This window comes from Microbacterium marinilacus (genome assembly GCF_019753765.1).
Taxonomy (GTDB): Bacteria; Actinomycetota; Actinomycetes; order Actinomycetales; family Microbacteriaceae; genus Microbacterium; species Microbacterium marinilacus.
Genome location: NZ_JAIJZW010000010.1, coordinates 55795 through 111869, shown reverse-complemented (window position 1 = coordinate 111869; position 56075 = coordinate 55795). Strand labels below are relative to the sequence as shown.

Genomic DNA, 56075 nt, shown 5'->3' with positions numbered 1-56075 from the left:
CTCTCGGCGCTGGTGAGCACGCGCAGCCGCGGGAGGACCGCCGAGCGATCTCGGCCGGTCGCGGCGATCGCGCCCTCCCGGGCGAGGAACAGCGCCTGCAGGTTGGACTGCGTGCCGCCGGACGTGAACACCCCGTCGCCGGCCGCGAACCCGAGGCGTTCGCAGGTCCAGGCGATCAGGCGTCGCTCCATGAGGGTGGCGACGGTCGACTGGTCGTAGGTGTCGACCGAGGTGTTGATCGCCGCCATCATGCTCTCGGCCGCGACCGCCGAGATGGCGACCGGGCAGTTCAGATGGGCCGCGTAGAACGGGTGGTGGAACCAGACCGCGTGCTGGGCGTAGAGGTCGTCGGCCTCGCTCAGCGCGGCGGCCTCCCCGATCCCCGAGGCGTCGAGGTCGACGGCGTCGACGAGCGCCTGGAGGTCGCGATGGGAGGCGCCGGACGACGGGGCCGAGGTGCGCCTCAGCCGGGCGGCGATGCGGTCCACCACGTCGGTGACGATCTCCTCGTAGCGTTCCGCGGTGTCGGCGCGGAGCAGGGCCGCGTCTTCGAGTCGCTCGGCCTCCTGTGCGGGTGCGGTGGTGTCGTCCGGCTGGGGTCGTCCCATATGAGATCTCTCCTTCAGGTCGTGAGCACGTCCGATCGAGAGTAGGCAAGGCTTACCTAAGCTTCAAGGCCGGGTGGCGTGTCGCCCGTGGGAGAGGGAGCGCCTAGCCTGGCCTCATGCAGCTCGGCCAGCACGCTCCCGCCCGCCGGACGATCGTCCACCTCAGTGACACGCACCTCCTGGCCGGAAACGCGCCGCTCGGCGGCCTCTACGACGCGGAGGCGAACCTCGTGCGCACGCTCGGCCGCCTCGAGCGGATGGCGGAGGACGGGGCCGTCCGCATCGACGCGCTCGTCTTCACGGGAGACCTCACCGACCTCGGCGAGCCGGGGGCGTACCTGCGGCTGCGCGAGCTCGTGGAGCCGGTCGCGGCGCGGCTCGACGCACCCGTCGTCTGGGTGGCCGGCAACCACGACGAGCGTCCCGAGCTGCGGCGCGACCTGCTGGGCCTGTCGGCGGACGAGCAGCCGGTCACGGGCGTGTGGGACCTGGGCGGGCTGCGTCTGGTCGCGCTCGACAGCTCCGTGCCGGGCTGGCATCACGGCGAGATCGACGAGGAGCAGCGGCAGTGGCTGCGCGACCTGCTGGCGACGCCCGCCCCTCTGGGCACGATCCTCGCGTTGCACCACCCACCGCTGCCGAGCCACGTCCCGCTCTTCGACATCCTCGAGCTGCGCGATCAGCCGGCCCTCGCCGACGCGATCGCGGGGTCGGACGTGCGGGCCATCCTCGCCGGCCACCTGCACTACTCGATGAACGGCGTCTTCGCGGGGGTGCCTGTGAGCGTGGCGGCGGCGTCCTGCTACACGATGGACGTCGCCCGGCCGCCCCTGCGGGTCAACGGCATGGACGCCGGCCAGACCTTCCAGCTGGTGCACGTGTACGACGACACCGTCACGCACACCGTCGTCCCGGTCGACGCCGACGATCCCGCAGCCTTTTTCACCCCCGATTGGTACGAGCGCATGGCGCGTCTCACGCCGCAGCAGCGCCTCGAGGAGTTCTCCCGCAAGCCGCCGCGGCCCTGAGCGAAGCCGGGCATAGGCTCGTGGGGGTGCCCCTCGACGGCGACGGGCACGGCCGGACGCCCAAAAGGAGAACGATGGCTGACGATGCGACGACCCGCACCGAGACCGACTCGCTCGGTTCCCTCGAGATCCCGGGGGAGGTGTACTGGGGAATCCACACGGCCCGCGCGCGTGAGAACTTCGACATCACGAAGCGCCCGGTCTCGATCTATCCGGAGCTCGTGGTCGCGCTCGCCATGGTGAAGCAGGCCGCTGCCCGCGCGAACCGCGACATCGGCGTGCTGGATCCCGCGAAGGCGGAGCTGATCGACCGCGCCGCGCAGCGGGTGATCGACGGCGAGTTCCACGAGCAGTTCGCCGTCGGGGTGATCCAGGGCGGCGCCGGCACGTCGACCAACATGAACGCCAACGAGGTGATCACGAACATCGCGCTCGAGCTGGCCGGGCGCGAGAAGGGCGACTACGCCTTCCTGTCGCCCATCGACCACACCAATCGCAGTCAGTCGACCAACGACGTCTACCCGACGGCGATCAAGATCGGCATCTCGCTCGCGCACGTGTCGCTGCTGGACGAGCTCGATCTGCTGCGGCGGGCGTTCCTGGCGAAGGCGCGCGAGTTCCACGACGTGCTCAAGGTCGGCCGCACGCAGCTGCAGGACGCCGTGCCGATGACGCTCGGTCAGGAGTTCCACGGCTTCGCGACGACGCTGGGGGAGGACCACCACCGCCTCGCCGAGAACTCGTCGCTGCTGACGGAGATCAACCTCGGCGCCACCGCGATCGGCACGGGGGTGACCGCGCCCCACGGCTACGCCGAGGCGGCTCGCCGGCACCTCGCCGACATCTCCGGCCTGCCGCTGTCGACGGCCACCGACCTGATCGAGGCGACCAGCGACACCGGCGCCTTCATGTCGTTCTCCGGGTCGCTGAAGCGCAACGCCATCAAGCTCTCGAAGATCTGCAACGACCTGCGGCTGCTGTCGTCGGGGCCGCAGGCGGGCTTCGGCGAGATCAACCTGCCCGCCCGGCAGGCCGGGTCGAGCATCATGCCCGGCAAGGTGAACCCGGTCATCCCGGAGGCCGTGAACCAGATCGCGTTCGCCGTCGCCGGCGCGGACATGACCGTCACCATGGCCGTCGAGGCCGGTCAGCTGCAGCTGAACGCGTTCGAGCCGGTGATCGCGCACTCGATCCTGCAGTCCATCACGTGGATGCGGCAGGGGATGCGCACGCTGCGCGTCAACTGCGTCGACGGGATCACCGCGAACCGCGAGCGGCTGGGCGCCATGGTCGGATCGTCCGTCGGCGTCGTGACCGCGCTCACCCCGTTCATCGGCTATGCCGCCGCCGCGGCGCTGGCGAAGGCCGCGCTGCTGACGAACCGCAGCGTCGCCGACCTGGTCGTCGAGGCCGGGCTGATGGAACGCGCCGAGGTCGAGAAGCAGCTGCGCCCCGCGCGGCTGTCCGGCATCGAGGCCGTCACGGCGGCCATCCCGATCATCTCGCCGGAGGACCTGCCGACGCCCTGAGGCCGGGCGGAGGCGGTCAGCCGACCACGCGGCAGTGGGTCGTCAGCTCCCCGATGCCGTCGATGCCGACGGTGACGGTGGAGCGGTCGCGCATGAGCACCTGCGGCGTGCGGGAGTACCCGGATCCGCCGGGGCTGCCGGTCGAGATCAGCGTGCCGGGGAGCAGCGTGATGCCGTGCGACAGGTGGGCGATCAGCTTCGCGACCGAGCGGACCATCGTGGCCGTGGTGGAGTCCTGCATGGTGTGGCCGTCGAGCACCGTCCAGATGTGCAGGTCCTGCGGGTCGGGCACCTCGTCGGCCGTCACGACATAGGGGCCGGCGGGGGTGAAGCCGTCGAACGACTTCGCCCGGCACCACTGGGCCTCGGAGTACTGCACGTTGCGGGCGGTGATGTCGTTGACCACGGTGTACCCGAACACGTAGTCGAGCGCGTCCTCCTCGGACACGTCGCGCGCGGCACGGCCGATGATGACGCCCAGCTCGGCCTCGTAGTCCACGGCTTCGCTGAGGGTCCGAGACCACGTGGTCGTCCCCTCGTGGCCGGCCAGCGAGTTCGGCCAGAGGGTGAACACCGTGGGGGTGTCGTCGGTCTTGAGGTTGAGCTCGCCGGCGTGCGCCGAGTAGTTCAGGCCGATCGCCATGATGCTCGGGGGCGTCAGCACCGCCGGCGCGAACGAGACGTCGGCGATCCGGACGCGCGCGTCCGCGCCCGCGCCGCCCGCGGCGGCGGCGCTCACCGCGTTCCGCAGTGTGTCCCCGCCTGCGATCAGCTGCTCGAGCGTACGCGGGCCGTCGGGCACGAGGGCGACGACGGGGGTCGCCTCGTCGCCGTCTACGAGAACGAGGGTGGGGGAGTCGCCCCCGGGGAGCACGACGTGGGCGAAACGCATGCCTTCCAGGCTAGGGCACGCCGCGAACCTGGTGCGTGCTGCGCGGGGCGCTGCGCACCGTCTCGCCGCGTTCTCGTCGGTCGACGATGCGTCGGCATCGCCTTCCTCCTCGGCCTTGCGACACGCACGCATCGCTCCTGCTCGCGACGGCCCCCGGTTGCCCAACGCACCCCAGGGCACGCCGCAGGTGCGATCGGGCCCGGCCATAGGATGACCGTGACCCGCGCCGCCCGCGACCACGTGCGCACCGGCGCGGGTCCCGCCCGGGATCGGCGCATCCGACCTGGCCCGGCACATCCCACCCGGAACGACAGGGGGCACTCCTTGAGCCACGGCACCGGCCTGAACCCGCCGCATCAGCAGTTCCCGACCGCGTTCGCGCAGCCCCCGCACGGGGTGGGAGCCCCGATCGCCCCGGCCCCGCCCGCCGTCGCTCCGCTGCCGTCGCTGACGACGAAGGGGCGCGGGACGCCGGTGTGGCTGTGGATCGTGCTGATCCTCCTGATGCTGCTCGTCGGCGCGTACCTCCTGACCTTCCTCGGACCGGCGGCCTCCATCGTCAGCTTCGTGCTGGCGCTGATCCCGTGCGCGGTCGTGGTGTGGACCGTCGTGCTGATCGACAGGTGGGAGCCCGAGCCGAAGACGCTCGCGGTGTTCGCGGTGGCCTGGGGAGGCATCGCATCGATCGCCTTCACGCTGCTGTTCGCCCTCGCGCTGACGATCGTCGTGCCGGAGCTGTCGGGCAGCGACTTCTTCGGGGCCGTGATCCAGGCGCCCCTCGTCGAGGAGGCGTTCAAGGGGCTCGGCCTGCTGCTGATCCTGTGGATCGGCCGCCGCGCGTTCGACGGACCGGTCGACGGCGTCGTCTACGGCGCGCTGGTGGGCGCCGGCTTCGCCTTCACCGAGAACATCCAGTACTTCGCGGTCTCGATCATCGAGGGCGGAGGGCTCCAGCTGGGCATGACCTTCTTCGTGCGCGCGGTGATGTCGCCGTTCGCGCACGCGATGTTCACGGCGTGCACCGGCTTCGCCCTGGGGCTCGCCGTGCGGCGGGGCCGGGCGGCCGGGCCGACGCTCGCGCTGGGGGCGGTGGGGTACGTGGCCGCGGTGCTGCTCCATGCGCTGTGGAACGGCGCGACCTTCGTCGTGGCCGACGTCGTCCAGTTCCTCGCCTACTACGTCGTGCTGCAGATGCCGATCTTCGGCCTGTTCGTGTGGGGCGTGGTGCTGCTGCGCCGGGAGGAGGCGCGTCTCACCCGCGAGCGCCTCGGCGAGTACGCCGCGGCGGGCTGGTTCACGGCTCAGGAGGTCGACATGCTCGCCACGCCGGCCGGCCGGCGCACGGGGCGGGCGTGGGCCGCGCGGCTTCCGGGGGACCGCAGCAGGCTGATGTCGACCTTCATCCGAGACTCCGCCGCGCTCGCCGCGGCACGGCAGCGAGCCGTGTCGGGGCGCGACCGCCAGGCGGCCCAGGACGAGCAGGTGCTGCTGGCCCGTCTGACCGCCACACGGCAGGCCCTGCTCGCGCACTGAGGGTCGAGGTCCCGGCCCCCGCGAGCGGGCCGGGGGTCTTGACACCCGCGCCGGGCGGGAGCATCCTGATCCCAGATCAGCTCAGCGCCCGGAGGACTCGCAGGCATCGCCGCAGCCCGGGCGCTGAGTCTTTGCCCGGGCGTGCTCCCGCGGCGGTGCCGCGTGACGCTCTCGGCGTAACCCCGTGCCGTCGTCGAGGCGTTCGTGGTTGCATGGGGACATGAGCGAAGATCGCAGCAAGCCCGAGTTCGACGCCCCCCAGGGCCCGGCCCCGTCGGAGCTCGTCATCCGCGACATCGTCACCGGTGACGGCGCCGAGGCGAAGCCCGGCGACACCGTCACCGTGCACTACGCGGGCGTCGAGTACGAGACCGGCGAGGAGTTCGACTCGTCGTGGAACCGCGGCGAGAGCATCCAGTTCCCGCTGCGCGGCCTGATCCAGGGCTGGCAGGACGGCATCCCCGGCATGAAGGCCGGCGGGCGCCGCGAGCTGGTCATCCCGCCGCACCTGGCCTACGGCCCGGCCGGGGCGGGACACTTCCTCAGCGGCAAGACCCTCATCTTCATCATCGACCTGATCGACGTCGCCTGACGCCAGTCGCGGAGCACCCATCGGGCGCCCGCCCCGGAGACGGGGAGGGCGCCCGTCGTCGTTCCCGCGAGATTCGTCCGGCGTGTCTGGAATACATGCAGACGCATGAGTATTGTCTTCCTTGACCGTCACGGAACAACTTCCAGGAGAGAACCAATGACCATCGACATCCCCGGCTACCGCCCCGGCACCTACGTCATCGACCCGTCCCACAGCGAGGTGGGCTTCAGCGTCCGCCACATGATGATCTCCAAGGTGAAGGGCACCTTCCACGTCATCGAGGGCGTCATCGAGGCGCCCGAGAACCCGCTGGACGCGAAGGTGTCGGCGAAGGCCGAGACGGCGTCGATCAACACGAAGGACGAGGGGCGCGACCAGCACCTCCGCTCGGCCGACTTCTTCGACGCCGAGCAGTTCCCCGAGATCACCTTCGTCTCGACCGGCGTGCGCCACGAGGGCGACGAGTTCCACGTCGACGGCGACCTCACCATCCACGGCGTGACGAAGAACGTCACGTTCGAGCTCGAGTTCGGCGGCTTCGGCACCGACCCGTGGGGCAACTACAAGGCGGCCGTGACCGGCTCGACCAAGATCGACCGCGAGGAGTTCGGCCTGACCTGGAACGCCGCCCTCGAGACCGGCGGCGTGCTGGTCGGCAAGGACGTCACCATCACGGTCGACCTGCAGGGCGCACTGCAGGCCTGAGCCCGTCTCCGGTCGCCCCGGCCGTCGCCTCGTCGCGACGCCCGGGGCGATCGTCGTCTACGGCACGGGGTTCTCGGCGTCGTAGGCGCGGAAGCGCGTCGCGAGGCGCAGGATGACCCCCACCAGCACGACGATGACGACGCCGCCGGCGAGCGGCGGGAACCACAGGGCGATCCCCGCCAGCGTGCCGGTGAACAGCGCGCCGATCCGCGGCCCGCCCGCGACCACGACCATGAAGATGCCCTGCAGGCGGCCCCGCACGGCGTCGGGCACGGCGGCCTGCAGCATCGTCTGCCGGAAGATCGCGCTGATGTTGTCCGCCGCGCCGGTGAGCGCCAGGCAGAGGCAGGCGAGGACGATCAGGGGGACGTCGGGATGTGCCGCGTCGACGTCGTCCGCCGACCAGCCCATCGAGGCGGCGAACAGCACGAGGCCGAACAGCCCCGTGGCGAGGCCGAAGGCCTGGATCGCTCGAGCGATGCCGACGCCCTGCCGCCGGACGGTGCCGATCCGGCCCGAGAACAGGCTCGACGCCAGCACGCCCACGGCGATCGCCGCCATCAGGATGCCCGAGGTCACCTCGCCGCCGCCGAGGAGCACGACGCCGAGCGCGGGGAAGAGCGCGATCGGCTGGCCGAACGTCATCGCGATGACGTCGAGGACGAACTGCATGCGGATGTTCGGCGCGACCTTCAGGAACGCGAGGCCGTCGACGATCGATCGCAGGCCCGGCCGGTTCGTCTCACCCTCCGGGGTCAGCCGGGGGAGCGTGGCGAGCCCCAGGAAGAGCGACAGGGTGAGCACCGCGTCGATCGTGTAGGTGATCGGGTACCCGAACGCCGCGACGAGCAGGCCGCCCAGGGCGGGGCCCGCCATCACCATGACGCCGGTCGTGATGCCGGTCAGCGCGGCGGCCGCGGGGATCAGGTGGGTGCCGACGAGCTTCGGCGTCATCGCCGCCTTCGTGGCCGATGCGACGGTGCTCGCCGCCGAGTTGACGATGGACAGGCCGTACAGCCACCACTCGTTCACGAGGCCCGTCCACGCCAGCGTCGCCAGCGCCACGGTCGCCGACCAGCCGATGGACGCGGCCACGAGGGCGACCGTGCGCCGGTCGAAGTGGTCGGCGAGCATGCCGCCGTAGAGGCCCGCGACGACCATCGGCACGAGCCCGGCCACAGCGATCATCGACACGGCGAACGTGTCGTGCGTGAGCGCGAACATGTGCAGCATCACGGCGGTCAGGGTCAGCTGCGCGCCGAGGCCGCCGAGCAGCGTGCCGACCCAGAGCCGGGCGAACGGCGGGCTCTGGGTCAGCGGGCGGATGTCGATGACGTGGCTGCGGCGCGAGCCGGCGCCGCTCACGGCGCCTCTTCCGGCAGGGGGTGGATCGTGTTCGGCACGGAACGAGGCTAGGGCACGCTGCGCGCGTGGGGCGCCGACGGGTCCCGACGGCCGGCGAACGCTGGTAGACTTTCGTGGTTGCCGTTCGATCGGCCGCGGATAAAGAGAGCTCGCGCATCAGGCGTCGGGCGCCGCGCAACGAAGAGGAAGGGGATCGGTTCTATGGCACTGGAAGCAGACGTCAAGAAGGCGATCATCGAAGAGTACGCGACGCACCCCGGTGACACCGGATCCCCCGAGGTGCAGGTCGCGATGCTGACGCAGCGCATCAAGGACCTCACCGAGCACCTCAAGGAGCACAAGCACGACCACCACTCGCGTCGTGGTCTGTTCCTGCTCGTCGGTCAGCGCCGCCGCCTGCTGGGTTACCTGCAGGACATCGACATCAGCCGTTACCGCTCGCTCATCGAGCGCCTCGGCCTGCGCCGCTGAGCGCAGCAGACGTCGACGAAGCAGCAGCGCGCCAGCGTTCAATCGTCTTCTCGAAGGCCCGTCCCAGGTGTGGGGCGGGCCTTCGCCGTTCCCCGTCGGGTTTGCGAGAACCGCAGGGCGGGAGTAGCGTCGCACCGTTAGGTTAGCCTTACCTGATTACGCGACCGGATGGCCGCGCACGGCATCCCTGAATGCGAGTCTGCGGCGTGTTCCCGACGTTCCTGATCGGCCTGCGCGAGGGCCTCGAGGCCGCCCTCGTCGTCGGCATCCTCGTGGCGTACCTCGTGCGCTCGGGGCGCCGCGACGTGGTGCCCCGCCTGCTGGCGGGGGTGCTGCTCGCGATCCTCCTCGCGGTCGCCGTCGGCGCCGTGATGACGTTCGGCGCCTACACGCTCAGCTTCGAGGCGCAGGAGCTCATCGGCGGCGGACTGTCGCTGCTGGCCGTCGGCATGGTCACGTGGATGGTCTTCTGGATGCAGCGGGCCGCCCGCTCCATGAAGGCCGATCTCGAGCGGAGCGCGGAGCGCGCCCTGCTCAGCGGGTCGCTGTGGTCCATCGTCGCGATCGGATTCGTCTCCGTGGCGCGCGAGGGGATCGAGACCACCCTGCTGCTGTGGTCGATGGTCCGGTCTTTCGGCAACGCTCCCGAGGCCCTGATCGGCGCCGTCCTGGGGATCGTCGCGGCCGCGCTGCTCGGCTGGCTGCTGCAGCGAGGCTTCGTGCGCCTGGATCTGCGCCGCTTCTTCGCCTGGACGGGCGCGGCCCTCGTCGTCGTGGCGGCGGGGGTGCTCGCCTACGGTGTGCACGACCTGCAGGAGGCCGGGGCGCTGCCGGGCCCCTTCGGCGCGCTCGCTCCCGTCGACCCCGTGACGGGCGCGGTGGCCGTCGGGGTCGGAGGCGTGCCCTTCGGCTACGCGTTCGACGTCAGCGCCGCGATCGCGCCGGGAGGCCCGCTGGCCGCGGTGCTTCAGGCGACCATCGGGTTCACCCCGCAGATGACCTGGCTGCAGGTGCTGGCGTGGGGCGCCTACCTCCTGATCGTCGGCGGCCTGTACGTCCGCCGCGTCCGACAGCGGCCGGCCCGCGTACCCGCGTCCGCCGTCCCCGACCCCTCAGAACAAGGAGCATCATGAACCCTCAGCGCGCCCTTCTCGCGCTCGGCGCGGCGGCGGGCTCGGCCCTCCTCCTGGCCGGCTGCGTGGCGAACACCCCCGACGGCGCCGCCGGCGACGCCCTTGCGGTCTCCGCCGACGACACGTCCTGCGCCGTGGACACCGCGACCGCCACGAGCGGCACGGTCGCCTTCGACGTCACGAACGGCGGTTCGCAGGTCACCGAGTTCTATCTGCTCGCCGAGGACGGCCTGCGGATCGTCGGCGAGGTCGAGAACATCGCCCCGGGAGCCTCGCGCAGCCTCACCGTCGTCGCGCAGCCGGGCGACTACTTCACTCTGTGCAAGCCCGGGATGGTCGGCGAGGGCGTCGGCCGTGCGGCCTTCTCGGTGACGGGAGACGCCGTCGCGATCAGCGGCGAGGACGCCGAGGTGAAGGAGCAGTCGGTCGCCCTGTACGCCGCGTTCGTCAAGGACCAGGTCGAGCAGCTGGTGCCCGCCGTCGACGAGTTCGTGGCCGCGTACACGGACGGCGACGACGACACGGCGCGCGAGCTGTTCCCGCTGACACGGGCGTTCTACGAGCGCATCGAGCCCGTGGCCGAGTCGCTCGGAGACCTCGACCCGCGCATCGACTACCGCGAGGTCGACGCCGTGGCGGAGGGGCTGGACTGGACGGGCTTCCACCGCATCGAGAAGGATCTCTGGGTGCCTGCGGAGGACGCCCTCAACGCCGACGGCGAGACGCCCGCGTGGCAGGACTGGGAGCCCTCCGACGACGCGCAGCGCGCGGCATACGGAGAGCAGCTGGTCGCCGACGTCGCCGAGCTCAACGACTACGTGCACTCGGACGACTTCACCGCGGCCCTCGCCGACGGCGGCATCGCGACGATCTCCAACGGCGCCATCGGCCTGCTCGACGAGGTGGCGACGGGCAAGATCTCGGGCGAGGAGGACTGGTGGTCCGGCACCGACCTGTACGACTTCCAGGCGAACGTCGAGGGATCGAAGAACGCCTTCGAGATCGTGCGCGACTTCGCGCAGACCAAGGACGACGACCTGGTCGCCGCGATCGACGACGGCTACGCCGACCTGGAGACGGCGCTCGCCCAGCACGGCTCGATCGACAGCGGGTTCGTGTCGTACGGAGAGCTGACCGATGACGAAAAGCGCGAGCTGAGCGACCTCATCAACGCGCTGGCCGAGCCGCTGTCGCAGCTGACCGTCGCCGTCCTGGAGTGACATGACGCAGCACCCGCGCGCCTCCGCCTCGGACGCCCCCGGCGGCCTCAGCCGCCGGGGGCTGCTGGGCCTCGTCGCCGGGGCGGGAGCCGCGGGCGCGGCGATCGGCGCGGGGGCCACTGCCGCCATCACCGCCGCTGCGCCCGCACGCGGCGACGGCACCGTGCACCCGTTCTTCGGCGCCCACCAGGCCGGCATCACGACGCCCGTGCAGGATCACCTCCAGTTCGCGGCCTTCGACATGGCCGCCGGAACGGGCCGCGACGACCTGGTGACGCTGCTGCAGGACTGGTCGTATGCCGCGTCCCGGATGACGCGGGGCCTCGACGTCAGCGCGACCGGAGCGGTCGGCGGCTCTCCGGAGGCGCCGCCGGACGACACCGGCGAGGCGCTCGGGCTGCCGGCATCGTCGCTCACCATCACGTTCGGCTTCGGCCCGACGCTGTTCGAGCGCGACGGAGAAGATCCCTTCGGGCTCGCCGCGCACCGTCCGCCCGCGCTCGAGCGCCTCCCGGCGTTCCTCGGCGACGACCTCGACCCCGCCTCCGGAGACGGCGACCTGTGCGTCCAGGCGTGCGCGGACGACCCACAGGTCGCCTTCCACGCGATCCGCAACCTCACGCGCATCGCCTTCGGCCGGGCACGGCTGCGCTGGTCGCAGCTCGGGTTCGGACGGACCTCGCGGACCGTGGCCGATCAGGCGACGCCGCGCAACCTGTTCGGGTTCAAGGACGGCACCGCGAACATCCTCGCGGACGACGAGAGCGCCCTCCGCGAGCATGTCTGGGTGCCGAGCGGCGATGGGCCGTCATGGCTCGCGGGCGGCTCCTACCTCGTCGTGCGCAGGATCGCGATGCTCATCGAGACCTGGGACCGGGTGCGGCTGGCGGAGCAGAACCGCATCGTCGGGCGCGACAAGGGGGAGGGGGCGCCGCTGTCCGGAGGGGACGAGTTCTCGGCGCCCGAGTTCGCGACCGGCGGGATCGACGCCGCGAGCCATGTGAGCCTCGCCCACCCGGATCACAACGGCGGCACGAGGATCCTGCGCCGCGGCTACAACTACGTCGACGGCAACAACGACCTCGGACGTCTGGACGCCGGTCTGTTCTTCCTCTCCTACCAGCGCTCTCCGGATCGGTTCGTCGCCCTCCAGCGCTCGCTGTCCACGGACCTGATGAACGAGTACCTGCGGCACACCGGGTCGGCCCTGTTCGCGATCCCGCCGGGCGCCTCGGAGGGGTCGTTCGTCGGCGCGGGCCTGTTCTGACGGGCTCCGCCGACACCGGCGCCGCCCACGCCCCGGGTCGTCAGGCCCGGTAGCCGAGCTCGCGGTGGGACACCGGCTCGATGCCGGTGAGCGTCGCCCACCCCTCGGCGAGAAGGGCGGCATCCGTGCCCGGGTCCGGAACGTTCGGAAGGTCCTCGACCGCGAGGCGGATGTGCTTCTCGCCGCGCTCGCTGAGGGTCGTCTGCACGATGCCGAACGGGGCGAGCGGCGCCTCGCGCACCCCGCGGTGGCGAGGGGCGTTCGGCACGTTGAGGTTGATCACCGAGCCCCGCTCGAGCGTGGTCAGGAACGACAGCGTGCCGATCGCCGTGTCGGCGGCCGCGTCCCATTCGAACGCATCCGGCCGCATGCCGACGTCGAGAGAGACGGCGAGGCCCCACGCGCCGTTGAGGCCCCCGGTGAGCGCCGCGCCCACGGTGCCGGAGTGGAGGATCGCGCGTCCCACGTTGGCGCCGTGGTTGACGCCGGAGAGGACGACGTCGAATCTCTCGCCGAAGGCGCCGTGCGCGGCGATGAGCGCGATGAGCCCGGGCCCGCCCCGCACCGCGAAGGCCGGCTGATCCTCCAGTCCGTCGAGCGTGCGCCGCTCGACGGCGATGCGCCCCTCCTCCTCGCCGGCCACGATCGACGCGCTCGCACCGCTCGACTGGCGTTCCGGAGCCGCGACGGTGACGTCGAGCCCGTGAACGACCGCCGCGCGCGCCAACGCGTGGAGCCCGGGGGCGTCGATGCCGTCGTCGTTCGTCACCAGCACCCGCGTCATGCCTGGCCCTCCTCGTCCCGCCCGGCATCCGCCGCGGTCTCGGCGAGCGCCGCGAGACCCTCCGGGCTCACCCTGCCTTGGCTGTCGTCGTGCTCCTGGGGCGCGCCGCGCACCGTGCGGATCCGGACCGCCTGTCGCAGCCTCTCGATGGTCTCCGTGTCGCCGGTGCCGAGCCCGTGCCGGGTGACGTTCAGCGCTCCGGCCGCCGCGCCCATCGCGACCGCCTCCCGCAGCGGGGCGCCCGCCGCCAGCGACGCGCTGACGCCCGCGGTGAGCGAGTCGCCCGCGCCGCGCGTGTCGGCCGTCTGCAGCTCGGGCGGCGTCACCTCCAGCACCGTGCGTCCGTCGAGGACGAGGAAGGGGCTGCTGGACCTCGTCACGATGACGTCCTTCGCCCCGCGGCGGCGCAGCTCGTCCATCGCCTCGATGACCGCGTCGTCGCCCGCGTCGACGTCGTCGAGCAGACCGTCGGCGTGCAGCTCCTCGTCGCTGACCTTCAGCAGGTCGATGCCGCCCTCGAGCGCCGCCAGCATCCGGTCGCCGGCGAGATCGACCACGACGCGCACGTCGTTCGTGCGGAGGTCGGCGGCGAGGCGCCGGTACGTGTCGGCGGGAAGGGTGCTCTCACCGTCCGGCCCGCTCAGGATCGCGAGCCCAGACGCGATGCCCTCCCGCAGCGTGACGCCGTACAGCTCGTCGAGCTCGTGCCGGCCGAGCGGCTCGCCCTCCGACTCGGCGACGGCGGTGCGCTCGCCCTCGCGCCGGTCGTGCACGTATGCGGCGCCCCGACCGGCACGCGCGATCGGCACGACGCGGAAGCCCTCTCCCTCCAGCAGGTGCTGCGCGACCTGACCGGTCTCGCCGGTGAGGGTGCAGCACAGCGTGACCTCGGCGCCCAGCCTGCGCAGCATGCGGGCCTGCCAGACCCCCTGCCCGCCCGCGTGCACATGGATGTCGGGTCCCGCCCCGTGCTCCTCGATGGTGACCGTGAGGGAGGGCGACGGAGCGAAGATCGTGACGTCCATCCGGCCACGTTACGAGGCGCGACAGGGCGGCGGCATCCCCTTGCGGCGGGGGTCGCCGCCCGCTAGGGCACACACCGACTGTTCACGTCCCGTTCCTTTTCAAGTACGACGTTCTCGTATTTCCCGGACACCCGTCGGGCGTTCCATGTGTGACGTCCCTCCTCCCGAAAGGAACACACCCCATGCGTCGTCACACTCTCACCGCCGCGGGCATCCTGGGTCTGTCGGCCCTCGTCACGCTGACCGGCTGCGCCGGCGGCTCGGCCGAGGCGGCCCCCGCCGCGTCGTCCGACCCCGATGCCCCCATCACCTTCGCCACCACGCCGCTGGGCGACGACCCCGCCGCCAACCCCGTGACGGCCTTCGCGGAACTGCTCCGCGAGGAGACCGGCCGCGAGGTCGAGGTCGTCGACGTGCCGGACTACACCGCCGTGCTCGAGGCCCTCCGCAACCACCACGTCGACATCGGTTTCATGAGCGGCTTCCCCTCGGCCCTCGCCGTGAACACCGGCGAGATCGACTCGATCGTCGCCTGGGAGGGCAACGGCGAGCCGGTCTCCACGTGCATCGTCCTGGACGAGTCCGAGCTGCAGTCGTTCGACGACATCACCCCCGACACGGTCGTCGCCTTCGCCGACCCGGCCTCGAGCTCGGGCTACTTCATGCCCGTCGCCGCGCTGCACGAGGCCGGTCTGGAGAAGGACGTCGACTACACGGCCCTCTTCGCCGGGGACCACTTCATGGGCTTCGAGGCGCTCAAGCAGGGGCAGGCCGACGTGTCTTGCACCTCGACGATCTTCCCGGGGATGGCCGGCACCGACATGTTCCCGTTCGAGGAGGGCGACACGCGCTCCATCGGCGTGAGCGCAGCCATGCCGCTGTCGGTCACGGTGCTGGCCGACCAGCAGATCGCCGCCGACAAGGCCGAGCTGCTGAAGGAGGTGCTGCCGAAGGTCTTCGTCGAGGAGAACGCCGAGCGGCTCGGCGCGATGTTCTCGGCCATCGAGGGCGGCGCCGCCATCGTCGACCCCTCCGAGGAGCTCTTCCAGCCCTTCGTGGACATCGCGGCGATCGCCGACGTGGACATCTCGGACCTCGGCTGATGAGCCCCGTGCCCGACGGTCTGACCGAGCCCGTGCCGACCACGGCCGAGCTGCGGCAGAGCCTGCCCCTCGTCACCGTGCGCGATCTGCGGGTCGCGTACGGCGACGGGCCCCTCGTCCTCGACGGCGTGGACCTGGACCTGCGCCCGGGCGAGGTCGTCGCGCTGCTCGGATCCAGCGGATCCGGCAAGTCGACGCTCATGAGGTCGCTCACCGGCTTCGCCCCCGTGACGAGCGGCGCCGTCCGGGTCGCGGGATACGACGTCGCCAACCTGCAGCGCGGCCAGCTGCGGCACCTGCGGGCATCGGTGGGTCAGGTCTTCCAGCAGTTCAACCTGATCGGCCGGCTCAGCGTGCTCACGAACGTGCTGACGGGCGCGCTCCACGACGCGGGCCCCCTCAACCTGGTCGGCGGCTTCACCGGCGCGCACCGCCGGCGCGCCCTCCAGCTGCTCGACCGCGTCGGCATCGCCCACAAGGCGGACGAGCAGGCGCGGTCGCTCTCCGGCGGGCAGCAGCAGCGCGTGGCGATCGCGCGGGCGCTGATGCAGCGGCCCGCGCTCATCCTCGCCGACGAGCCGGTGGCCTCGCTCGACCCGCGCCTGTCCCACACCGTGCTGGAGCTGCTGCAGCGCATCGCGCGGGAGGACGGCATCCCGGTGCTGGTGAGCCTCCACGTGCTGCCGCTCGCGCTCACGCACTCCGACCGGATCGTCGGGCTGCGCCACGGCCGCATGGTGGTCTCGGGGCAGACCGCCGCGCTCGACGCCGCCGTTCTGCAGTCGATCTACGACCACGATGGGGAGGCCGACGATGTCGACCACGTCGCCTGACCGCACGGACGGTGCCGCGGACGGCGCCCGGCGCGGGCCGTCCGCGCCGGTGCTCGACGCCCGCGAGCGCCGACGGCTCGAGAGCGCGATCCGGATGCCCCGCACCCGCACGCTCATCGGCATCCCGCTGGTGCTGCTCGTCCTCGTGTGGTCGTTCGACGGCGCCGAGTTCGACTTCCTGAAGCTCGGCGACGGCGCGACCAACATGGGCACGTTCCTGGGCCGGCTCTTCCCGCCGTCCTGGGACAAGTTCGGGACGATCGTCGAGCTGCTGATCGAGACGCTGCAGATGGCGATCGTCGGCACCGTGCTCGGCACGGTGCTGTCGCTCGTCGTCGCGTTCGGCGCCGCGTCGAACATCGCGCCGCCGTGGCTGTACTACCCGTGCCGGTGGCTCATGAACGTGATCCGCGCGCTGCCCGAGCTCGTCTTCGCGCTGATGTTCGTCTCGGCCGTGGGGCTCGGCCCCTTCGCCGGCATCCTCGCCATGACGCTCGGCTCGATCGGATCGATCGGCAAGGTGTTCGCCGAGGCCATGGAGTCGGTCGACCGCGGGCCGATCGTCGCCATGCAGTCGGTCGGCGCGTCCCGGCGCCAGGTGGTGCAGTACGGCGTCCTGCCCCAGGCGGCGCCGTTGCTCGTGTCTTACACGCTGCTGCTGTTCGAGGGCAACGTGCGCGGCGCTACCATCCTCGGCATGGTCGGCGCCGGCGGCATCGGCCTCGAGCTGACCACCGCCATGCGCATGTACGACTACGGCCACCTGAGCGCCATCGTCATCTGCATCATCGTGCTCGTCACGCTCATCGATCAGGCCAGCGCCATCATCCGGAAGAGGATCACATGACCATCGCAGACACCCCGGCGTCGTCCGACCGCCTCGAGGCTCTCGCCGTCGAACTCAGCGCGCCCGTCAACCTGCGCGACCTGGGCGGCACCCCGGTCCGCGACGGCGAGATCCGCCCCGGGTTCGCCATCCGCGCCGACGACCTGTCGTACGTGACGGACGAGGTGGCCGTCGCCTTGGTCGAGGCAGGCCTGTCGACCGTCATCGACCTGCGCTCGAACGTCGAGACCCGCATCACGGGGCGCGGTCCGCTCGCGGATCACGCGGTGACGTACCACCACGTGTCGCTGATGTCCGACCTGCGTTCGGCCGTCTCGTCGGACGACCTGCTGTCGGGCGACTACCGCGAGGTCTACGTGCCCATGTACGTGTCGCTGTTCGAGCGCTCGGCACCACTGCTCGTGAACGCGCTCGCGGTGATGGCGACCGCACCGGGCACCGTGGCGTTCCACTGCGCGGCGGGCAAGGACCGCACGGGGGTGCTCGCCGCGTCACTGCTGCTGGCGCTCGGCGCTGACGACGACACGATCGTCGACGACTACGCCCGCACCGGTCCCAACGTCGATGCGATCATGGCCCGCACGCGGGCCGTGGTGACGCCGATGCTGCGCGCGATGGGGGTGGAGCTGGACGCGGCCGTCCTGGCCGCGAGCGAGCGGGCGTTCGACGCCGAGGCCATGCGGGGCACGCTGCGGGCGCTGCGCGAGCGCCACGACGGCGACGCGCTCGCACCCGTCCGTGCGGCGGGCCTGGACGACTCCCTCGTCGAGATGCTGCGGGGCCGTGCCCTCGCCTGATCGTGGGGGCGCCGGCGCCGCCGCCGGGGCCGCGGCGGCTCAGGGACGTCGCGGCCCCGGTCGTCCTCGCGCCGAGGGGCACGACGAGCGCCTGATCGATGCGGCGCTGGCGCTCATCGACGCCGGCGAGCACGTCACCGCCGGTCGTCTGGTCGAGCGCAGCGGAGTGAGCCGAGCCGCCATCTACCGCCGCTGGCCATCGCTCGCGGACCTCGTGGCGACGGCGCTCGACCGGGGACGGGAGCCGCTCGTCATCCCGACGGACGGCGACCTGCGCGTCGCGCTGTTCGGCGCGTTCGTCGAGGGGCTCGAGCGTGCGGTGCCGGGGTACCCCGAGGCACGCATGCGCCGGCGTCTCGTGCTCGGCCTCGAGGACCGCGCGCTGCAGCGCGCGTACTGGGAGGCGCATGTCGCCCGGCGACGCGTGGCCACCGTCGGCGCGCTGCGGGTCGGCATGGAACGCGGCGTGCTGCGCGGCGACCTCGACCCGGAGGCGTGCGCCGACCTCCTCAGCGGGGTGATCTACTACCAGATCGTGGTGCGGGGCGAGCCGCTGTCGCAGCCGTCGGCGGTCGCGCGCTGCCGCGCGGCCTTCGACGTGATCTGGCGGGGGATGGAGGCCGCCCCGACGTGAGCCCGGGCGGCTGTCGGGCCGCGGCGGTTGCATCGTCGCGGATCTCCGTCGCCGATCTCAGGGACGGTGTCGGGCCGTCGACGGGGGTCGTCGGGATCCCGTCGGATCGCTGGCGCCGGCCCGCGGCAGCACGCCGGGGTCGGCGAAGAGCCACCGGGACCGGGGCTCGATCAGAGGTCGGAAGAGCCAGCGCACCGGGCGGGATGCGAGCAGCACCGCGATGGCGACCGACAGCGCGCACATCACGGGCAGCCACAGCCACGTCGGGTCGAGCCCGCGCAGCACGCCGGACTCCCGCAGCGGGTAGAGCACGAACGAGTGCAGCAGGTAGACGTACATCGTGTACGTGCCGAGCGGGGTGAACGCGAAGCGCCCACGCGGCACCAGCACGAAGAACGCCGCGCACAGGACGACCGCGACGGCCATGAGCGCCAGTCGCACCCCACCGGCCCACCACGGTGCCTCGCCGATGAGCGCCGCGTAGTCCTGGTCGTAGAAGAGCCAGTTGCGCATGTCCATCTCGTGCCAGCCCGCCAGCCCGCCCCAGGCGGCCCAGGCGGCGAGCGCGAACACGGCCACCGCCGCGACGCGCGCCCACCAGGCCTTCCGCTCCAGCAGGCGCAGGCGATCGACGACGTCGCGCTCGCGCAGCCACCATCCGAGCGCGAAGAACGGCAGGAAGCCGAGTGTGCGCGACAGCGAGAAGGTGCTGTCGACGTTGGGCAGGTAGCCCGCTCCGACCGAGATGACGACGGTCCAGGCGAGCGGCCAGCGCAGCAGCGCCAGATACGGCAGCACCAGGCGGAAGATTCCGAGGGCGAGCAGGAACCACAGCGTCCACGACGGCTGGGTGAGGTTCGGCTCGACGTCGCCCTCGACGACGCTCTTCGTCACCCACCACAGCAGCTCGAAGACGATGTAGGGCACCAGGATGTCGGTGATGATGCGCGCCATCTGCCGGCGCGAGGGCGGGTCGGACTTCGAGAAGTAGCCGGAGATGATCGCGAAGGCCGGCATGTGGAAGGCGTAGACCAGCAGATACAGCGCGTACGCGATGTCGGAGTCGTAGGTGAGCCTCTGGATGGCGTGGCCGAGGACAACCAGGACGATGCACGCGAAGCGGGCGTTGTCCCAGTACGGCACGCGCCTTCGGGAGCGAGGGGCCGTCCCTGTCGTCGGGGGTGCCGGTGCGGAGCTCATCCCGACCACGCTACCGTGACGTTCTCGCCCGCACCGGCCGCCGCGGGAATAGATGTGGCGACGGTGCGTTGCACGCGGTATATTCAATCGCATACAAATGTGCGGTCGCCCACAGCGTGTCCCTCGCGGGCACGGATCGGAAGAAGAGGCAATGAGCGAGACCACCACGTCGCAGATGCAGTTCGGCATCTTCTCGGTCAGCGACATCACGACCGACCCGACCACCGGGCGCACGCCCAGCGAGGCCGAGCGGATCCAGGACATCGTCACGATCGCGAAGCACGCGGAGGAGGTCGGCCTCGACGTCTTCGCCCTGGGCGAGCACCACAATCCGCCCTTCTTCTCGTCGTCTCCCACCACGACGCTCGCGTACATCGGCGCGCAGACGACCGACCTCATCCTCTCGACCGCCACGACGCTCATCACCACGAACGACCCGGTGAAGATCGCCGAGGACTACGCGATGCTGCAGCACCTGACGGGCGGCCGCGTCGACCTCGTGATGGGGCGCGGCAACACCGGCCCCGTCTACCCCTGGTTCGGGCAGGACATCCGCCAGGGGCTGCCCCTCGCGATCGAGAACTACGCCCTGCTGCGCCAGCTCTGGGACCAGGACGTCGTCGACTGGGAGGGCAGGTTCCGCTCGCCGTTGCAGGGCTTCACGGCCACCCCGCGCCCCCTCGGCGGCGTCGCGCCGTTCGTCTGGCACGGATCGATCCGCACGCCCGAGATCGCCGAGCAGGCCGCCTACTACGGCGACGGCTTCTTCGCGAACAACATCTTCTGGCCCAAGGAGCACTACCAGCGGCTCATCCAGCTCTACCGCCAGCGCTACGCGCACTACGGCCACGGCACGCCTGAGCAGGCGATCGTCGGCCTCGGCGGCCAGGCGTTCGTCGCGAAGAGCTCGCAGGACGCGGTGAACGCGTTCCGGCCGTACTTCGACAACGCCCCGGTGTACGGTCACGGCCCCTCGCTGGAGGACTTCACCGAGATGACGCCGCTCACGGTGGGATCGCCGCAGCAGGTCATCGACCGCTACGCCGCGATGCGCGACCACTACGGCGACTACCAGCGCCAGTTGTTCCTGATGGACCACGCGGGCCTGCCGCTGAAGACCGTGCTCGAGCAGCTCGACCTGCTCGGCGGCGAGGTCGTGCCGGTCCTGCGCGCGGAGCTCGCGAAGGACCGTCCGGCGGACGTGCCCGACGCGCCCACGCACGCCGCGCGGGTCGAGGCCGTCTACGGCGACAGGGCGCCGCGCGAGGCACGGCCCACGGCGGCCGGCGGCAACAACCTCACCGTCGGCGGCCCGTACCAGGACACGGTCGCCGCGCCCGCGTCGACCGGCGCGGGGGCAGCAGCCCGGGCCGGCTCGGCGTTCGGCGCCGCGGCGACCCGTTGACGCCGGGACGAGAGGAGCACGACATGACCGACACCCGCCGCATCGCGGTGATCTCCGCGGGGCTGTCCACGCCGTCCTCGACCCGCATGCTCGCCGACCGCCTCGCCGCCGCCGCGGTCGCGGAGCTCGGAGAGCGCGGCATCGAGGCGACGGCCGAGACGTTCGAGCTGCGCGACCACGCGCACGACATCATGAACAACCTGCTCGCCGGCTTCGCGCCGCCCGCGCTCGAGACCGTGCTGACGCAGGTCGCGACCGCCGACGCGCTCATCGCGGTCACGCCGATCTTCCAGGCCGGCTACTCGGGGCTCTTCAAGTCGTTCGTCGACGTCCTCGACCGGGATGCGCTGAGCGAAAAGCCGGTGCTGATCGGCGCGAACGCCGGCACCGCCCGGCACTCGCTGGCGATCGACTACGCGATCCGCCCGCTGTTCGCCTACCTGCACGCCGAGCCCGTGTCGACCGGCGTCTTCGCGGCCTCCGGCGACTGGGGCGGCAAGGAGGACGACGTCGCGCCGCTCAGCGCCCGCATCGAGCGCGGCGCACGGGAGCTGGCCGAGGCGATCGCCGCGAAGCCGTCGCTGAGCCAGGCCGACCCGTTCGACCCCGACACCTACCTCGGCCAGGGAAGGGGCTTCGGCCACCTGCTGGGCGGCCTCGCGGGGGAGTGACGCCGGGCGGCCTCAGGCCGCCCCGTGCGACGGATCCATGCCCGCGTCGGGCACGTCGATCGGCACGGAGAACGTCGGCGGCAGCAGCAGCGACGCCGGGTCGATGAGCGATGCGGGCATGATGTCTCCTCCTCGGACGGAAAGGCCTTCACCGCATACATGTCCCGAGCGGGGCCAATCGTCACCGCCGAGACCGGATCGTTAGCAGATCCGCCGGGATCGGCGTGGCCCGGGTCAGTCGATGACGACGGGAGAGCCCGTCGGGAGCGGCCGCGGGGTCACGAGAGATCCGTCGACGATCTCGCGGTCGCCCAGCGGCGACGCGAGATCGACCACGAACGACGTCGTCGGGTTGCTCGGGCAGGTCTGCGCGCCGTCCTCGGGCTCGACGCCGACGCGGATGCTCACCGTGTCGTCCGTCTCGTCGAGCGATATCAGGCGCACTCTGCCCGCCGCGTCCCGCCCGCTGTTGCACGCCCACTCGGTGACGAGAAGCGACAGGGAGGGGGAGCCGGCGTCGGGCGGGGCGGATCCGTCGAGCTGGACGATCGCGGGTGACAGCGGAGCCGGATCGAGCGAGAGGGCGCAGGGGCCGCTGCGCGTGACCATCCAGCCGGCCTCTCCGCTGGACGGGAGCGCATCGAGAAGCTCGAACACGCGCGAGTCGTGGTCGTCCATCACTCCCATGCCGCGGCCGTCGACCGGCTCGTCGTACGGACGCAGCAGCGAGATGCGCGTCGAGGTCGACTCGACGACGATCCACGCGCCGAGATCGGCAGGCCTCGCCGAGTCGCCGAGGTCGTCGACCACGAAGAGGATCGCGGCGCGGGTGTCGTCGTCCGCGGAGTCCGCGCAGTCCTGCCGCGTAGGCGTCGGCATCGATCCGCTCGCCACCGCACGCGTAGGGCGTGGACGTGGCGGAGGAATCCGCGGGCGGCGTGCCCTGTCCCTCTCCCGACCCGGACGGTGCGCAGGCGGTCAGCGCCGCGGCGGCGAGGACGACGACGAGCGTGCGAAGGGCGTGGTGACTGCTCATGCCTGACGGTGTCCGTCCCGGGCTCTCCGTCTCACCGTCATCGCGCGCGCTCCCAGGCGGTGTACTCCACGACCGACGGCGAGGCGATGTCGTCGCGGTCGTGACCGATGTAGATCGTCTCGGCGGCGAGGAACGCGCCGTCCGACGGCGACACGATGAGGATGTTCTCGTACTGCCCGGGACGCCAGTCGGTGGCCCGGAGCACGACCCCCTGACGACCGAGACGATCGGTCGTGCTGCCGTCGACCCGCAACCCGGGCTGCTCGCTCAGGAAGGCGAGCAGCGCCGCCTCCTGCTCCGCGCTGATGACGCGGTTGGCGAGGAGGCCGCCGGTCTCGGCGAAGTACTGCCCGAGTGTGGGCTCGGACTCGGCTCCCATCGTGCCCGCGAGATACCCGCCCACCTCGGCCGGATCAGTGGGCGGGTCGGGGTAGACGAAGAAGTCGCGGATTGCCGAGGCGCCCGGTTCGAGGGTCTCGTCGAAGATCACGGTGCCGGGCTCCGCCGCGCCCTCCGAGCCGTCGCCGTCGAACGGCTCCGCGACCAGCGCGCGCGAGCGGATGCCGCCGTCGTCGCGGAACACCGTCTCGCGCCACTCCGGCTCGATGCGCGACGAGGCGATCTCCCCGTCCTCGCCGATGTACGTCGACAGCGCCCACTGCCGGAACCGCACGACGCGCTGCCCCCGCACCGCCGAGGTCGTCTCCTCCGTCACCAGCGATCTCCCGTCGTCTTGCGTCGCCCCTCACCGGGTACGTGTCCGGACGCGCCGCGTTCGTTACATCGGCCCGCGGAGCTCATGCGCCGCGCAGGGCGGTGACGGGCTCGATGCGGGAGGCCCGGCGGGCCGGATACCAGCCGGACGCGAGGCCGACGAGCGCTCCGAGCAGGGCGCCGCCGACGCTGATCAGCGGATCGACCACGGGTGTCCACTGCTGGACGAGCGCGACGACGACGACACCGAGCACCCCCAGGGACGCCCCGATGAGACCGCCCAGCAGGCCGATCACGACCGACTCGACCACGAACTGGGCGGAGATCTGCCGGCGCGTGGCGCCGAGGGCGCGGCGCAGGCCGATCTCGCCGATCCGCTCCATCACCGACAGCAGCGTGACGTTCGCGATGCCGACGCCGCCCGCCAGCAGCGCGACCGCGCCGAGGATCAGGAAGACGACGTTGACGTCGGCCTGCACGTTCTGGCTCAGGTCGGATCGGGCGCGCGGCGCCTTCACCTCGATCGACTCCGGATCGTCGGGGGCGAGCGCGGTCGGCACCTGCGAGGCGACCTGAGGGCCTGCTCCCACCATGATCCGCACCTGCAGCTCGCTCGGTGCGTTCAGGGAGAAGTCGTCGCGCGCCGCCCCGGTGGGCACGATGACGGCGTCGAGCAGCTCGGCGCGGGACTGCAGGTCGTCGACGATGCCGATCACGGCGTAGGCCACGCCGGCGATGAAGATCGATGGCTGGCGGTCGACGCGCTGCACGCCGAGACGCTCGGCGGCCCGTGCTCCGAGCACCGCGACCCGGTCGCCGCGTCGATCATGGCCCTCGTCGAACATCCGGCCGGTCGCGATCTTCCCGTCCACCGTCTCGAGGATGCCGGCGGAGGCGGCGACCACGGGCGGCGGCGCCGTCTGCGGTGCGGACGGATCGTTCAGCGGCACCGCCGAGATGGTCTCCTCGCCGATGGACACGTCCGACACCAGCGCGGCGCCCTCGACCCCGACCAGCCTGGCGACGCGATCCGGCGCGTCCCACGGCAGCCGCCCCGTGGTGACGGAGCGCTCGCTGGTGGCGCGGGCCTCGGCGGGCGAGACGAGCACCTGGGTCGCGGCGGCGGCGTTGAACTGGCTCGCGATCTGCCCGGCGGCGGTCTGCGCGAATCCGAACGTGGCGACCAGCGACCCGATGCCGAGGACCGTGCCGAGGACTGTCATCACCAGCCGGCCCGGTCGCGCCCCGATGTCGGTCGTCGCCTCGACCACGAGGTCCTGGAACGTGAACCGGTCGCGGCGCGGCACCGGCGAGACCAGGCCGCCCGCGAAGCCCGGGCGGTCTTCGGCGCTCGTCCGCTTCTCGCGGCGGCGGAGGAGGCGCTTCATGCGACCTCGCTCAGACGGCCGTCGGAGATCCGGATGCAGCGCGGGGCGCGCTCGGCGATGGCCTGGTCATGGGTGATGACCACGAGCGTGAGCCCGTCCGCGTTGAGCTCCTCGAAGAGCCCCATCACCTCGCGCGAGGTGGCCTGGTCGAGGTTTCCCGTGGGCTCGTCCGCCAGCAGCAGCCGGGGGCCGCTCACGACGGCTCGTGCCACGGCGACGCGCTGGCGCTCGCCGCCGGACAGCGAGGCGGGAAGGAACGACAGGCGGTGGCCGAGTCCGACCCGTTCGAGCGCCTCGCGGGCGCGGGACTCCCGCTCGTCTCGGGGGACACCGCTGTACAGCATCGGCATGAGCACGTTGTCGAGCACCGACCGGCGGGGCATGAGATGGAAGGCCTGGAACACGAAGCCGATGAACCGCGCCCGCACCGCGGCGCGCTCGTCCTCGCTCAGGCGGCCGGTCTCCGTCCCGTCGATCAGATAGCTTCCGACGGTGGGGCGGTCGAGCAGGCCCAGGATGTTCAGCATGATCGACTTGCCGGAACCGCTCGGCCCCACGATCGAGAGGTACTCGCCGGGCGCGAGCGCCAGGTTGACCCCCTTCAGCGCCTGCACCTCCGGCGGGCCCGGGAACGACCGGGTGACGTCGCGCAGCTCGACCAGGGAACGGGGCGAGGTGTCGAAGGTGAGCGGATCGGCGTCGGCGACCGTCACGAGCCGACCACCACGAGGTCGCCCTCGGCGAGCTCGTCCGACGTCGGCTTCACCTCGACGTAGCCGTCCGCCGCCAGCCCGGTCTCGACCGTGACCAGACGCGTCTGCGCGTCCTCGCCGTCGCGAGGGTCGCCCGTGACGACCTCCACGCGCGACTCGCCGCCGGGCCCGGCCGTGAGCGCGGCGTACGGCACCGACAGCACCTCGCCCTCGGTCGACCCGACCGGGATCGTGATGCGCACGTTCGTCCCCTGCACCTCGGCGATCTGCTCGGGCGTCAGCGGCTCGGGCTCGAGCGTGACCGACCAGCGGCCGCCGTCCTCGCCCTTCTCCACCGAGGTGACCTTGGCGGGGTGCTGCGAGCCGTCGGGCAGGTCGAAGACCGCCGCGGCGTCGGGCTCGATCAGGTCGGCGTCGGTCTCCGCGATGCTGCCCTTCACGCTCACCGTCGCGCCGGACACCGTCATCGCGGCGCCGCCGAGCGTGTCGCCGCGCTTGACGTTGATCGCGTCGACGCGTCGCGGCAGCTCGGCGAGGTACAGCACCTCGCTCGCCGGGAGGTACGGCTGCACCTCGATGCGAGCCGACTCGAGCTGCTCCTGCGCCGCGGTGCGCTGCTCCTGGGCCGAGGTCAGGGCGGCCTGCTCGGCGCTCGTGTCCCGCGGCGCGTCGAGCGCCTTCCGCTGCAGCTGGGCGAGGGCGAGGGCGTCGCCCGCCGCGCCGATGCGCAGTCCGTCGCGCGGCTTGGCGGCCTTCGCGGCGTCGAGCTCGCGCTGTGCCGCCGCGACCGCGTTGTCGAGCTCCTTGACCTCGACCTCCGACACCCCGGAGCCGGCCTGGGCGAGCGTCTTCTCGGCGTCGGCGACCGCGCTGTCGGCGGCGCGCACGCCGTCCTCCGCCGAGCGCAGCGCCTCGTTCGCGCCCTCCGGCGCCGGCGGGGCGGGGTAGCCGGCGTCGGTGTACAGCCGTCCCACCGCGTCCGCGGTCGCCTGGTCGAAGACGTTCGATCCGCGGTCGCCCGGCTCGATGCCGACGGCCGCGAGCGCCTCCTTCAGCTGGATGACGTCGGGGCCTGCGACGCCGATCCGCAGGGTGCGGTAGGCGGGCAGCTCTCCGGGGAGCACGAGCACGGGACGGCCGGCGACCTCCAGCGCGATCGACAGCGGCTTCAGCTCGGCGCCCGCCTCGGGCACCTGTCCGGTCACCACGGCCGGGCCGTCGAAGGACGACGTGTCGAGCGTCAGCTCGGTCGCGTCGACGTAGCCGACGTCGCCGCGCACGGTGACGTCGTTGCTCAGGGCGCCGTACTCGACCGGCACGGTCACGAGGCCGGGCGCGGGGACCTCCTCCGCGGCGTCGGCGGGAGAGACGACGAACCGCCCCAGCACCAGGCCGGCCGCGAGGCTCAGCACGGCCACGCCGGCGATCGTCCACAGCACACGGTTTCCCCGGAACACCCGTCCCCAGCCGCCGGCACGGGACGCGCCCCTCGTCGTGGCGACCTCGTCGTCAGCGGGCGGTTCGTCCCCGAGGGGCAGGATCTGCGTCTCGGCGGAGCCGGCCGCCGGCGAGGCGGCGACGGTGCCGGCGGACGCCGCCTCGCCAGGATCCGTCGCCGCGGGGTCGGTCGCCGCCGCATCCGACGTCGCGGCGGTCTCGTCGTCGCGCGGCTCCTCCGCGCCGCCCTTGCGTCGCCGCATGCGTCAGCTCGCCTGCTCGGCGGCGGCCTTGTACGCCTCGAGCTCGGCCTTGTGGTCCTGCACGAACTGCTCTTCCTTCTCGAACTGGATCCGCAGCAGCTCGTCGTCGTAGTCGACCTTCTCCCGGCAGTCGAGGTCGACGAGCGCGAGAGCGATCTCCTTCTCGGCGAGCTCGTCCTCGAAGGCCTTCCGCGCCGACTCGGTCTCCTTCTCGAAGTCGGCCCACTCCTCCTCGGTCCAGGAGCCCATCTCGTCGCCGTACTCGGCGTTCTGCTCCTCCCAGAAGGCGTTCTGCTCGTCGTAGATCGAGTTCTGCGCCTCCTCGCGCTTGGCGAAGCCGGCGTGGCCGCCGTCGGCCATGCAGGACGCCCACTCCGCGTCGAGCTCGGCGACCTCGGGCGACGAGTAGACGCCGTCGTAGAACTCCGTCATCGCCTCGACGAGCGGCTGGAACTCCTCCTGCGACCACGGGTCCTCGGCGACCTCGTCCAGCGACTCCTGCGCGTCTCCCCAGCAGCCCTGGCCGTTGTCCTCGTACCAGGCGTCCCAGTCGTAGTTCTCGTCCTCGTACGCCTCCTCCGGCGGCTGGGGGCCGTTCAGGGCCTCGTAGTACGCGGTCGACTCCGACTCGGACAGGCTCGAGACGTACTCGTCGTTGGGGTTGGTCTCGACCTCGTCCTCGGGGACGACGGCCATGTCCTCGTCCTTGCCGGGGTAGTTGATCGCGCCGTAGCCGTACTGCGAAACCCAGTCGCGGTCGTCCGGCTTCCACTCCTCGCCGTCGGAGCTCGAGCTGTAGCCGTAGTTGCCCGTGAAGGGCGTGTACTCGAAGCCGAGCTCCGTCATGCAGACGGCGATGGCCTCCTCGCGCTTCAGGTCGTCCGCCTGGGCCTGCTCGATCCAGGCGTCCTCGTCGACGTCGGTGTCCGTGCCCGCGGAGAGGTACGCGTTCAGCGGCGAGTCCTCGTAGTCGAGCCCGTCGTCACCGCCGGAGCAGGACGTCAGCGCGAGCCCCAGCGCCGCGGTGGTGGCGACGAGGGCGAGACGGCGGGGAAGAGGCATGTGCGGTTCCTTCGGATCGTTGTGCAGCGTCACGGGCCGGACGGACAAGGGGTGACAGGCCGAGTCTGTCGGCAGCGGTCCGGCCGGGGCATCCATCGCGAGGATGATTCCTCGTCTTCGCGCGAAGCGTCCCATCTGGATATGTCCGCGGACCGCCGGATCGTGACGTCGCTCGCGGCATCGTTACCGACCTGTGACGTCAGTCGAGGTGACGGAGGAAGCGCTCCGGCGCGTCCAGGAAGAGTCGCCACGTGCGCACCAGGTCGAGGTCGTCGTACGTCGACCGCCGGATGCCCCACTCGCCGAGCTCGAACACCTCCGCCCCCGGGAACGCCGCGAGCACGGGGGAGTGCGTCGAGAGGATCACCTGGGAACCTTCGGCCACGAGGCTGCGGAGCAGACCGAGCAGCGCGAGACAGCCGGACAGGGACAGCGCCGACTCCGGCTCGTCCAGCACCCAGAGCCCCTGGATGCGGAGCCGCTCCTCCACGAGCTCGAGGAACGACTCCCCGTGGCTGCGGCGATGCAGCTCCGTGGCGAACCCGACGTCCTCGAGATAGCTGTAGAAGCCGTGCATCGTCTCGGCTCGCAGGAAGAAGCCGCGTCGGGGAGCTCCCGCGTCGCGGACCAGCTGGAGGTTCTCGTCCAGAGGCGACTCCGACCTGCGGGTCTCGTGCATCGCGCCCGTGGAGCCGCCCTCCGGGTTGAGCCCGTAGGCTGCGGCGATCGCCTCGACGAGGGTCGACTTGCCGACGCCGTTCTCGCCTGTCAGCACCGTGACGGGGCCGAGGTCGAGCCCCTCGGCGAGCACCTGCCGGACGGGGGCGAGCGTCGCCGGCCAGACGGTCATGTCCGCGGGGGCCAGCGGATGCATGCGCACGTGCCGGACGGGCAGCGCTCGCCGGGTCAGACCTTCGCCGTTCACACGGAGACCCTAGGGCACGTCGCGGAACCCGGCGCGTGCTCGCGGCGCGCCCGGCTCCGAAACGCACCCAGGGCACATCGTGGAAGCGGCGTCATTCGACCAGAGGTCCGCCGAGCTTCCAGTACCCCAGGAATGCGACGCGCTCCTTCGGGATCCCGAGCGTCGCGGTCAGGTGGCGCCGGATGCGGATGGTCGCGGCCGCCTCGCCTGCGATCCAGGCGTACAGGCCGGGGTCGGTCGCCGCCGTGTCGCCGTCGCGCTCGCCCCACCCGTGCACCGCCCGTTCGAGCGCGTCGCCGGCCGCCCCCGTGCGCGCGACGATCTGGGGACGCACCGGTGCGACCCGCCCGGACAACGTGTCGTCGGCGGGGTCCGCGAGCTCGAGCAGGACGTCTGCGGGCGTGCCCGGGGCGAGGCCCGTAAGGATGTTCGCGATCGCGGGCAGCGCCGACTCGTCGCCGACGAGCAGCACCGCGCTCGGCGGCTCGGGCGGCGTGTAGTGGATGCCGTAGCCCGTGCGTCCGACGCGGGAGTCGGGGCCGGTCACGACCAGCTCGTCGCCGACGCGACACGAGAGCGCCCAGGCCGATGCCGGCCCCGCGGGCTCGTGGATGAAGAGGTCCACGTCGATCTCGCCCCGGTCGGGGCGGATCCCCGCCGGCGTGTAGGTGCGAAGGACGTTCCGCTCGCCGATCGGCAGCGCCTTCCACCGCGCGTACCAGTCGCGCGGGTGGGGCGTCGGCTCGTCCAGCAGGCCGAAGTCGGGCCGGCTGCCGTCGGGCATCGGCAGCACCAGCTTGATGCGCTGGTCGAGGCCCCACGTCGCGAAGTGCCGCAGGTCCTCGCCCGCGAGCGTCACCCGGATAAATCCGGGGCTCAGACGCTGCGTGGCCGACACGGAGACGCGGAAGGCGCTGTACTCCCACGGTCGTGGGCCGGTCGCGTGCCCGCCGGCCCCGGTCATCGACCGGCCTCCGTCTCATCGACGGGCATCCCGAGCGGAACGACGAGCGGGCCCCCGGTGACGGGATCCTCGATCACGACGTTCGGCAGCCCGTAGATCTGCTCGACCCGCTCGCTCGTGACGACCTCGGCCGGGCTGCCCGCCGCGACGATGCGACCGTCGCGCATGGCGATGATGTGATCGGCGTAGCGCGCGGCGTGGTTGAGGTCGTGGAGCACCGCGACGATCGTGCGGCCGCGTCGGTTGAGATGCGCAAACAGCTCCATGAGCTCGACCTGGTGGGCGATGTCGAGGAACGTCGTCGGCTCGTCGAGCAGCAGCAGGTCGGTCTGCTGGGCCAGCACCATGGCGACCCACACGCGCTGGCGCTGGCCGCCGGACAGCTCGTCGACGCGTCGCGGCGCGAGCGAGCGCGTGCCGGTCGCGTCGAGCGCATCGCCCACGGCCGCCTCGTCGGCGTCCGACCACTGGCGCAGCAGCCCCTGGTGCGGATAGCGGCCTCGGGCGACGAGGTCGGCGACGGTGATGCCGTCCGGCGCGATCGCCGACTGCGGCAGCAGCCCGAGCCTGCGGGCGACGTCCTTGGCGGGCAGGCTCGTGATCGCCTTGCCGTCGAGGACGACCTGGCCGCTCTCAGGGGTGAGGAGACGAGACAGGCCGCGCAGCAGCGTCGACTTGCCGCACGCGTTCGGCCCGATGATGACGGTGAAGGACCGGTCCGGGATCGCCGCGCTCAGGTCGTCGACGATCGGTGCGGAGTCGTAGCCGAGCGTCACGTGCTCGGCGCGGAGGCGGGCGCCGTCGGAGGGCTGCGGGGGGAGGGGCGAGTCAGGCACGGCGGCGGATCTCCTGGATGAGGGTGACGACGAGGTAGATGCCTCCCACCGAGACGGTGACGACCCCGACCGGCAGCGTGACCGGCAGGACGTGCTGCGCGACCAGATCGGACGCCAGCAGGAGGAACGCGCCGACGAGGCTCGACAGCGTCAGCGAGAGGTAGGGGGTGCGCGCCAGGCGGCGGGCGACCTGCGGCGCCGCGAGGGCGACGAACGCCACCGGGCCGACCACGGCCGTGGCGATGGAGACCAGGCCGACCGCGATGAGGAGCGCCGCGGTCCGCATCGGCGCCGGCCGCGCGCCGGTCGCGGTCGCGACGTCGTCGCCGAGGTCGAGCTGGCGCAGCCGCGGGGTGAGGACGACGAGGGCGACGAGCAGGGGCAGGCCGCACGCGACGGCGCCGGCGAGCGGCGCACCGGTGACGCCGTTGAGGCTGCCGGTTCCCCATGCGGAGGCGAACATCGCCGTCTCCAGCTCGACCTCCAGCAGCATCCAGGTGTTCGCGGAGGCGAGGATCGCGGCGATGCCGATGCCGATCACGATCAGCCGGAACCCCTGGACGCCGCCGCGGTGCGCCAGCCCCCAGATCACGATCGCCGTGACGAGCCCGCCGACGATCGCGCCGGCGGTCATGAGCGGCCAGCTCGCCGAGAGGAACACGACGGTGAGGAGCATGCCGGTGAACGCGCCGTTCGAGAGCCCCAGGATGTCGGGGCTCGCGAGGGGATTGCGCGTCACGGTCTGGAACAGCGCGCCCGCGAAGGCGAGGAACGCGCCCAGCACGATCGCCGCGAGCGTGCGCGGCAGGCGCCAGTCCAGCACCACCGTGCGGTCCAGCGCGTCTCCGCCCCCCAGGAGCACGGAGACGACCGCGTCCGGCGGCAGCGGGTAGGTGCCGAGCCCGAGCGAGGCGATGCCGAGCAGGAGGAGCACGACGACGAAGCATGCGGCCACCACCAGGCTCCGCGTCCTCAGAGGCAGCGCGAGGCCTCCCCGGCGCAGCACGATCCGTTCGTAGCCCACGTCCACGGTGCGCGTGTCGGGCGCGGCGGTCATGACAGGGTGCTCGCTCTGCGCCGGCGTGCCAGGGCGATCAGCACGGGCGCCCCGACGAACGCGGTGACGATCCCGACGGGGACCTCCGCGGGAGCGATCAGCACCCGGCCCAGCACGTCCGAGAGCAGCACGACGACGGGCGCCAGGATGACCGACACCGAGAGGATCACGCGCTGGTCGACGCCGAACACCCATCGGGCGACGTGCGGGACCATGAGCCCGATGAACGAGATCGGCCCGGCGAGCGCCGTGGCCGTTCCCGCGAGCACCGTCACGGCCGCGATGACCCCCACGCGGATGCCGGCGACGTTCGCGCCCTGCGACCGTGCGACGTCCTCGCCGAGCGCCAGCGCGTTGAGGCCGGGCGCCAGCAGCAGCGCGCCGACGAGGGCGACGGCGATGAACGGCACGACCGGGCCGAGCACCTCGAACCCGCGCCCGAGCAGCGAGCCGGCGTTCCACGAGCGCATCTGGTCGAAGGCGTCCGGGTTGCTGAGGGTCATGCCCGTGGTCATCCCGGCGAACACCGCGCCGAGCGCCACACCGGCGAGCGTCAGCCGGATCGGGTCGGCGGTGCCCCGCCCGGACGAGCCGATCAGGTAGACCGCGATCGTGACGGCCAGCGCGCCGAGGAACGCGAGCCACACGAACGACGAGATGTCCCGAAGCCCGAAGAAGGCGACCCCGATCGCGACGGCGAAGGCGGCCCCCGCGTTCACCCCGAGGATCCCGGGGTCCGCGAGCGGGTTCCGCGTGAACGCCTGGATGAGCGCTCCCGCGGCCCCCAGCGCGGCACCGACCACCACGCCCGTCACGGTGCGGGGCACGCGCAGGGTGTTCACGACGTACTGCGCCTCCGGCGAGCCCCCGCCGCGCAGCACCTCCAGGACGACGCCCGGCGGCAGCGGGTTGGAGCCCACCGTGAGGGACAGCACGGCCGCGGTCGCGAGCAGGGCGAGGAGGCCGGCGATGCCGAGGAGGCGACGCCCGCCGCCCCGGCCACACCCCGGCGCCCGACGTCCCCGCTCGCGATGCGGGCCGTGGTCACCGCTGCGCTTCGAGGAACTGCTCGATGTCGTCGAGCACCTTCTCGCCGCCCTTCGGGCCGACCCCCGACACCCAGTAGCTGGTGTCGACGAGGGTCACCGAGGGGAACTCGGCGCTGTTCTCCGCGATCGCTGCGGGGACGGTGGACTCGTCGTCCACGTCCGCCGTCGTGACGAAGACGTAGTCGGCCTTCGCATTCAGGATGTTCTCGGGCGAGATGTCCGCCTGCAGGCCGTCCTCCCACTCCTGGTCGGGGATCGTCAGTCCGACGCACTCCAGTGCGCCGCCGCCGAACGACACCGGGCCGTACAGGCTCAGCGTGGTCTCGTCGCGGGGCCGGATGAGGTTCGCCGTCTCGCCCGAGACGTCGTGGTCCTCCCCGATCTGGGCGCAGCGCTCGTTGAAGCCGTCGAGCAGCTCCTGCGCCTCGTCGCGCTGGCCGAGCGCGTCGCCGATGAGCAGCACGTTGTCCTGCCACGGGTCGGCCTGGGTCGCCATGAACACGGTCGGGGCGATCGCCTCGAGCTGGTCGTAGAGCTCGGAGTGGCGCGACTCGGTGCCGAGGATGAGGTCGGGCTCGAGCGCGGCGATCGCCTCCAGGTCGGGCTCGGGCACGGTGCCGACCGGCTCGACGCCCTCCACGCCCAGGTACTCCGGGATGCCGGCGACGTTGCTCGCCACCGCGGCGCCGACGGGCGTCACGCCGAGGGCCACGGCGGTGTCGAGCTCGACCGGCTCGAGGACGACCACGCGCTGCGGGTCCTCCGGCACCTCGGCCGTCCCCCGCGCGTGCTCGACGCTGCGCGTGCCGTCCGCCGCCGACGCCTCGCGGGCCTCCTCGCCGTCGGCGGGCTGCGCCGCGCATCCCGCGAGCAGCAGGGCGGCAGCCAGGGTGGCGGAGGTGAGGCCGAGGCCTCGACGGGAAGGGGAGGTGCGCATGCGGAAAGTGCCTCTCTGGGTCGGGGGAAGGCCGTCGGAGCGGACGCGACGGACCTCGGGCATAGGTATGCCTACCCTAATCGTTCGAGCTGGACCGGACCGGACCGGACCGGACCGCGCTCAGGCGGGTCGGAGGCGGCCGATCACGAAGTCCACCGTCCAGCCCACGACGAGCGCGGCCGCGATGGAGACGAGCACCGCCACCACGGTGCCGCCTGGGACGACCGATCCGATCGCGGCGCCGACCATGGCCTGGAACGCCGCCCAGGCCACCGCTGCGACGGCCGCGATCGGCAGGTATCGGCCTGCCGGGACGCTCGCCGCGCCGGCCGAGAGGTTGACGGCGAGACGTCCGAACGGGATGAAGCGGGCGGTGAAGACCGCGGTCGCGGCGTGCGTGCGCAGGCGCGAGGCTCCCCAGTCGAGTGCGCGCTGCAGGCGGGCGTGCCGCATCACGCGCCAGGTGCGCGGGTGCAGCAGCCTGCCGACGGCGTAGCAGCACACGTCGCCGGCGAAGGCCGCCAGCCCGCCGATGAGGATGACGGCCCAGAGCGGCGGCAGCCCCTGCGTCACGGCGACCGTGCCCAGGGCGGTGACGGCGACCTCGCCCGGCACGACCACCAGGAACGCGTCGGCGAACACGATGCCCGCAAGCACCACCAGCGCCCAGGGGTTCGCGGCCAGGCCGGAGATCACCTCGTCCACGACACGTGTGTACCCGCCCCCGGTGAACGGCCGGCGAACGACGCCGTCGGGATGTCCGGTGTCGGGCGGGGGAGCGGAGGGTGACGCGGCGGGGTGCGGAGGGTGAAACCCGGCCAACGCCGGGTGAACGGTCGGCGAAGCGGCGTGCGGGCCGGCCTGCCGCCGCCGCGCGTCGCGCCACGCTGGAGGCGTGAGAGTCGCGCTGGTCGCAGAGTCCTTCCTGCCGCACATGAACGGGGTCACGCACTCCGTTCTGCAGATGGTCCGTCACCTCGAACGCCGCGGTCACGACACGCTCGTGATCGCCCCCGACGCCGGCGCGTCGGCGCAGCGCGGGGCCGCCGCCCGCGCCTCCTCCAACACGGTGCTCCTGCCGTCGATGCCGATGCCGTCGTACCCGGACGTCCGGGTCGCGTATCCCGCCACCGCGCGCGTGGCGCGGGTGCTGCGCGGCTTCCACGCCGACGTCGTCCACCTGGCCTCGCCGTTCGCACTCGGCTGGAAGGGGCAGGCCGCGGCCGACGCTCTCCGGCTGCCGAGCGTCGCGGTCTACCAGACCGACGTCATCGCCTACGCCGAGCGTTACGGCGTGCCGGGAGCGGCGCCGCTGGCCTCGGCCCACGTCGCCCGGCTGCATCGGCGCGCGACCCTGACGCTGGCGCCGTCGTCGGCCTCCGAGTCGCAGCTCGCGGCGCTGCGCATCGATCGGCTGCGCCGCTGGGGCCGAGGCGTCGACGCGGAGCGCTTCCGTCCCGACCGGCGGAGCGAGGCATGGCGCGCGCGGGTCGCGCCGGGGGAGCTGCTCGTCGGCTACGTGGGGCGCCTCGCGGCGGAGAAGCAGGTCGCCGACCTGCGCGTGCTGTGCGGCCTGCCCGGCGTGCGCCTGGTCGTCATCGGCGACGGTCCCGAGCGCGCGCGTCTCGAGCGCGAGCTGCCGGGCGCCGTCTTCACGGGATTCCTCGGCGGAGACGAGCTCGCTCGCGCGCTCGCCAGCCTCGACGTGTTCGTGCATCCCGGCGAGAGCGAGACGTTCTGCCAGACGGTGCAGGAGGCGCTGTCGAGCGGCGTGCCCGTCGTCGCGACCGGCCGGGGCGGACCGGTGGACCTCGTGCGCTCGAGCGTCGACGGCTGGCTGTACCGGCCGGGCGACCTCGGCGACCTGCGCGGGCGGGTGCTCGACCTCACCGGCGACGACGCGAAGCGGAGATCGTTCGGCCGCGCCGCGCGCGAGGGCGTGGCCGCCCGCACCTGGGAGGCGCTGGGCGACCAGCTCATCGACTACTACCGCGAGGCGCAGCGCCTGCGGCCGATCGACGACGCCCGCCGCGGGCGCGGGATGTCGCGGCCCGAGACGGTCGAGCCGCCGCGCCGCCGTGCCTGGCGGCGGTACGTCGCCCTCGGTGACTCGATCACCGAGGGGCTGTGCGACACGTCGCGCATGGCCGCCGGCGAGTACCGGGGCTGGGCCGACCGCCTGGCGACGCTGCTGGCGCAGGGGCGAGGCGGGTTCCAGTACGCCAACCTCGCCGTCCGCAGCCGGCGGGTGCGCGATCTCGCGGACGAGCAGGCGCCGCGGGCGGTCGGGATGTCACCCGATCTCGTTTCCGTCTTCATGGGCGCGAACGACCTCGTCCGCCACAGCGCCGACCCGCTGCGGCTGGCGGCGCAGGTCGAGACGGTGGTGCGGGGCGTGCGGGCGACGGGTGCGGACGTCCTGCTGGTGACCCCGTTCCTGCCGGACCGGCAGCCGGCGCGACTGTTCGCGCGACGCTTCGCGGTCTATGCGGCGCAGCTGCGCCGCATCGCCGCGGAGACCGACTCGTACCTGCTGGACGCCGCCGCCCTCACCGCCCTCGGCGATCCGACGATGTACGCCGACGACAAGGTGCACCTCAGCTCGCGCGGGCACCGTTACCTCGCGTATCGGGCCGCCGAGGCGCTGGGCGTGCCCGACGCCGAGGCGCTCGGCCGGCTCGACGACTCGCTGCACGGCTTCGAGCCCGACGACGACCCGGCGCCGCAGGGCGACTGGCTGCGGGTGCACGCCCTGCCGTGGGTGTGGCGGCGCCTGCGCGGACGCACGGCGGGCGACGGCCTGGTGCCGAAGCACGCCGGCTACGTCGTCATCCCGGGCCGCGACGCCCCCCGGCGCAGCAAACTGGGCTGACCGGGGCGGAGCGCTTCGCGGAGGGGTGACGAGCTACTCGTCGAGCGCACCCGCGCCGCGGGCCTCGTCCCTCTCGTCGTCGACGACCGGATCCGCGTCCGCCTCGATCGCCTCGTCGGGGTCGAGGGTGGGCGGCGGCAGCTCCAGCTCGGCGTCGTCGGCGAGATCGACCTCGCGCTCCGCGTCCGGGGTGCTCTGCTCGGGGAAGTCAGCCATGCGTTCCACGGTGCCACGCCGCTCCGGGTGGCGACAGCCCCTGACCGACGGGCGTCGCCGCTGATAGGGTGTGAGGGAGCGTCGGACCCGCATCGCGGCCCTCGCCCGAAAATTCCATACGCACACGGAGCAGGCTGGCAGGAAGCTGGTCCCCTGAAGTGGTCTCCCAGGCGTCGGTCCCGACGGACCCGGTCTGGTGGATTTCTCCTGGTGGCCAGCGCAGGCGAGCGTGACAGATACGCCATGCGTCTATATCTGCCTGTTCCCCTGCTCCTGACGTGAGCCCCCGCGATCCGCGGGGCATACAGAAGGAGACAGACCTCTTGGAAGGTCCTGAAATCACCGCCGCCGAGGCCGTTCTCGACAACGGCCGCTTCGGCACCCGCACGATCCGCTTCGAGACCGGTCGTCTCGCGCAGCAGGCGCAGGGCGCCGTCGCCGCATACCTCGACGAGGAGACGATGCTCCTCTCGGCCACGAGCGCGGGCAAGCACCCTCGCGAGGGCTTCGACTTCTTCCCGCTGACCGTCGACGTCGAGGAGCGCTCGTACGCCGCCGGCAAGATCCCTGGTTCGTTCTTCCGTCGTGAGGGTCGTCCCTCGACCGAGGCGATCCTGGTGTGCCGTCTGATCGACCGCCCGCTGCGCCCGTCGTTCGTCGACGGCCTGCGCAACGAGGTCCAGATCGTCGTCACCGTGCTGTCGATCGCGCCGGGCGAGTACTACGACGCGCTCGCGATCAACGCCGCCTCGGCATCGACGCAGATCTCCGGCCTGCCGTTCTCCGGCCCGATCGCCGGCGTGCGCCTGGCGCTCATCCCCGGCCACGGCGAGAACGACGACCAGTGGGTCGCGTTCCCGAACGTCGAGCAGGTCGAGTCGGCCGTGTTCGACCTGATGGTCGCCGGTCGCGTGCTGGACAACGGCGACGTCGCGATCATGATGGTCGAGGCCGAGGCCACCGAGAACAGCTGGAACCTCATCAAGGCCGGCGCGACCAAGCCCAACGAGGAGATCGTCGCCGGTGGCCTCGAGGCCGCCAAGCCGTTCATCAAGCAGCTCGTCGCGGCGCAGGCCGAGATGGCCGCCGCCTCGACGAAGGCGCCGCTGGAGTTCCCGGTGTTCCCGGCCTACAGCGACGAGACCTTCGCGTTCGTCAACGAGAAGGCCTACGACGACCTGGTGAAGGTGTACCAGATCGCCGACAAGCAGGAGCGCCAGAACGCCGACGACGAGGTCAAGGCCCGCGTCAAGGCCGAGCTGGTCGAGAAGGTCGAGGCCGGCGAGCTGCCGGCCGCCGCCCCGCTCGAGTTCTCCGCCGCCTACAAGTCGGTGACGAAGAAGATCGTGCGCGGCCGCATCCTCGCCGAGGGCGTCCGCATGGACGGCCGCGGCCTCGCCGACATCCGTCCGCTCGACGCCGAGGTGCAGGTCATCCCGCGCGTCCACGGGTCGGCGATCTTCCAGCGCGGCGAGACCCAGATCATGGGCGTCACCACGCTGAACATGCTCAAGATGGAGCAGCAGATCGACTCGCTGTCGCCCACCACGAGCAAGCGCTACATGCACCACTACAACTTCCCGCCCTACTCGACCGGCGAGACCGGCCGCGTGGGCAGCCCGAAGCGCCGCGAGATCGGGCACGGCTTCCTGGCCGAGCGCGCCCTCGTGCCCGTCCTGCCGTCGCGCGAGGAGTTCCCCTACGCGATCCGTCAGGTGTCCGAGGCCCTGGGCTCGAACGGCTCCACGTCGATGGGCTCGGTCTGCGCCTCGACCCTGTCGCTGCTGAACGCGGGTGTGCCGCTGCGCGCCCCCGTCGCCGGCATCGCCATGGGCCTGGTCACCGACCAGGTGGACGGCCAGACGCGCTACGCCGCGCTGACCGACATCCTCGGCGCCGAGGACGCCCTCGGCGACATGGACTTCAAGGTCGCCGGCACGTCGGAGTTCATCACCGCGATCCAGCTCGACACGAAGCTCGACGGCATCCCGTCCGAGGTGCTCGCCGGCGCGCTGACGCAGGCGAAGGACGCGCGCACGCGCATCCTCGAGGTGCTGAACGCCGCGATCGACGCTCCCGACGAGATGGCGCCGACCGCGCCGCGCGTCATCAGCGTGCAGATCCCGGTGGACAAGATCGGCGAGCTGATCGGCCCCAAGGGCAAGACGATCAACGCGATCCAGGACGAGACCGGTGCGCAGATCTCCATCGAGGAGGACGGCACCGTCTACATCGGCGCGACCGACGGCCCCTCGGCCGAGGCCGCCCGCGCCCAGGTGAACGCGATCGCCAACCCCACCAACCCGGAGATCGGCGAGCAGTTCCTCGGCACGGTCGTGAAGATCATCCCCTCGGGCGCGTTCATCTCGCTGCTGCCGGGCAAGGACGGTCGCATGCACGTGACGCAGATCCGCAAGCTCAACGGCGGCAAGCGCGTCGAGAACATCGAGGACGTCGTGTCGGTGGGCCAGAAGATCCTGGTCCGCATCGCCGAGATCGACGACCGCGGCAAGATGGCCCTCGAGCCCGTCGTCGACGAGGCCCCGGCTGGCGACGTGCCGCCGGTGGAGGCACCCGTCGAGGCGTGATCACGCCCTGTCCGCGGCGTCCCCGCGGGCGCGCGAACGGCCCGCTCATCTCCGGATGGGCGGGCCGTTCGGCGTCCGCGCCGATCCGCTCACCGGGAAGACGGCGACGCCGTGACGAAAGCGTTACCGGCGCGGCGCGCGGCGGTGTCGCGGGGCTGCAATACGCTCGGAGCAACGCATCGCGCGAGCGGTGCCGGGCGGGTCCCTCGGGGGAGGTGAGCCGTGAGGGGGTGCACCGATGGACGAGACGATCGCCGAGACGCAGGCGGCTCCCGCCGCGCATCCCTCCGCCCCGATCCCCGTCCAGGGTCCCGCAGTGGGCGCCCTGGTCCGCGCGCCGCTCGGAGACACGGGGCTGCAGGTCTTCCCGCTCATGCTGGGCGGCGCCGAGTTCGGCTGGACGGTCGACCAGGACGGCGCCGATGCGCTCCTCGACAGGTTCGCCGCGTACGGCGGCAACGCGGTGCACACGGCCGACAGCTTCTCGGCCGGGCGCAGCGAGTACATCATCGGGCGATGGCTCCGTGCGCGCGGCGTGCGCGACGACATGGTGCTCGCCGTCCGGGTGGGCGACCACCCCGACAACCCCGGCCTCGGTTCGGTCAATCTCGTGCGCGCGGTCGAGGCGTCGCTCACCCGGCTCGGCACCGATCGCATCGACGTGCTGTACCTCGACGCCACCGCCGAGCCCGCCGGTGTGATCGAGGACACCCTCGCCACCGCCGAGTGGCTGATCGAGGCGGGCAAGGTGCGTCACGTCGGCTCGTACGGCCTCGGCGCGGAGCAGCTGGTCGAGGCGCGCATCCTGGCGTCCGCCGGCTATCCGCGGATCGCCGCCGTCGACGTGCCCTACAACGTGCTGCGCCGCGAGGCGTTCGCGGGTGACCTGCGGCTGGTGGCGGGTGCGCAGAGCCTCGCGGTGACGCCGTCGCATGCGCTCGAGCACGGCTTCCTATCGGGTCGGCATCGCTCGCGGCAGGACGTCGCGGCCTCGACCCGGGGGCAGCAGCTCGCCGGCAGCCTGAACAAACGCGGGCTGCGCGTGCTGAAGGCGATGGACGCGATCGCCGCCGAGCTGGCGGCGCCGCACGCGGCCGTCGCCGTGGCCTGGCTGCTGGCGCAGCGCGGCGTGGTGGCGCCGATCGTGAACGTCGACTCGGCGGCGCAGCTCGACGAGCTCGTGCAGGGCGTCGGCGTGCGTCTCACCCGCGCGCACCTGTCGGAGCTGAGCAGGGCCGCCGACTGACGCTCGCCGCCCCGGCGGGTGAGACTTCCGGGTCGCGCGTCGGTGGCGTCACGTAGTGTGGGGGAGGACCTCACGCGGTGCGCCCCGGATCACCTTCCGACCGTGCCCCGCCCGGTCCATCGGCCACGGCGGCCGATCCGAGAGACGACGGACACGCGTGGGGACGGGGTGAGACGGTGGCGCACTACATCTATCTCGTCCGTCACGGCGAGCAGCAGGACGCCGAGCACGGCATGGAGGACGGCCCGCTGTCTCCCCGAGGGCGGCGGCAGGCCGAGCTGATCGCCGACCGGATGTCGGGCATCCCGCTCGACGCCGTCTGGCACTCGCCGCTGGTGCGCGCCACCGACACCGCGCGGATCATCGCCGAGCGTCTCCCGTCCGTCACGCCGCAGCCGCACGCGCTGCTGTTCGACTGCGTGCCGACCGGCATCACCGACGAGACCCCGGCGGTGTTCGAGCCGTTCTTCGGCGGCATCACCGAGGCGCAGATCGAGGCGGGCACCGCTCAGATGGCGGATGCGGTGGGCGAGTTCCTCGTGCGCAAGCCCGGCGACGTCCACGAGCTGCTGATCACCCACAACTTCGTCATCTCATGGTTCGTGCGCGAGGTGCTCGGAGCGCCGGAGTGGCGCTGGATGACGCTCAACCAGGCCAACTGCGGCCTCACGGTCATCGCGCAGCGCCAGGGACGCCCGTGGAGCCTGCTGACCCACAACGACCTGTCGCACCTCCCGGTCGAGCTGCGCACGGGCCTGCCCGACGCCATCACGTTCTGACGGCGGAGCCCGGCGCCGTCCCTCCGGACGGCATCCCCACCGGGCGCTCAGCGCCGGGCGAGCACGAACCCCTGGGGCTGTCTCTCGTGCCCGACCGGGTCGCGTCGCTCGACGGCGAGCACCTCGAGGCCGGCGCCGCGCAGCAGGTCGGCGATGCGCGCCGGCTCGTGCAGCACCCCGCGCAGCGTCACATCGTGGCCGTAGGCGCGCTCGGAGACGCGTTCGCCGGTGCCCGCCTGGAAGCCCAGCAGCGTCGGGGCACCGGGCAGCAGCACGCGCGCCAGCTCGGCGGCGATCGTCTCGACGTCGTCCTCGGGGGCGTGGATGATCGCGTACCAGCAGAGCGCTGCCCGCACGGACCCGTCCGCGAACGGCAGCCGCCGCAGGTCCGCGACGGCCAGCGGCACCTCGGGGCGGGCCCGGCCCGCGTGCGCCAGCATCTCGGGCGACAGGTCGACGCCGACGAGCGGGGCCACGCCGCGCGCCGCGAGATGGCCCAGCATGCGTCCTGTGCCGCAGCCGGCGTCGAGCACCGGGGCCGCCCCCGCCGGGATCGCCGCGATGAACTCGTCGATGAGCGCGAGGTCCCGCGGGCTCTCGGCGCTCGCGTCGCGCAGCGCCGACGCGTACGTGTCGGCGACCGTCGCGTACAGCCGCCGGGTCTCCGCCGTCCGCTCGTCCGCCGCGCGCGGATCGTGTGATCCCATCCCGCCACGCTAACGCCCGCCCGTCGGATCCATAGCCCGGTCGTCGGAGCTGTGGTGCAGATGTCGCGTGGCGATGCATGAGGGACGCGACAGCGGGTTGCTGTCCGACGAGCGGCCGGCTGATCCGACGACTGTTCCGGTCACCTCCGTGACCGCGTACCCGCGGTCACGGCACGAGGGATCAGTCCAGCGTCTTGCCGTACCAGCGGTCGGCGTTGGGGTTGTCGTTGTAGGCGTCGATCGGCCCGAAGCCCGCGCGGGCGTAGAGCGCCGCGGCCGCCTCGAGCGTGTGATGCGTGTCGAGCACGAGCTCGCGGGCGCCCCAGGCACGGGCACGGCTCTCGAGCTCCTCGACGAGCAGACGGCCGGCGCCGAGGCCGCGGGCCGTCGGGCGGGTATAGACGTGCTTGACCTCGAACCGCACGCCGTGCGGGCCGTCGGCGATCCGGCGGATCGCGCCGCATCCGATCAGCCCGCGCTCGGCGTGCTCGGCCAGCAGCAGCACGCCGTCGGGGGCCCGGAAGGCGTCGGGTCCCGGGAGCGTGGGCCGGTACTCGCCGGGGAAACCGGCGGCGCGCTCCGCGAAGTACTCCACGATCAGCTCGCGGGCGTCTGGGTCGGCGGGGGAGGCGGCGCGGAACGTGATCACGGATATCGAGCGTACGCCCGCGCGCCCGGGGCTCCCACGCGCGCTCGGCGCCGCGCCCGGCGAATAGGATGGTCGCATGACGACACGGATCGCGCTCGTCGGCGGCACGGGAAAGCTCGGCGGCATCATCCACGAGGTCGTCGACGCGCTCGACGGCTTCGAGGTCGTGGCCGTCCTGACCTCACGCAGCGACCTGGCAGAGCTCGACGGCGCCGACCTCGTGGTCGACGCGTCCACCCCCGCCGTCAGCATCGACGTGGTCCGCGCCGCGATCGAGCGCGGCCTCAACGTGCTCGTCGGCACCAGCGGCTGGTCGGCCGAGCGCATCGCTCTCGTGCGCCCCCTGGTCGACGCGGCCGGCACCGGCGCGGTGTTCATCCCGAACTTCTCGCTCGGCTCGGTGATCGGCAGCGCGATCGCCGCCGCCTCCGCACGGTTCTTCCCGTTCGCCGAGATCGTCGAGACGCACCGCGAGTCGAAGATCGACTCGCCGAGCGGCACGGCCGTCCGCACCGCCGAGCTCATCACCGCGGCCCGAGGCACGCCCGTCGAGGCGCCCCACGTCGACCAGCGCGCCCGGGGGCAGCAGGTCGCCAGCGTGCCGGTGCACTCGCTGCGACGTCCCGGCGTGGTCGCGCGCCAGGAGACGATCCTCTCGGGTCCCGGCGAGGCGCTGACGATCGTCCACGACACCACCGACTCCGCCGCGGCGTACGCGCCGGGCATCCGCATCGCGCTGGAGCGGTCGGTCGAGGCCCGTGGCGTCGTCGTCGGCCTCGAGAGCTTCATCGACATCGGGATGGGCACGCCCCGTCCCGCCGACGACAGCCCGGTCGACGCCGGCACCGCCCCGGGACAGGTCGCGCAGGCGACCAGCACGTGAGCGTTCGCATCGGCGTGGCCGTGATGGCCGTGCTGCTCCTCGGCTACATCGCGCTCGTCGGCTGGCGTGCCGTGGTGATGGTGCAGACCGGTGAGCCCGTCGCGATCGCCATGGGCGTGGCGCTGATCGTCCTGCCGCTGCTGGCGGTGTGGGGGCTCGGTCGCGAGCTGTGGTTCGGCGTGCGCGCCGAGCGGCTGGGTCGCCGCCTCGAGGCCGAGGGCGGCCTGCCCGACGACGTGGTGACGACCAGCCCGAGCGGCCGCGTCTCCCGTGCCGACGGCGACGCCGTGTTCCCCCGCTATCGCGAGGAGGTCGAGAGGCATCCCGACGACTGGCGGGCGTGGTTCCGGCTGAGCCTCGCCTACGACGCCGCCGGAGACCGCCGCCGCGCGCGCGGAGCCGTGCGAGAGGCCATCAGGCGCGAGCGCTGAGCCGGCGGACGACCCCGGATCAGGCGGTCACCGCCGCCGCGATCGCCTCCTCGGCCGTCGCATGGCGGAACTCGAAGCCCGAAGCGGCCAGCGTGCCCGGCACGACATGCGCGTCCGACAGCAGCACGTCGTCGGCGAACGTGCGGCCGAGCACCGTGCGCAGCGCGAACGCGGGGGCGCGCAGGGCGTAGGGGCGGTTCAACCGCCTCGCGAGCGCGAAGCCGATGTCGTTCGCCGTCGCCCGCGTGGGCCCCGCGAGATTGACCGGGCCCGTGATGTCGTTGTCGATCACGTGCAGGATGCCCCGCACCTCGTCCTCGAGCGAGATCCAGGGCCAGGCCTGAGCGCCCGAACCCAGGGGCCCGGAGACCCCGGCGCGCGTCAGCGCCATCAGGGGCTTCAGGACGCCCTTGGGATGCAGGACGACCGCCGTGCGGACGAACGCGACGCGGTCGCCGGCGACGCGCGCGGCGTTCTCCCATTCGACGCACACGCCCGCCAGGAACGAGCTGCCGGGAGGAGCGTCCTCCGCCAGCTCGCGGCCGTGGACGGAGCCGTAGTACCCGCTGGCGCTTCCCGAGACGAACAGCGGGCGCTCACCGTCCGGCAGCGCGTCGAGAGCGCGAGCCAGCGCGCGGGTGGGCGTGAGCCGCGACCACAGCAGCCGGCTGCGGTACGCGCGCGTCCACGGCAGGCGGCCGATGCTCGCGCCGTTGAGCCCGACGACGGCGTCGGCGCCCGCGAGCACCTCCGGATCCAGCGGCGAGCCGTCGAGCCAGCGCACCTCGTCGGTAGCGGCCGGCTCGTGCCGCACGAGACGGGTGACGCGGTCGCCACGCTCGCGCAGCGAGGAGACGAGGGTGCGTCCGATCAGCCCGGACGCACCCCCGACGACGACGTGCAGCGGCCCCGTCACGGCTGCCCCGCGCCGGAGCGCGACGCGACGTCACGCAAGCTGCGCCTCCATGGTGATGTCCACGCCGGCAAGCGCCTGCGAGACGGGGCAGCCCGCCTTCGCGCCCTCGGCGATCTCCTGGAACGCGGCGGCGTCGATGCCCGGCACGACGGCGCTGACGTTCAGGTGGCTGCCCGTGATGCCGGTGCCCGGCTTGAACGTGACGGAGGCGGTGGTGTCGAGCTTCTCCGGGGGAGTGCCGTTCTCGCTCAGCGCGTGGGAGAGCGCCATGCTGAAGCACGAGGCGTGCGCCGCGGCGATGAGCTCCTCGGGCGTCGTCGTCGAGTCCGAGCCCTCGCTGCGGGCTTTCCAATCGACCGGGAACGCTCCGATGCCGGAGGCGAACGAGACGGTTCCCGACCCCTCCGCGAGGCTTCCGGTCCAGGCGGTCGTGGCTTCGCTGGTGACGGTCATGTCGTCCTCCGTATCGGCGTCGAGCGGTGTCGCCGCCAGCCTAACCGCCGACGCCCCGCGAGTCACCGGGGGAGGGGGCCGGGCGGCATCCGCTCAGGCGACCCGCGTGCGACCGACCACGCCCGCCCGCTGCAGCAGCAGGTAGAGCTGGCAGCCGAGGCACAGGCCGAACACCGCGTTGAGGAAGGCCGCGATCAGGGCGGCGGCCGCCGCGACGGGCAGCGCCCACGGCACGCCGACGAGGTGCAGGACGAGCCCCACCGCCGTGACGAACAGCCCGACGCCCTGCGCGAAGCGGGGCGGGCGGGGGTCCTCGAGCTCGGTGGGCGGGGCAAGACGCGGGCGCACCAGGCGTCGGAAGACGACGCCCCACGGCGCGGTGCGGGGAGAGGCGACGCCCCACACGAACAGCGCGGCCACGACGGCGACCGCGATGAAGCCGGGGTCGGAGGCGCGGGCCCCCACGGGGGACTCGGCGAGAACCGAGCCCGGGAAGAAGACCGAGTCGGCCAACGGCTGGTAGGCGAACCATCCGAAGGAGGCCGGACCGCTCGCGGTGGAGATGCCGACGAACGACAGGTACGTCGCGATGACCAGCAGCAGGGTGGTGATCGCGGCCGCGAAGCGCGGGCCGCGCGGGTCGATCCCCGCGGGGGCGTCAGGCATGGGTCTCCTCCAGGAGGCGGTCGAGCTGATCGTCGACGTCCTGCGCCCGCGGGGCGCCGCCGATGCGGGCGTGGACCGCGCGGTCGGCATCCACGATGAGCGTCGTCGGGGTCTGCAGCACGCCGAAGCGGCGTGCGATGTCCGGGCGTTGGGTCAGATCGACGTCGACGTGCGCGACCCCGTGACGTGTGTCCGCGATCCCGCCGAGGACGCGGCGGGTCGCGGGGCAGCGCGTGCAGTGCTCCGTGCTGAACTGCACCAGCGTGGCGCGCTCGCCGAAGGCCGCGTCCTCCAGTCCGAGCGCCTCGGCCGTCACGGCCGACTCGTCGTCGCGGGTCGCGCGCACGCGACCGTCGCGACGGCGCGCGACCACGCCGATCGCGACCGCGCCGAGCAGCACGGCGACGACCGCCGCGAGCGCGACGAGCGGATCCATGAGGGCAGGTTAGCCCTGCCGGGAGCACCCCGGGCCGCGGCCGACACCGTGCGTAACAGGCTGACGCGCCGGAGGGCCGCACCGTCGTCCCGGTGCGGCCCTCCGGTCTGCGGGATCAGCGGGCGTCCGCCTCGATCGTCGCCACGGCGATGTCGGGGTTGTCGGTGAAGACGCCGTCGATGCCGGTCGCGAGGAACGCGCGCAGCTCTCCGGAGAGGTCGCCGGGCGCGTTCGGATCCGCGCTCGAGCGGAAGTCGGCGGCGAGGAACTGGTTCTCGACGCGGAACGTCCAGGCGTGCACGTCGAGGCCGGCGCGGTGGGCGTCGCGCACCACGTTCGTCGGCGTGCCGAGCGTGCCGTCTGCCTCGCGGGGGATGATCACGTTCTTCTCGGCGCCGAGGCCGTCCGCGTAGCGCGCGATGTCGCGCAGCCCCGCGGGCGTGACGAGGTCGGCGTAGGTGCGGTCATCGCCCGCGGCGACGAGGTCGTACGGGGCTCCCGTGCCGTTCACGAGCTGTGCCAGACGCACCCGCGTCAGCCGGTCCAGTTCGCGCAGGTTGCCCGTCTCGAAGCTCTGCAGGATCACCGGGGCGTCGGCTCGGTCGAGCCCGTTGCGGCGCAGCTCGGCGACCAGCGGCTGCTCGAGCGACAGGCCGATGCCGTCGAAGTACGTCGGGTGCTTGGTCTCCGGGTACACCCCGACGGGCAGCCCGTCGCACGTGCGCGAGTGGCGGGCGAGGTCCAGCACCTCGTCGAGCGTCGGCACCTGGTAGAGGCCGTCGAACGCCGCGCTCTGCGGGCGCACCTGCGGCAGCCGCTCCTTCGCCCGCAGCGTCCGCAGCTCGGCGAGCGTCAAGTCCTCGGTGAACCATCCGCTGACCTGCACCCCGTCGATCGTCTTCGTCGTGCGCCGGTCGGCGAACTCGGGGCGCTCCGACACGTCGGTCGTGCCGCCGATCTCGTTCTCGTGGCGCGCGACGAGGACGCCGTCCTTGGTCGAGACGACGTCGGGCTCGATGTACTCCGCGCACTGCGCGATCGCCGTCTCGTACGCGGCGAGCGTGTGCTCGGGGCGGTAGCCGCTCGCGCCGCGGTGGCTCACGACCGTGATGGCGTCGGGCCGCGCCGTCGTGCGCTCCAGGTCCACGATCGCGAGCTCGGTGTCGTCCGGGGTGCCCGCGACGCGTGCGTCGCCCGCGGGATAGTTGTTGTCGTTGCCGATGAGCAGCCGGCCGTCCTTCAGCTGCAGCACCGTCTCGAACGACTGCACCGGCAGCGAGTAGGTCTCGCCGAGACCGTAGCCCTCGCCGACGTCGATGCCGCGCGGGTTGTCGATCCGCAGGGCGTCGAGCACGAGCTCCTTGTGCAGGAAGCCCTCGCCGTCGGCCCGGCGGTCGAGATCGACCCGGTAGACGCGCTTGATCACCGACTGGTCGCCCTCGTGGTCGTCCCGCTCGATCAGCAGCATCGAGCCGTCGCGCGTCGTGAACGCGTCGCCGATCACGTCGCCGGGCTGGTCGGTCTGATACGACCACGTGCGCCCGGTGTAGCGCCCCGAACGGGTGTCGAACTCGTTGATCACGCGCCGGCGCTGATCCGGATCGTCGACGAAGGCGCCCTCGAGCACCGGGTAGAGGTAGTGCCCGTTCGCCGACGCCGACATGGCCTCGAAGCCGCGGCTCGAGGCGACCGTGGGCTGCTCGCCGTCCTCCAGGTAGGGGCTCTGCGGCGATGTGGCGCCGGGCAGTGGGTACGGCTCGTCGAGCAGCGTGCCGTCGGCGTCGAAGTGCAGCAGGAACGGCCCGAACTCCTCGCCGACCCAGAACGTGCCGTCCTTCGCGCGGGCGATCGACTCGATGTCGAAGTCGGCCCCCGTCAGCAGGCGCTCCTCGGTGTCCTCGTTCACGATCGGGAAGTCGAGGACGCCGTCGCGGTCGTTGTACTCGATGTACGACTCGATCTCGATACGACCGGATCCGCCCTCCCCGGTGTCCCAGTCCGGCCGGATCAGGTAGTTGCGCAGCAGGAAGTCGGCCGAGTTCTCCTGCGAGCCGAAGCCGTTGTCGGGCTGCGCCCAGAACGTGCCGTCGCCGCCTTCGACCATCGCGGAGAACCCGGGGATCACCTGCCCGCACCACGGACCCGTGCGGCCGTTGGCGGGCGTCGCGGCCGCGCCGGATGCCGGCCCGGGCGCCAGGTGATCCGCCGAGAGCGTCGCGCGGGCGTCCAGCGTCGGGACGACGGTGCGCACGGGGCGCTCGCCGCGTGAGTCTCGGCCGTCGTGGGAGTCGCGCCCGACGTCGGCGGACGCCGAGGCGGGCACGAGGGTCGCGACCAGTGCGGATGCGGCGGAGAGGGCGATGAGCGCGGCCGGCGGCGAGGGGCGGCGGCGCGGGCGGAGGAGGTTCGTCACCCGCCCGACGCTGGACCCGCTGTCGTTCGTGGCGGTGACCTCCGCCGCACCGGATGCCGACGATGCGGTGAACGGGGGCAGAACTGCCCGGCGGCACGGATGCCGCCTGCCGTGGGCGGGCGCGGCGTGCGTCGCGTGCCTGAGCCCTGACGGGCGGCTGCGCGGCTACCCTGGATCGCGAGGCGATCGCCCGTCCGCCCGGTGCGGCGGCGGACGCCGCGAGCATGCGACAGGATCTTGAGCAAGGGGATGCCGTGACCGAGACGATTCCGACCCCGTACGAGGACCTGCTGCGCGACGTCCTCGTGACCGGCGTCCACAAGGACGACCGCACGGGCACCGGCACGACGAGCGTCTTCGGCCGCCAGCTGCGGTACGACCTCGCGCAGGGCTTCCCCCTGGTCACGACCAAGCGGGTGCACTTCAAGTCCGTGGCGCTGGAGCTGCTCTGGTTCCTCCGCGGGGACGGGAACGCCTCCTGGCTGCAGGAGCGCGGCGTCACGATCTGGGACGAGTGGGCCGACGAGGACGGCGACCTGGGCCCGGTCTACGGCGTGCAGTGGCGTTCCTGGCCGACCCCCGACGGCGGGCAGATCGACCAGATCCAGCAGGCCGTCGACCTGCTGCGGACGAACCCCGACTCGCGTCGCATCCTCGTCTCGGCCTGGAATCCCGCGGACATCCCGAACATGGCGCTGCCCCCGTGCCACGCGATGTTCCAGTTCTACGTCGCCGACGGACGGCTCTCCTGCCAGCTGTACCAGCGCAGTGCCGACCTCTTCCTCGGTGTGCCGTTCAACATCGCGTCGTACTCGCTGCTGACGCTCATGATGGCGCAGCAGGCCGGGCTGGAGCCGGGCGAGTTCGTGTGGACGGGCGGCGACTGCCACATCTACGACAACCATCGCGATCAGGTCGCCGAGCAGCTCACCCGCGACCCGTACCCGTACCCGACCCTCGAGATCGTCCGGAGGCCGGCGTCGATCTTCGACTACGAGTACGACGACTTCGCGGTGCATGACTACCAGCACCACCCGCCGATCCGCGCGGCCGTGGCCGTCTGATGCCGGTCCGCGCGATCTGGGCGCAGGCGAGGACGGGGGTCATCGGCGCCGATGGCGGCATGCCGTGGGACGTGCCGGAGGACATGGCGTTCTTCAAGCGCGCGACCTCCGGGACGCCGGTGCTGATGGGGCGGCGCACGTGGCAGTCCTTCCCCGACCGCTTCCGGCCGCTGCCGGACCGACCGAACATCGTCGTCACGCGCGACGCGTCCTTCGACGCGCCGGGCGCCACGGTCGTCCACTCTCTGGACGCCGCGCTGGACGAGGCCGCGCGGCTCGACGACGAGGCCTGGGTGATCGGCGGCGCGGAGATCTACCGGCAGGCGATGCCGCGGCTCGACGAGCTGTGGGTGACCCGCATCGACCTCGACCTGGACGGCGACGCCTACGCGCCGGAGATCGACGACGCGTGGCACGTCGTGCGGTCCGACCCCGCGGCGCCCGACGAGTGGCACACCAGCCGCACGGGCACGCGGTACCGCTTCGAGGTGCTGCGCCGCTCCTGACCCGCGCCGCCGGGCGCCCGTCGCCCGTCACCCCCGTCGGACGCTCCGCCCGGTCGTCGGTCGCGCGGTGCGACTGAGCCTGAGGCGCCCTCTCCCGTCGCGTCCGCACCAGGGATCCGACGACTGAGCGCGTGGGCCGACGACTGCGCGGATGAGTCCGCTCGTCGTTCCTCGTCCACAACGCGGGGACGTGCGCAGGGCGCCCACATCTCAGGGGATCGGACCGTCGCCCCGGCATCGGCGCGGCGACGCTCGGGGCATGTACATCGACGAGATCGCGGCCAGGATGGCCGGACGAGGCGGCGTCATGCGCGCAGCGGAGCTGATCCGAGCCGGTGCGACGCGGGCGGACCTGCGCCGCTGCTGCGCCGAGCGCGACATCGAGCGCCTGCGCGAGGGCCTGTACGCCCTGCCGTCCGCCCGCGCCGACGTGCGCACCGCCGCGACGCACGGGGGCGCGCTGGCCTGCGTCTCCGCCCTGCGCCATCACGGCATATGGGTACTCGACGCCCCCGGGGTCCATGTCTGGCTCGGCCGGGGAGGGCGCGCGCACGCGCATCCGGGCTGCCGCTGCGTGGCGCACTGGGAGACGGGGCGCGCGAGGCCCGGTGTGGTCTCGGTCGCTCGTGCCCTCGTGCAGGTCGCCCGCTGCCGAGGATCGGAGGCGTTCTTCGTCGCGTACGAGTCGGCATGGCGGCTCGGCAAGCTGACGGCAACGGCTCGCACCTGGATCCGACAGAACCTCGATGCCGGCATGCGGTACCTGGTCGACTTCGCACGGCCCGACGCCGACAGCGGCCTCGAGTCGCTCGTGCGGTTGCGACTGGCCAAGCTCGGCATCGTCCTGCAGAGCCAGGTGTCCATCCGCGGAGTCGGCGTGGTCGACTTCGTCCTGGACGGCCGGATCATCCTCGAGGTCGACGGCCGCGAGAACCACGACGGCGGCTCCTCGCGTCACAAGGACCTCGGGCGCGACGCGCGGGCCCTCGCCCTCGGCTACCTGCCGCTTCGCTTCGACTACGCGCAGGTCATGTACGAGTGGCACTTGGTCGAGGCGGCGATCCTCGGCGCCCGAGAGACGCTCGGTCGTCGGAGTCTGCGCCCTGTCGCCGGACGAAGGGGACAGCTGTAGCGGCTGCACCGCACCTCCGTCACGCCCGCACCACGGATCCGACGACCGAGCGCGCCGTCCGACGACCACGCGCGCGTGTTCGCTGGTCGTGGACGCCCGCCCGGGTGAGAGGGGGGCGCGCGGGGCGATAGCCTGGGGGCATGACGCACTCGGGCAACCCCTTCGGACAGGTGCTCGTCGCGCTCGTCACCCCGATGACGGCCGACGGCGAGGTCGACTGGCCCGCCGTCGAGAAGCACATCGACGACGTCATCTCCTCCGGCGCCGACGGCATCGTCGTCACCGGCACCACGGGCGAGACGTCGACGCTGACCGACCCCGAGAAGCTGCGTCTCGTCGAGGTCGGCAAGGACGTCGCCGCGGGGCGCGCCAAGATCATCACCGGCGGCGGATCGAACGAGACCGCGCACGCGATCGAGCTCTACCAGAAGAGCGAGAAGGCCGGCGCCGACGGCATCATGATCGTCACGCCGTACTACAACAAGCCGACCCAGGCCGGCATCCTGACGCACTTCCGGCTCGTCGCCGACTCCACCGATCTGCCGGTGATCCTGTACGACATCCCCGGCCGCACCGGCGTGCCCATCAAGTACGAGACCATCCTCCGTCTCGCCAAGCACCCGAACATCCTGGCGATCAAGGACGCCAAGGGCGACTTCAGCGAGGTGAGCCGCGTGCTCAACCAGACCGACCTGATGTACTTCTCGGGCGACGACGCGAACGTGCTGCCGCACCTCGCGATCGGCGCCTCGGGGCTCATCGGCGTCACCGCGAACATCGCGGCCGCGCCGTACCGGCTGATCGTCGACGCGGTGAACCGCGGCGACCTCGCCGCCGCGACCGCGCAGCACAAGAAGCTCGAGCCGCTGGTGCGCGCCGTCATGACGCACGTCCCCGGCACGGTGTCGGCGAAGTACGTGCTGCACGGCCTCGGCCGCATCTCCAGCCCGCGCGTGCGCCTGCCGCTCGTGGGGCCGGAGGAGTGGGAGGCCGCGATCATCGAGGACGAGCTCGCGCTCGTGAAGGACGTCGAGGGCGTCGACTTCTCGAACTTCCGTCCCGACCGCAACGCCGCCGCCGGCGGCGCCCTGCCCAAGGTGCCCGGCACCACGCGCTGACGCGCTCCACCGTTCTCCCGCGGCCGAGAAGGCCGCACCGCACAACAACACACGACAGCCGGATGCCCGAGGGCCTCCGGCGAACACGGGTGCCGCAAGAGGCCCCGCGAAAGGCGGACCATGTCCACTCCGGTCTACGACCCTCCCGCGCTCGAGAAGGGCGCCCTGCGCGTCACCCCGCTCGGCGGTCTCGGCGAGGTCGGCCGCAACATGACCACGTACGAGTTCGACGGCCAGATCCTGATCGTCGACTGCGGCGTGCTCTTCCCCGAGGAGCACCAGCCGGGCGTCGACCTGATCCTGCCCGACTTCGAGCCGCTCAAGGGACGCCTCGACGACATCGTGGGCGTCGTGCTGACCCACGGCCACGAGGATCACATCGGCGCCGTCCCGTACCTGCTCAAGCTTCGTCAGGACATCCCCCTGATCGGCTCGGCGCTGACCCTCGCCCTGGTGGAGGCCAAGCTCAAGGAGCACCGGATCAAGCCGGTGCTGACGGTCGTCAAGGAGGACGAGAGCTGGGACATCGGCCCGTTCGACCTCGAGTTCGTCGCGGTCAACCACTCGATCCCGGACGCTCTCGCCGTCGCGATCCGCACGTCCGCCGGCCTGGTGCTGCACACGGGCGACTTCAAGATGGACCAGCTGCCGCTCGACGGCCGCATCACCGACCTGCGCGCGTTCGCCCGGCTCGGCGAGGAGGGCGTGGACCTGTTCCTGCCGGACTCGACCAACGCGGACGTGCCCGGCTTCACCCCGACCGAGCGGGCGATCGGCCCCGTCATCGACCAGGTGATCTCCAAGACCACGGGGCGCGTCATCGTGGCGAGCTTCTCCAGCCACGTGCACCGCGTGCAGCAGGTGCTCGACGCGGCGGCGGCCAACGGGCGGCGCGTGGCGCTGCTCGGCCGGAGCATGGTCAGGAACATGACGATCGCCGCCGACCTGGGCTATCTGAACGTCCCGAACGACGTGCTGATCGACTACAAGAAGGCGCGGGACATCCCGGACGACAAGATCGTCTACATGTCGACGGGATCGCAGGGCGAGCCGATGGCCGTGCTCAGCCGCATGGCGAACCTCGACCACGCGATCGAGCCCGGAGAGGGCGACACCGTGATCCTGGCGTCGAGCCAGATCCCGGGCAACGAGAACGCGATCTACCGCGTGATCGACGGTCTCACGAAGCTCGGCGCCAACGTCGTGCACAAGTCCAACGCCAAGGTGCACGTCTCGGGCCACGCTGCCGCGGGCGAGCTGCTGTACTGCTACAACATCCTGCAGCCGCGCAACGTGCTGCCGGTCCATGGCGAGTACCGCCACCTGATGGCGAACGCCAAGCTGGCGCAGAACACCGGGATCTCCGAGGAGCGCACGATCCTCGGCGAGAACGGCAGCGTGGTCGACCTGAAGGACGGCATCGCGCGGGTCGTCGGTCAGCTCGACCTCGGCTTCGTCTACGTCGACGGGTCGACCGTCGGAGAGATCACGGATGCCGACCTCAAGGACCGTCGTGTGCTGGGCGAGGAGGGCTTCGTGTCCGTCATCGTCGTGGTGGACGCGGCCACGGGTCGCGTCATCACGGGGCCGGAGATCCACGCCCGCGGCATCGCCGAGGACGACTCGGTGTTCGAGGCGGTCAAGCCGAAGATCGCCCGGGCGCTCGAAGAGGCCGCGGCGTCGGGCGTCCGCGACAACCACGCGCTGTCGCAGGCCGTGCGCCGCACGATCGGTCGCTGGGTGAACCAGTCGCTGCGTCGCCGGCCGATGATCGTCCCGCTCGTCATCGAGGCCTGACCCGCACGCCGCGCCGCCGGGCGCGAGCCGCGAACGCAGCGAAGGAGCCGCCATGCCGGATCACGAGGCCGTCCGCCCCGCGTCGGAGGAGGCGTCGCTGCCGCTCCGCGGGCGCACCGCGCTGGTGACGGGCGTCTCGCGGCCCCGGGGCATCGGCTTCGCGGTGGCGCGGCGGCTCGCGTTGCTCGGCGCCGACGTCGTGGTGCATCATCACGCGCCGCACGACGCCGACTTCCCGTGGGGCGGCGCGGATGTCGACGCCGTGCGCCGCGGGCTGGGGCAGGCCCTCGTGCCCGGCGCGCGCTCGACGGACATCGCGGCCGACCTCGTCGAGGACGGCGCGGCCGAGCACGTCGTCGACGAGGCGCGCCGCCTGACGGGTCGCCTCGACGTGCTGGTGTGCAACCACGCGCGTGCGGGCCACGACGCATCGCTGCTGGACGCGTCGGCGGACGTGCTCGACGGTCACTGGCGGGTCAACACGCGTGCGACGCTGCTGATGACGCGGCGCTTCGCCGAGCAGTTCGTCTGGGACGGCGACGAGCACTCCACAGGACGAGCGATCTGGATGACGAGCGGTCAGCTGCACGGCCCGATGCCCGGGGAGGTCGCGTACGCCGCGCGCAAGGCGGCGCTCGCGGGCGTCACCCAGACGGTGGCCGCGGAACTGGTCCGCCGCGGCATCCTCCTGAACACGGTCAACCCCGGCCCCGTCAACACCGGCTATCTCGATCCCGAGACCTCGGATCGGCCCGACGCGCTCGACACCCTGCGCGAGGCGATGCCGCTGGGCCGGTTCGGTCACCCGGACGACCCCGCGCGGCTGATCGGCTGGCTGGCGAGCGACGAAGGCCGCTGGGTCGTCGGCGAGACGCTGTCCTCCGACGGCGGGTTCCGGCTCGGCTGAGCGCGCGGCCGGCCGTCGATCCGCGGGATCACCGGCGTCGCTCCCGCGCGATGTCGGCGCGGGGACGTACCGTGGAGGCATGCCACGCACGTCCACCGCGTCCAAGGCCTCCGGCGCCAAGCCCGCCGGCGGGAAGGGCCGCGCGGCCGCGAAGGCCGAGCCCGCGAGCAGCTCGCGCGCGCGCAAGAAGCCCGAGCCGGCCGCGAAGCCCTACTTCGAGGAGTCCGATCGCCCGCCGGTGATGGTGCGCGCCTGGAACGGTCTCGGGCACGC

The 56075-nt window shown here is 72.3% G+C and carries 56 protein-coding genes (2 of these 56 only partly in view); 29 read left to right on the top strand and 27 right to left on the bottom strand.

What is annotated here, in order from left to right; all coding sequences use genetic code 11:
* Nucleotides 1-608 carry the beginning of a pyridoxal phosphate-dependent decarboxylase family protein gene (locus K5S26_RS15310; protein WP_221859752.1) on the bottom strand. It extends 946 nt beyond the left edge of the window, so 608 of the gene's 1554 nt are visible here — the first part of the coding sequence; it begins with the start codon at nucleotides 606-608; the stop codon falls past the left edge of the window.
* A 116-nt stretch (nucleotides 609-724) separates the two neighbouring features.
* Here K5S26_RS15310 and K5S26_RS15305 point away from each other — a divergent pair, with 116 nt between their 5' ends.
* Nucleotides 725-1636 (top strand): metallophosphoesterase, encoded by a 912-nt coding sequence (locus K5S26_RS15305; protein WP_221859750.1) that lies wholly within the window; start codon nucleotides 725-727, stop codon nucleotides 1634-1636.
* Nucleotides 1637-1710: 74 nt separating this feature from the next.
* Nucleotides 1711-3165 (top strand): aspartate ammonia-lyase, encoded by a 1455-nt coding sequence (locus K5S26_RS15300; protein ID WP_221859748.1) that lies wholly within the window; start codon nucleotides 1711-1713, stop codon nucleotides 3163-3165.
* A gap of 16 nt (nucleotides 3166-3181) precedes the next feature.
* On the opposite strand, the gene K5S26_RS15295 is transcribed toward K5S26_RS15300, so the two are convergent.
* The gene (locus tag K5S26_RS15295; RefSeq protein WP_221859747.1) at nucleotides 3182-4057 is read right to left on the bottom strand and encodes a fumarylacetoacetate hydrolase family protein; all 876 of its coding nucleotides are present in this window, start codon (nucleotides 4055-4057) and stop codon (nucleotides 3182-3184) included.
* Nucleotides 4058-4381: 324 nt separating this feature from the next.
* Here K5S26_RS15295 and K5S26_RS15290 point away from each other — a divergent pair, with 324 nt between their 5' ends.
* From K5S26_RS15290 to K5S26_RS15280, 3 genes are all read left to right on the top strand, one after another.
* The gene (locus K5S26_RS15290) at nucleotides 4382-5590 is read left to right on the top strand and encodes a PrsW family intramembrane metalloprotease (protein ID WP_246604086.1); all 1209 of its coding nucleotides are present in this window, start codon (nucleotides 4382-4384) and stop codon (nucleotides 5588-5590) included.
* 220 nt (nucleotides 5591-5810) lie between these two features.
* On the top strand, nucleotides 5811-6182 hold the full coding sequence (locus K5S26_RS15285) for an FKBP-type peptidyl-prolyl cis-trans isomerase (protein WP_221859743.1): 372 nt from the start codon (nucleotides 5811-5813) through the stop codon (nucleotides 6180-6182).
* Nucleotides 6183-6338: 156 nt separating this feature from the next.
* On the top strand, nucleotides 6339-6887 hold the full coding sequence (locus K5S26_RS15280) for a YceI family protein (protein WP_221859741.1): 549 nt from the start codon (nucleotides 6339-6341) through the stop codon (nucleotides 6885-6887).
* Between the two features lie 57 nt (nucleotides 6888-6944).
* On the opposite strand, the gene K5S26_RS15275 is transcribed toward K5S26_RS15280, so the two are convergent.
* The gene (locus K5S26_RS15275) at nucleotides 6945-8252 is read right to left on the bottom strand and encodes an MFS transporter (protein WP_221859739.1); all 1308 of its coding nucleotides are present in this window, start codon (nucleotides 8250-8252) and stop codon (nucleotides 6945-6947) included.
* A 201-nt stretch (nucleotides 8253-8453) separates the two neighbouring features.
* Between K5S26_RS15275 and rpsO the strand changes: the two genes are divergently transcribed.
* The 4 genes from rpsO (at nucleotide 8454) to efeB (ending at nucleotide 12343) form a co-directional block, all read left to right on the top strand.
* Complete coding sequence (gene rpsO / locus K5S26_RS15270) at nucleotides 8454-8723, top strand: 30S ribosomal protein S15 (RefSeq protein ID WP_045276110.1); 270 nt, start codon at nucleotides 8454-8456, stop codon at nucleotides 8721-8723.
* 206 nt (nucleotides 8724-8929) lie between these two features.
* Nucleotides 8930-9856 (top strand): iron uptake transporter permease EfeU, encoded by a 927-nt coding sequence (efeU, locus tag K5S26_RS15265; RefSeq protein ID WP_221859737.1) that lies wholly within the window; start codon nucleotides 8930-8932, stop codon nucleotides 9854-9856.
* Nucleotides 9853-11076 (top strand): iron uptake system protein EfeO, encoded by a 1224-nt coding sequence (gene efeO / locus K5S26_RS15260; protein WP_221859735.1) that lies wholly within the window; start codon nucleotides 9853-9855, stop codon nucleotides 11074-11076. The genes efeU and efeO overlap by 4 nt, the downstream gene beginning before the upstream one ends.
* A gap of 1 nt (nucleotide 11077) precedes the next feature.
* Nucleotides 11078-12343, top strand: a complete 1266-nt coding sequence (efeB, locus tag K5S26_RS15255) for an iron uptake transporter deferrochelatase/peroxidase subunit (protein ID WP_221859733.1) — start codon at nucleotides 11078-11080, stop codon at nucleotides 12341-12343.
* Nucleotides 12344-12383: 40 nt separating this feature from the next.
* On the opposite strand, the gene surE is transcribed toward efeB, so the two are convergent.
* Nucleotides 12384-13127: a 5'/3'-nucleotidase SurE gene (gene surE, locus K5S26_RS15250; protein ID WP_221859731.1), complete on the bottom strand. Its 744-nt coding sequence runs from the start codon at nucleotides 13125-13127 to the stop codon at nucleotides 12384-12386.
* The gene (locus K5S26_RS15245) at nucleotides 13124-14152 is read right to left on the bottom strand and encodes a PfkB family carbohydrate kinase (protein ID WP_221859729.1); all 1029 of its coding nucleotides are present in this window, start codon (nucleotides 14150-14152) and stop codon (nucleotides 13124-13126) included. The genes surE and K5S26_RS15245 overlap by 4 nt, the downstream gene beginning before the upstream one ends.
* A gap of 182 nt (nucleotides 14153-14334) precedes the next feature.
* Here K5S26_RS15245 and K5S26_RS15240 point away from each other — a divergent pair, with 182 nt between their 5' ends.
* From K5S26_RS15240 to K5S26_RS15220, 5 genes are read left to right on the top strand one after another with little or no spacing between them, the layout of a single operon-like run.
* Nucleotides 14335-15255, top strand: coding sequence for a PhnD/SsuA/transferrin family substrate-binding protein (locus K5S26_RS15240; RefSeq protein ID WP_221859727.1), 921 nt, complete (start codon nucleotides 14335-14337; stop codon nucleotides 15253-15255).
* The gene (gene phnC / locus K5S26_RS15235) at nucleotides 15255-16088 is read left to right on the top strand and encodes a phosphonate ABC transporter ATP-binding protein (protein WP_221859725.1); all 834 of its coding nucleotides are present in this window, start codon (nucleotides 15255-15257) and stop codon (nucleotides 16086-16088) included. The genes K5S26_RS15240 and phnC overlap by 1 nt, the downstream gene beginning before the upstream one ends.
* On the top strand, nucleotides 16069-16935 hold the full coding sequence (gene phnE / locus K5S26_RS15230) for a phosphonate ABC transporter, permease protein PhnE (RefSeq protein ID WP_221859723.1): 867 nt from the start codon (nucleotides 16069-16071) through the stop codon (nucleotides 16933-16935). Before phnC ends, phnE begins: the two co-directional genes overlap by 20 nt.
* Entirely contained in the window at nucleotides 16932-17732 is an 801-nt protein-coding gene (locus K5S26_RS15225) for a tyrosine-protein phosphatase (protein WP_221859721.1), read from the top strand. The genes phnE and K5S26_RS15225 overlap by 4 nt, the downstream gene beginning before the upstream one ends.
* A complete protein-coding gene (locus tag K5S26_RS15220; protein WP_221859719.1) occupies nucleotides 17719-18366 on the top strand; it encodes a TetR/AcrR family transcriptional regulator in 648 nt (215 codons plus the stop codon). Before K5S26_RS15225 ends, K5S26_RS15220 begins: the two co-directional genes overlap by 14 nt.
* 57 nt (nucleotides 18367-18423) lie before the next feature.
* Here the strand turns inward: K5S26_RS15220 and K5S26_RS15215 are convergent, their stop codons facing one another.
* A complete protein-coding gene (locus K5S26_RS15215) occupies nucleotides 18424-19566 on the bottom strand; it encodes an acyltransferase family protein (protein ID WP_221859717.1) in 1143 nt (380 codons plus the stop codon).
* 175 nt (nucleotides 19567-19741) lie between these two features.
* Between K5S26_RS15215 and K5S26_RS15210 the strand changes: the two genes are divergently transcribed.
* Entirely contained in the window at nucleotides 19742-20971 is a 1230-nt protein-coding gene (locus K5S26_RS15210; RefSeq protein ID WP_372454414.1) for an LLM class flavin-dependent oxidoreductase, read from the top strand.
* Between the two features lie 23 nt (nucleotides 20972-20994).
* Nucleotides 20995-21642 (top strand): FMN reductase, encoded by a 648-nt coding sequence (locus K5S26_RS15205; protein WP_221859713.1) that lies wholly within the window; start codon nucleotides 20995-20997, stop codon nucleotides 21640-21642.
* Nucleotides 21643-21876: 234 nt separating this feature from the next.
* On the opposite strand, the gene K5S26_RS15200 is transcribed toward K5S26_RS15205, so the two are convergent.
* The 13 genes from K5S26_RS15200 to K5S26_RS15140 all read right to left on the bottom strand — a co-directional run bounded on the left by K5S26_RS15200 (nucleotide 21877) and on the right by K5S26_RS15140 (nucleotide 34728).
* Nucleotides 21877-22521, bottom strand: a complete 645-nt coding sequence (locus K5S26_RS15200) for a hypothetical protein (RefSeq protein WP_221859711.1) — start codon at nucleotides 22519-22521, stop codon at nucleotides 21877-21879.
* 194 nt (nucleotides 22522-22715) lie between these two features.
* Nucleotides 22716-23393, bottom strand: coding sequence for a hypothetical protein (locus K5S26_RS15195; protein ID WP_221859709.1), 678 nt, complete (start codon nucleotides 23391-23393; stop codon nucleotides 22716-22718).
* An 82-nt stretch (nucleotides 23394-23475) separates the two neighbouring features.
* Complete coding sequence (locus K5S26_RS15190; protein WP_221859707.1) at nucleotides 23476-24780, bottom strand: ABC transporter permease; 1305 nt, start codon at nucleotides 24778-24780, stop codon at nucleotides 23476-23478.
* Nucleotides 24777-25493, bottom strand: coding sequence for an ABC transporter ATP-binding protein (locus K5S26_RS15185; protein WP_221859706.1), 717 nt, complete (start codon nucleotides 25491-25493; stop codon nucleotides 24777-24779). The genes K5S26_RS15190 and K5S26_RS15185 overlap by 4 nt, the downstream gene beginning before the upstream one ends.
* Nucleotides 25490-27193, bottom strand: a complete 1704-nt coding sequence (locus K5S26_RS15180; protein WP_246604085.1) for an efflux RND transporter periplasmic adaptor subunit — start codon at nucleotides 27191-27193, stop codon at nucleotides 25490-25492. The genes K5S26_RS15185 and K5S26_RS15180 overlap by 4 nt, the downstream gene beginning before the upstream one ends.
* A 3-nt stretch (nucleotides 27194-27196) precedes the next feature.
* Entirely contained in the window at nucleotides 27197-28255 is a 1059-nt protein-coding gene (locus tag K5S26_RS15175) for a fimbrillin family protein (protein WP_221859704.1), read from the bottom strand.
* 199 nt (nucleotides 28256-28454) lie between these two features.
* Nucleotides 28455-29129 (bottom strand): AAA family ATPase, encoded by a 675-nt coding sequence (locus K5S26_RS15170; protein ID WP_221859798.1) that lies wholly within the window; start codon nucleotides 29127-29129, stop codon nucleotides 28455-28457.
* Between the two features lie 142 nt (nucleotides 29130-29271).
* On the bottom strand, nucleotides 29272-30144 hold the full coding sequence (locus K5S26_RS15165; protein ID WP_221859702.1) for a siderophore-interacting protein: 873 nt from the start codon (nucleotides 30142-30144) through the stop codon (nucleotides 29272-29274).
* Nucleotides 30141-30980: an ABC transporter ATP-binding protein gene (locus tag K5S26_RS15160; RefSeq protein WP_221859700.1), complete on the bottom strand. Its 840-nt coding sequence runs from the start codon at nucleotides 30978-30980 to the stop codon at nucleotides 30141-30143. The genes K5S26_RS15165 and K5S26_RS15160 overlap by 4 nt, the downstream gene beginning before the upstream one ends.
* Complete coding sequence (locus K5S26_RS15155; protein ID WP_221859698.1) at nucleotides 30973-32037, bottom strand: FecCD family ABC transporter permease; 1065 nt, start codon at nucleotides 32035-32037, stop codon at nucleotides 30973-30975. Before K5S26_RS15155 ends, K5S26_RS15160 begins: the two co-directional genes overlap by 8 nt.
* The gene (locus K5S26_RS15150; protein WP_372454413.1) at nucleotides 32034-32972 is read right to left on the bottom strand and encodes a FecCD family ABC transporter permease; all 939 of its coding nucleotides are present in this window, start codon (nucleotides 32970-32972) and stop codon (nucleotides 32034-32036) included. Before K5S26_RS15150 ends, K5S26_RS15155 begins: the two co-directional genes overlap by 4 nt.
* A gap of 109 nt (nucleotides 32973-33081) precedes the next feature.
* The gene (locus tag K5S26_RS15145; RefSeq protein WP_221859696.1) at nucleotides 33082-34023 is read right to left on the bottom strand and encodes an ABC transporter substrate-binding protein; all 942 of its coding nucleotides are present in this window, start codon (nucleotides 34021-34023) and stop codon (nucleotides 33082-33084) included.
* A 120-nt stretch (nucleotides 34024-34143) separates the two neighbouring features.
* The gene (locus K5S26_RS15140; RefSeq protein ID WP_308123009.1) at nucleotides 34144-34728 is read right to left on the bottom strand and encodes a DedA family protein; all 585 of its coding nucleotides are present in this window, start codon (nucleotides 34726-34728) and stop codon (nucleotides 34144-34146) included.
* Nucleotides 34729-34918: 190 nt separating this feature from the next.
* Between K5S26_RS15140 and K5S26_RS15135 the strand changes: the two genes are divergently transcribed.
* Complete coding sequence (locus K5S26_RS15135; RefSeq protein ID WP_221859694.1) at nucleotides 34919-36895, top strand: GDSL-type esterase/lipase family protein; 1977 nt, start codon at nucleotides 34919-34921, stop codon at nucleotides 36893-36895.
* Between the two features lie 33 nt (nucleotides 36896-36928).
* On the opposite strand, the gene K5S26_RS15130 is transcribed toward K5S26_RS15135, so the two are convergent.
* Nucleotides 36929-37111, bottom strand: a complete 183-nt coding sequence (locus K5S26_RS15130) for a hypothetical protein (RefSeq protein ID WP_221859692.1) — start codon at nucleotides 37109-37111, stop codon at nucleotides 36929-36931.
* Between the two features lie 323 nt (nucleotides 37112-37434).
* Between K5S26_RS15130 and K5S26_RS15125 the strand changes: the two genes are divergently transcribed.
* From K5S26_RS15125 to K5S26_RS15115, 3 genes are all read left to right on the top strand, one after another.
* Nucleotides 37435-39699 (top strand): polyribonucleotide nucleotidyltransferase, encoded by a 2265-nt coding sequence (locus K5S26_RS15125; RefSeq protein WP_221859689.1) that lies wholly within the window; start codon nucleotides 37435-37437, stop codon nucleotides 39697-39699.
* Between the two features lie 238 nt (nucleotides 39700-39937).
* On the top strand, nucleotides 39938-40945 hold the full coding sequence (locus K5S26_RS15120; RefSeq protein ID WP_221859687.1) for an aldo/keto reductase: 1008 nt from the start codon (nucleotides 39938-39940) through the stop codon (nucleotides 40943-40945).
* Between the two features lie 176 nt (nucleotides 40946-41121).
* Nucleotides 41122-41724 carry a histidine phosphatase family protein gene (locus tag K5S26_RS15115; RefSeq protein ID WP_221859686.1) on the top strand — a complete coding sequence of 201 codons (603 nt, stop codon included), beginning with the start codon at nucleotides 41122-41124 and terminating at the stop codon, nucleotides 41722-41724.
* A 47-nt stretch (nucleotides 41725-41771) separates the two neighbouring features.
* On the opposite strand, the gene K5S26_RS15110 is transcribed toward K5S26_RS15115, so the two are convergent.
* Both K5S26_RS15110 and K5S26_RS15105 read right to left on the bottom strand, forming a co-directional pair.
* Nucleotides 41772-42431 carry a class I SAM-dependent methyltransferase gene (locus tag K5S26_RS15110; RefSeq protein ID WP_221859685.1) on the bottom strand — a complete coding sequence of 220 codons (660 nt, stop codon included), beginning with the start codon at nucleotides 42429-42431 and terminating at the stop codon, nucleotides 41772-41774.
* A gap of 181 nt (nucleotides 42432-42612) precedes the next feature.
* Nucleotides 42613-43080 (bottom strand): GNAT family N-acetyltransferase, encoded by a 468-nt coding sequence (locus K5S26_RS15105; protein WP_308123008.1) that lies wholly within the window; start codon nucleotides 43078-43080, stop codon nucleotides 42613-42615.
* Between the two features lie 76 nt (nucleotides 43081-43156).
* Here K5S26_RS15105 and dapB point away from each other — a divergent pair, with 76 nt between their 5' ends.
* Nucleotides 43157-43963, top strand: a complete 807-nt coding sequence (gene dapB, locus K5S26_RS15100; protein ID WP_221859683.1) for a 4-hydroxy-tetrahydrodipicolinate reductase — start codon at nucleotides 43157-43159, stop codon at nucleotides 43961-43963.
* Nucleotides 43960-44394, top strand: a complete 435-nt coding sequence (locus K5S26_RS15095) for a tetratricopeptide repeat protein (RefSeq protein WP_221859681.1) — start codon at nucleotides 43960-43962, stop codon at nucleotides 44392-44394. Before dapB ends, K5S26_RS15095 begins: the two co-directional genes overlap by 4 nt.
* Nucleotides 44395-44413: 19 nt before the next feature.
* Here the strand turns inward: K5S26_RS15095 and K5S26_RS15090 are convergent, their stop codons facing one another.
* The 5 genes from K5S26_RS15090 to K5S26_RS15070 all read right to left on the bottom strand — a co-directional run bounded on the left by K5S26_RS15090 (nucleotide 44414) and on the right by K5S26_RS15070 (nucleotide 49278).
* Nucleotides 44414-45310 carry a TIGR01777 family oxidoreductase gene (locus K5S26_RS15090; protein WP_308123006.1) on the bottom strand — a complete coding sequence of 299 codons (897 nt, stop codon included), beginning with the start codon at nucleotides 45308-45310 and terminating at the stop codon, nucleotides 44414-44416.
* 30 nt (nucleotides 45311-45340) lie between these two features.
* A complete protein-coding gene (locus tag K5S26_RS15085; protein WP_221859679.1) occupies nucleotides 45341-45763 on the bottom strand; it encodes an OsmC family peroxiredoxin in 423 nt (140 codons plus the stop codon).
* Nucleotides 45764-45856: 93 nt separating this feature from the next.
* A complete protein-coding gene (locus K5S26_RS15080; protein ID WP_221859677.1) occupies nucleotides 45857-46429 on the bottom strand; it encodes a DUF4395 domain-containing protein in 573 nt (190 codons plus the stop codon).
* On the bottom strand, nucleotides 46422-46865 hold the full coding sequence (locus K5S26_RS15075; RefSeq protein WP_221859675.1) for a TlpA family protein disulfide reductase: 444 nt from the start codon (nucleotides 46863-46865) through the stop codon (nucleotides 46422-46424). Before K5S26_RS15075 ends, K5S26_RS15080 begins: the two co-directional genes overlap by 8 nt.
* A gap of 115 nt (nucleotides 46866-46980) precedes the next feature.
* Nucleotides 46981-49278: an esterase-like activity of phytase family protein gene (locus K5S26_RS15070; protein ID WP_221859673.1), complete on the bottom strand. Its 2298-nt coding sequence runs from the start codon at nucleotides 49276-49278 to the stop codon at nucleotides 46981-46983.
* A gap of 224 nt (nucleotides 49279-49502) precedes the next feature.
* Between K5S26_RS15070 and K5S26_RS15065 the strand changes: the two genes are divergently transcribed.
* From K5S26_RS15065 to K5S26_RS15035, 7 genes are all read left to right on the top strand, one after another.
* Nucleotides 49503-50342, top strand: coding sequence for a thymidylate synthase (locus tag K5S26_RS15065; protein ID WP_221859671.1), 840 nt, complete (start codon nucleotides 49503-49505; stop codon nucleotides 50340-50342).
* Nucleotides 50342-50848 (top strand): dihydrofolate reductase, encoded by a 507-nt coding sequence (locus K5S26_RS15060; RefSeq protein ID WP_221859670.1) that lies wholly within the window; start codon nucleotides 50342-50344, stop codon nucleotides 50846-50848. Before K5S26_RS15065 ends, K5S26_RS15060 begins: the two co-directional genes overlap by 1 nt.
* Nucleotides 50849-51107: 259 nt before the next feature.
* The gene (locus tag K5S26_RS15055) at nucleotides 51108-51980 is read left to right on the top strand and encodes a DUF559 domain-containing protein (protein WP_246604084.1); all 873 of its coding nucleotides are present in this window, start codon (nucleotides 51108-51110) and stop codon (nucleotides 51978-51980) included.
* A 140-nt stretch (nucleotides 51981-52120) separates the two neighbouring features.
* Entirely contained in the window at nucleotides 52121-53098 is a 978-nt protein-coding gene (gene dapA / locus K5S26_RS15050; protein WP_221859668.1) for a 4-hydroxy-tetrahydrodipicolinate synthase, read from the top strand.
* Between the two features lie 120 nt (nucleotides 53099-53218).
* The gene (locus K5S26_RS15045; protein ID WP_221859666.1) at nucleotides 53219-54895 is read left to right on the top strand and encodes a ribonuclease J; all 1677 of its coding nucleotides are present in this window, start codon (nucleotides 53219-53221) and stop codon (nucleotides 54893-54895) included.
* 52 nt (nucleotides 54896-54947) lie between these two features.
* Nucleotides 54948-55802 (top strand): SDR family oxidoreductase, encoded by an 855-nt coding sequence (locus K5S26_RS15040; protein WP_221859664.1) that lies wholly within the window; start codon nucleotides 54948-54950, stop codon nucleotides 55800-55802.
* 79 nt (nucleotides 55803-55881) lie between these two features.
* Nucleotides 55882-56075: the beginning of an FtsK/SpoIIIE family DNA translocase gene (locus tag K5S26_RS15035; RefSeq protein ID WP_221859662.1), read on the top strand. The gene runs 2620 nt beyond the window's last position; the window shows 194 of its 2814 coding nt (coding positions 1-194); it begins with the start codon at nucleotides 55882-55884; its stop codon lies off the right edge, out of view.

Coding starts and splice junctions, on each gene's coding strand:
- K5S26_RS15305 (WP_221859750.1), top strand. CDS start 725: ATGCAGCTCGGCCAGCACGCTCCCGCCCGCCGGACGATCGTCCACCTC.
- K5S26_RS15300 (WP_221859748.1), top strand. CDS start 1,711: ATGGCTGACGATGCGACGACCCGCACCGAGACCGACTCGCTCGGTTCC.
- K5S26_RS15295 (WP_221859747.1), bottom strand. CDS start 4,057: ATGCGTTTCGCCCACGTCGTGCTCCCCGGGGGCGACTCCCCCACCCTC.
- K5S26_RS15285 (WP_221859743.1), top strand. CDS start 5,811: ATGAGCGAAGATCGCAGCAAGCCCGAGTTCGACGCCCCCCAGGGCCCG.
- K5S26_RS15280 (WP_221859741.1), top strand. CDS start 6,339: ATGACCATCGACATCCCCGGCTACCGCCCCGGCACCTACGTCATCGAC.
- rpsO (WP_045276110.1), top strand. CDS start 8,454: ATGGCACTGGAAGCAGACGTCAAGAAGGCGATCATCGAAGAGTACGCG.
- efeO (WP_221859735.1), top strand. CDS start 9,853: ATGAACCCTCAGCGCGCCCTTCTCGCGCTCGGCGCGGCGGCGGGCTCG.
- efeB (WP_221859733.1), top strand. CDS start 11,078: ATGACGCAGCACCCGCGCGCCTCCGCCTCGGACGCCCCCGGCGGCCTC.
- surE (WP_221859731.1), bottom strand. CDS start 13,127: ATGACGCGGGTGCTGGTGACGAACGACGACGGCATCGACGCCCCCGGG.
- K5S26_RS15245 (WP_221859729.1), bottom strand. CDS start 14,152: ATGGACGTCACGATCTTCGCTCCGTCGCCCTCCCTCACGGTCACCATC.
- K5S26_RS15240 (WP_221859727.1), top strand. CDS start 14,335: ATGCGTCGTCACACTCTCACCGCCGCGGGCATCCTGGGTCTGTCGGCC.
- phnC (WP_221859725.1), top strand. CDS start 15,255: ATGAGCCCCGTGCCCGACGGTCTGACCGAGCCCGTGCCGACCACGGCC.
- phnE (WP_221859723.1), top strand. CDS start 16,069: ATGTCGACCACGTCGCCTGACCGCACGGACGGTGCCGCGGACGGCGCC.
- K5S26_RS15225 (WP_221859721.1), top strand. CDS start 16,932: ATGACCATCGCAGACACCCCGGCGTCGTCCGACCGCCTCGAGGCTCTC.
- K5S26_RS15215 (WP_221859717.1), bottom strand. CDS start 19,566: ATGAGCTCCGCACCGGCACCCCCGACGACAGGGACGGCCCCTCGCTCC.
- K5S26_RS15210 (WP_372454414.1), top strand. CDS start 19,742: ATGCAGTTCGGCATCTTCTCGGTCAGCGACATCACGACCGACCCGACC.
- K5S26_RS15205 (WP_221859713.1), top strand. CDS start 20,995: ATGACCGACACCCGCCGCATCGCGGTGATCTCCGCGGGGCTGTCCACG.
- K5S26_RS15200 (WP_221859711.1), bottom strand. CDS start 22,521: ATGCCGACGCCTACGCGGCAGGACTGCGCGGACTCCGCGGACGACGAC.
- K5S26_RS15190 (WP_221859707.1), bottom strand. CDS start 24,780: ATGAAGCGCCTCCTCCGCCGCCGCGAGAAGCGGACGAGCGCCGAAGAC.
- K5S26_RS15180 (WP_246604085.1), bottom strand. CDS start 27,193: ATGCGGCGACGCAAGGGCGGCGCGGAGGAGCCGCGCGACGACGAGACC.
- K5S26_RS15175 (WP_221859704.1), bottom strand. CDS start 28,255: ATGCCTCTTCCCCGCCGTCTCGCCCTCGTCGCCACCACCGCGGCGCTG.
- K5S26_RS15170 (WP_221859798.1), bottom strand. CDS start 29,129: ATGCATCCGCTGGCCCCCGCGGACATGACCGTCTGGCCGGCGACGCTC.
- K5S26_RS15165 (WP_221859702.1), bottom strand. CDS start 30,144: ATGACCGGGGCCGGCGGGCACGCGACCGGCCCACGACCGTGGGAGTAC.
- K5S26_RS15155 (WP_221859698.1), bottom strand. CDS start 32,037: ATGACCGCCGCGCCCGACACGCGCACCGTGGACGTGGGCTACGAACGG.
- K5S26_RS15145 (WP_221859696.1), bottom strand. CDS start 34,023: ATGCGCACCTCCCCTTCCCGTCGAGGCCTCGGCCTCACCTCCGCCACC.
- K5S26_RS15130 (WP_221859692.1), bottom strand. CDS start 37,111: ATGGCTGACTTCCCCGAGCAGAGCACCCCGGACGCGGAGCGCGAGGTC.
- K5S26_RS15120 (WP_221859687.1), top strand. CDS start 39,938: ATGGACGAGACGATCGCCGAGACGCAGGCGGCTCCCGCCGCGCATCCC.
- K5S26_RS15110 (WP_221859685.1), bottom strand. CDS start 42,431: ATGGGATCACACGATCCGCGCGCGGCGGACGAGCGGACGGCGGAGACC.
- dapB (WP_221859683.1), top strand. CDS start 43,157: ATGACGACACGGATCGCGCTCGTCGGCGGCACGGGAAAGCTCGGCGGC.
- K5S26_RS15085 (WP_221859679.1), bottom strand. CDS start 45,763: ATGACCGTCACCAGCGAAGCCACGACCGCCTGGACCGGAAGCCTCGCG.
- K5S26_RS15080 (WP_221859677.1), bottom strand. CDS start 46,429: ATGCCTGACGCCCCCGCGGGGATCGACCCGCGCGGCCCGCGCTTCGCG.
- K5S26_RS15075 (WP_221859675.1), bottom strand. CDS start 46,865: ATGGATCCGCTCGTCGCGCTCGCGGCGGTCGTCGCCGTGCTGCTCGGC.
- K5S26_RS15065 (WP_221859671.1), top strand. CDS start 49,503: ATGCGACAGGATCTTGAGCAAGGGGATGCCGTGACCGAGACGATTCCG.
- K5S26_RS15060 (WP_221859670.1), top strand. CDS start 50,342: ATGCCGGTCCGCGCGATCTGGGCGCAGGCGAGGACGGGGGTCATCGGC.
- K5S26_RS15055 (WP_246604084.1), top strand. CDS start 51,108: ATGTACATCGACGAGATCGCGGCCAGGATGGCCGGACGAGGCGGCGTC.
- dapA (WP_221859668.1), top strand. CDS start 52,121: ATGACGCACTCGGGCAACCCCTTCGGACAGGTGCTCGTCGCGCTCGTC.
- K5S26_RS15045 (WP_221859666.1), top strand. CDS start 53,219: ATGTCCACTCCGGTCTACGACCCTCCCGCGCTCGAGAAGGGCGCCCTG.
- K5S26_RS15040 (WP_221859664.1), top strand. CDS start 54,948: ATGCCGGATCACGAGGCCGTCCGCCCCGCGTCGGAGGAGGCGTCGCTG.